Origin of the sequence: Duganella radicis (genome assembly GCF_009720825.1) — a bacterium.
In the GTDB taxonomy this organism is placed as follows: Bacteria; Pseudomonadota; Gammaproteobacteria; order Burkholderiales; family Burkholderiaceae_D; genus Rugamonas; species Rugamonas radicis.
Map to the genome: position 1 here is coordinate 1 of NZ_WNKY01000038.1, position 55,848 is coordinate 55,848.

A 55,848-nucleotide genomic window follows, 5' to 3' on the forward strand; every position below is an offset into this window, starting at 1 on the left:
TCCTCTGGTTGAGTTGAGTCTTCGCAAACCCAAATTTACCTTAAGAATCACAATGGCCGCCCTCAAGCTGCCTTCCTAAACGCCGATTCCGGCGAAGTCTTCATACACCACGTCGTGGGACACAATCCCACATCGACATCCTGCGACCATTTCGGCGTGCCGACCACAATCAGATTATCGGGATCGGCAGCGCGAATGGCGGCGATGACTTTTTCAGCATACGGCTTGATAGTGCCGCTCCACGAGACATCCAGCGGCTCATTATAAATTTCGTAGATGACGTTCGGCGTGCCGCCATATTTGCGCGCCATCGCCGTGAAAAACGCAACCGCCTGGTCAGGGTATTGCTCGGCATGATGCGAATGCCAGTCGATGATCACGTAGATGCCGTTGGCGATGGCGGCGTCCACCACGGTTTCAACGCGCGCCCGGTTGGCCACATCCTCAAGCAAGCCACCGCCTTCATCGACGCCCATCGCGGCGCGCACCACCGAAGCGTGCCAGCCGGTGGCAAAAGTCTTCACCGCCTCCGCGTTATAAAAACGCTCCTGCCCCCAGCCCGTATTCGACCAGAAGAAGCTCGGCCCGGCCAGGGCCACCTGTTTGCCATGCTGGTCCACCAGTTGCGAACCTTCGATCCGCAACGCGCCGTGTGTTTGTACGGGCGTGAGATTGGAATGCCCATCGGTGGCCGCGCCAAGTTCCACGGCCAGCGCCAATGCAGCGATCGATATCATCGTGGTCTCCCTGTTTTGTTAGCATCTTAAATAACGCCTTGGTCAACGGCGGCGCCCTTCGGCGCAGGCCAGCGCGTGGTTGGCTTTGCGCTCTTGGATCACTGGCGCACACCAGTGGCAATAAAGTTTTGAATTCGCGGGCAAACAACGGTATCGTGCCTCCTATGTTCAACCACGCCAGAATAGCATGTTGCCGATAGCCAAAATGCGCACTTTGTCACCCACGCCGCCGGACGCGGATCTGCTGGAGCGCTGGCTGCGCGCACGGTCGGTCGTGCGCAATCTGCCGCAGCCAGTGCCGGATCGCGGCGGACTGCGTGTGGACACGGGCATGCCGCAGGAACTGCGCCGCTATGTGTTTGCCGGCCCGTCGCCCGGCATCACCGAGCTGGCGCGGGAAATCGATGAGCCCTACATCTTCATCAAGATGTGCGGCGGCGCGGCGTTGCTGGAGTCGCTGGTCACGCCGAAGTGGCAGCTGCAACCGCCCGGCTATCTGATGACCAAGGAGCCCGGACGCAATCCGATACCGTCGCTGCCGCCGGGCTACTGGCTGCAAGTGCAAACCGAAGCCTCCGTCACCACCGCCCGTATTTTCACCGAAGACGACACACTGGCCGCCAGCGGCTACGCGGTGGAACATGAGGGCGTATTTGTGTTCGACCGCATCGCCACCGCGCCGGCACATCAGCATCAGGGACTGGGTGCGGCCATCGTGGCGGCGTTGGGAACGGCGCAGCGGTCGCAAGCCGCGCAACGCGTGCTGGTGGCGACCCAGGCCGGCCGCGCACTGTATTCAACCCTGGGTTGGAGCGTGCACTCGCACTACTCCACGGTGACGATCAAACCACCTTTTTGACAAATTCCGTCTTCAGACTCATGGCACCGAAGCCGTCGATCTTGCAGTCGATATCGTGATCGGCATCGACCAGTCGGATGTTCTTCACCTTGGTGCCAACCTTCACCACACCGCCGCCACCTTTCAATTTCAGATCCTTGATGACGGTGACGGTATCGCCATCCTGAAGCAGATTGCCAACCGCATCGCGATATACGCGCGCGCCTTCATCCGCCGCTTCGGCAGCGCCGGCAGTCCACTCGTGCGCGCACTCCGGACATACCAGATTGGCGCCGTCTTCGTAGGTGTATTCGGAACTGCATTTGGGGCATGGTGGCAAGGCGCTCATAGGGAATCCTGATTTTCAAAGGCCAACAGTATACCTTATGCCAGCTTGCGTGCGACGCGAAAGCCGACGATGTCATTCGCCAGCACCGCCGAAAAGCCGTTGCGCACCGCCGACCGCAGGTAGCGCGGGTTGTACAGCCACGAGCCGCCGCGCAACACGCGCCGCACAGGATCGCCGCCCTCTTCCCACGCGCTGCCATCGACCGGCGCGCCGACGTAGTTATCGTGCACCACGTCCTGCGTCCACTCCCACACATTGCCATGCATGTCGAACAGCCCCCACGGATTGGGCTGGTACGCCCCTACCTTGCTGGTGCCCTGCACATATGCGCCGCGCTGGCCGCCATTGTAGGTGTAGTGACCATCGTAGTTGGCCTGCTCGGTGCTGATGGTGTCGCCGAAGCTGAAGGCGGTCTTGGTGCCGGCGCGGCAGGCATACTCCCATTCCGCCTCGGTCGGCAGTCGATACAGATGGCCGGTTTTCTCCGACAGCCAGCGCAGGTAAAGCTGCGCATCCATCCAGCTGACGCCCACCACCGGATGCTCGTCGGTCTGCGCGAAGCCGGGAGCGCGCCAGTCAGTATCGGACTGCGATTCCCAGCCGGTGTCCTTGACGAAGCGGCGCCACTGCGCCACCGTGACCGGATAGCGACCCAGCGCAAACGAATGCTCAATGCCCACCCAGCGCTGCGGCAATTCGCGTTCCAGCCAGTTTTTCTGCGCGCCAGCCTTGATGGCCGTCGCCTGCTCATGTTCGTGAGAGCCCATCTGGAAGCGGCCGGTCGGGATCAGCACCAGATCCGGGCCATTGCCCGAGCCATCAAGGAAACGGTCGCGCAGCACGCCGCTGGCATCGGCCACCGGCGCATTGGCCGTCAGCACCGCCAGTTCAGCCGCGTGACGCTCGGCCTGCTGCTTGCGATGCCGTTCCTGTTCCTGCCGATACGCGACTTCCGCCTTCAGCTGCGCGGCCTTGCGCTGCTGCTCTTCGCGCTCCTCGCGCGCTTTTTTCGCATCGGCTTCGCGGCGCGCCAGCAACTGCTCGCGCAGCACCTGCTTGCGCGCCTGCGCCGCAGCTTCCGCTTCGGCGCGCTGCTTAGCCTCCAGCGCGCGCCGCTGCTGCTCCAGCCGCTGCTTTTCGACTGCGGCCGCTTGTGCTTCGGCCTGGCGGCGTGCCGCCAGTTCGGCCACCATCGCCTTGCGTTTTTCTTCATCAACGCGCGCCTGCTCCGCTTGCGCCGCCTGCTCTTTCTTGCGCTGCTGCTCGCGGGCTTCACGCTCGCGCGCCGCTTGCTCGGCCTGTGCCGCCAGTTCCGCCTCGGTCGGACCGGCCGCGCGGCCTAGTGCCGCCAGCAACTCGTTCACCGATGCCGGACGACGCTCCTGCAAGTACGCAAAGCCATCTTGCAGCACCTTCCATTGGCGTTCATTCAGGCCGCGCGGCGGCGATGGATGAAAATCCGCCGGCCGCATATCGTCGAACGGCATGCGGCCTTCCAGCAGCTGGTAGATCATTACCGCCACCGCGTACACGTCCAGCCTGGGCGCCGGCTGCCGTTGATGCGTGCCGGATTCCGGCGCGCGGTAGCCGGCGGTGCCGGCGTTCGGCGTCTGCAAACCGAGACTACTGCCGGCGCTGCGTGCGCGCGAGGCGATGCCGAAGTCCAGCAGCTTGATTTCGCCGCGCTGGGTCAGGAATACGTTGCCCGGCTTGAGATCCCGGTGCACCAGCTTGTGCTTGTCCCACGCGTATTGCAGCGCCTCGCCCACCGGCGACAGCAGCTTGAGCACCGCCTCCAGCGTCAGCTGCCCCTGCTCGGCCAGATAGGCATCCAGATCCTGACCTTCCAGATACTCCATGATGATGAAGTAGCTGGAGGTGGCCGGGTCCTGCGCCCATTCATACACCCGCACGATGTTTTCATGCGCCAGCTTGCGCGCCTGCGTGGCTTCCTCGATCAGCAGCTTGGCGTGGGTGGCGCTTTGCGTCAGCTGCGGCGGCAGAATTTTCAGCGCCACCTGGTCGCTGTGACCCAGTTCCGCGTGCGTGGCCAGATCGGTCGCCAGCCACACCTGTCCCATGCCGCCCATGCCGATCAAACGCTCCAGCCGGTAGCGGCGGTTTTGCGGGCCGATCTCCTGCCCGCCCATCAATCCCAGCTCGGTGCCCTGGCGCTGCGGCAGAGCGACAGGCGCGGCGCTGCCTCCCGGCGGCGCGTATTCCGCGTCGAGGATGGCGTTCTTGCGACGGTCGAACTCCTGGAGACTCAACAAACCGTCATCATGTAAGGCCCGCAATTCGCGGATCTTGTCTCTTGCTGTCTGCATTATTCCTACGTCACAGGTGCGCCGCATTCGGCGCAAAATTTATCATGGGCACGCGCAGCCGGGACCACATGCCCGTTGGCGCAACGGCGCGTATGAACAGCGGCGGCGTTCTGGGTGTTGAGCAGATCGACCTGATAGCGGCGGTCCTTGTCCAGCTCCGCGTCGCGGTGCGCGCGCTCTTCCAGCACGCGTTCATAGGCCATGCGCGCCGCTTCCGCCGGCGACACGCCATGTTCGGCGGCCACCACCTGCGCCAGCGCCTGTATCTGTTCCGGCGACATGCCGCCCTGGATTTGCAGCTTCATGATCTGCGCCACCGCTTCCACGTTGGACGGCGCGGCCACCGCGGCAATCGCCATGTCGCTCAGGCGGTTGATGGTTTCCATGCGGCGGATCTCGTGATCCTGCGTCGACTGCTGAATGCTGAAAGCCGCCGCGCGTTCCTGCTCGAATCTGCGCAGCTCGTGCTGCCATGCGGCTTCCTGCTCCTTCTGCTTGAGGATCAGGCGCTGCTCGTCCACCGCCAGCTGGTCCAGCATGGCCTGCTTGTTGTTGGCCTGGTTCTGGCGTGCGTGGATACCATCCGCTTCGATGGTGCGCAGCAGTTTTTCATACTGGGCGACGGCGTCGGCTTGCGCGCCGGTGCGTTTGAGGTCTTCGATCTTCTGATTGATCTCCGCCACTTGCACGGCGTTGGCGGCGTCCTTGACGACATCCTCGCGCAGCAGTTCGCGTTGGCGCGCCAGCGCCAGCTGGTCTTCCCACTCCTGCACGCGCTCCGCCTCGCGCCGGCGAGCGGCGTTGGCCATGGTCATGCCCTGAATGCGGGCGGCGTGGGCTTCCGCTTCAATTTGCAGCTCGCGCGCTTTCTCGTCCTTCTCACGCTGGCGCAGGGCCGCCAGTTCGCTGCGGCGGTGCGATTCGTCCTCAATCAACTGCGCCTGGGCGATCTGGCTTTCGATCGCCTGCTGGCGCAGCTGGTGTGACAGGCGTTGCTGCGCCAACTGGCGCTGTTCGGCGGCGGTCTGCTGCAAGACCTCCAGTTCGGTGCGCATGCGAATCTGCGCCAGATGGCGCACATGCTCCCAATCGGCCTGCTCGCCGACGCGGTGCGCCTTGTTGCGCGCCAGTTCGTGCTCCAGATCCGCCAGCACGGTGCCGGCGCCTTTGTCCAGCGCTACCTTGCGGGTCTTGGATTCCATCACCCGGCTGTACAGCTCCACTTCGCGCGCGCGGATGGCTTGCACACGTTCGGCCTCTTTCAGCGACAGTTCGGCCTTGTTGATGCTGGCGTCCTGGCGCAGTTCGGCACGGCGGAACTCCGAGTGCATTTTCTGCTCTTCGCGCCAGATGGCCTGCCATTCTTCTTCGTTGTAGATTTCGTCCAGCTGCTTGACGTGTTCCAGCTGCACATGGCGCTCGTCCGCCACAAGCCACATGGTGCCCACGCGCTCGCGGTTGTGATCGAATTTGTCGTGACGCAGCGCGGCGGTTTCCACGCCGTCCGCCGCCAGGCCGTAAGTGACCAGGCGGATTTTCAAAGCGGCTTGCAGGCGTTCGTTCAGTTGCAGTCGCAGGTCGGCATTGCCGGCCATCTCGCGGATCGAGCGGCTGCCGACGAATTCCGCCGCCAGCTGGCGCACCGACGGTTCCAGTAACTCGTGCAGATGCAGGGTGCTGACCACGCCCGGCACGGTCATGAAGTGCTGGGCGAAGGCCGGCACGTTTTCGATCCGGACCGAGATGGTGAAGCGTGCCGATATCTTCAGGTGCTCGGCGGTGTGCAGGTCGCTGAATGAGAACTCGACCGGCAATGGCAGGCTGCGGGTGATCAGGATTTCGGCATTCTGGTTGCGCAGCAGATGGTTCAGGCGCGTGAAGAAGCCTTCGATTTCGTATTCGCCCTGCGGCACTTCGGTGGCTTTGTCGGCTTGCAGGATGTAGGCGCGGGTGGTGGCCGGCACGCGCAACGTCTTGGTGAAGATGCCGGACAGCGTGCTGACGCCGAAGTACACGGCCAGCTCGTTATCGCCGGGTATCCAGCGGTTGTCGCGCAGGACTGGTTCGCTGCGCGGCGCGCCCAGCGTCAGGCCGCAGTGCTTGCAGTAGCCCGACTGGTCGCCGTTTTTGTGCTCGCACCGCGGGCATTTAACGCCGCCAAAACCAAACATTTGGAACATGTCAGACTCCTTCTACGATTCATCTCTCTGGCTGCCCTGCGAATTGCCGATTTTAGCAGGGCGCGCCCGGTTTGCTTCCAGCGCACGTTTAAATCATGCCAATCTTGTCAATACAGGCAAGACTTGCGCCTTTCTGGCGTAGTCCGGCGGCGTATCCGGGCGGTAGCTGGTCTTGCCAATCTTTGGGCAGGAGCACGCGGTCGCCGTGGTTGACTTGATTGAGTATTAATTCCAGCTTGGGCTCGCGCCCCTCTACCGTGTCGACGCGGCCGGCGTGCCAGGCGGTTGAGCTGCCGGTGGCGATGATGCGGCCGCGCGGGACGAACTCCCGGCCGCGTGCGAGGCGGTCGGCCATCACCAGCGCCAGTTGATAGGAGCCGCCCTGGAAGCGCGGCTGGCCGAAGCGGACCACGGTGCGCCAGCGGTTCAGGCCTTTGCCGTCGAAGTGGCGGGCGGCGGTGAGCGTTTGCCGGACTTCCTGCTGAGCGGCCAGGTCGAGGCCTGGAGCGGCGATGCCGTCTTCTTCGCTGGCCGCCGGGACGTCCAGCGGGAAGACGCTGACTTCCAGCCAGCCGAGGCTATCGTTGATGCCGCCGCTGTGCAGAGGGAACCAGGTGCGGACGGTGGAAACGGCGGACGACAGGTCGGCGTGGCCGCTCAGGGCGCCGAGATGGGTGATGTGCAGCGCGCCCTCGCCCTGCCCGATGTCCTTGGCCGCCTCTGCGTCGGCGACGAAGCCTGCGCCGTGCGGTTCGGTGGCGATGCGGACGGCGGTTGCACTCGTGGGCGCTGCGCCGGCGGCGAGCGTGGTCGTGGCGCTGGCGGCGGGCGCGGCGCTCACAACGCCGTCGACGCGGCCGAGGTGCCAGGCGTCGGAGCTGCCTTGGGCGCTGGTGTGCTGGCCCGGTGTGATCGGATGGAGGCCGCGCACCATGCGGTCGGCCAGCACGGCGGCCAGTTCCCAATCTCGCTCGCTGGCGGCGGGCGTGATGTCCATGCTGAGCACCACTTGGTCGCGGCTGTCCAGCCGGACCTCGGTGTGGCGCGCGAGGCGGACGATTTGCTGCATGCGTTCTGCGATTGCAGGAGCGTTCGGCACGATACACTTCACGTCGGCCCGGTTGGCGCGTGGGCGGTGGCTGGCGGTGATGGTGAGGATGCGGCCGTCGGCCAGCATGCTGCGGCATTCGGCGTTGGTCGGCACGGCGGTGATAGAGATGGTGGTCATAGCGATGGCTCCATGCGCGGGATGTGCGCGCTGCGGCGCAGCGACAGGCCGGTTTCCAGATTGGCGCAGATGCGGTCTGCCTCGTCCAGTAGCTGCGGCCACTGTTGCGGGTCTGCGAGCTGAAGGCGGGCCAGCAGGGACCAGGCTTCGTCCAGCGCCACTTGTGCGATCAGTGTCTGGGTGGCGCGGCGGGCTTGATCAATGGCGGCCAGTGGCTGGTCTGGCGCGGACCATGCCAGCGAGGGCATGGTGTTGACGTTCAGCGCGGCCATGCCCAGGCGCAGCAGCAAAGCTTGATGCTGCTGGAAGACCGGCAGGCCTTCGGGCAGCGCCAGCAAACGCAGCTCGGCGCTCAAGGCCGGCAGCTCAAGGAACAGGCGCCGCAAGGCCCGCGCATCCTGCTCCGCCGTGCGCACGGACGGCGGCGCGGCGGCCGTGACGGGGCCACCGCGCGGCACAGCATCCGCAGCCTGCCCGGCAGAAGGAACGGCGGCAGCGGCGTGTCCACCCGGCCGCGCAGCGGTCGGCATAGAGTCCGACGTGCCATCCCCTTTCCCGACCGGAGCTGCGGCAGCAGCAACGTGCCCCGCCGCAGCGTTCACGGTCTGCCCGGCTGCTGAAGCCGCGGCCGGCGCGAGTCTTATCGGCGCGTTCGCGACGCCAGCAGCCGGTGCGTGTTCTATCCCAGCGTTCGCGGACTGCCCGGCCGGCGGCATCGCGGCGGGCGTTTGTTCCATCGCAGCGGCAACGGTATGCGCGGCGGCTTCTTGCTGGGCGCGGGTTTGGAGGATGGTGGCGTAGTCGATTTGCTCGCCCAGGTCCACCGGCACGCAATCGTCCACCGTCACGCCGTAGCGCGAGTACATCAGCTGATTCAGGCCGGCGCGGAACGCGTGCCATTCTTCCAGCGTGGTGCACGGCGGCAGGTCCAGCGCCCCTTGCGCCAGCTCGGCCTGCAACGCCAGCTCCACCGACACGCCAAAATCCGCCACCATAAGGCGCCCCGCCGTCTCACTGTACAAAAACAAATCAAAGCGCTGCTGCGGCACGCGCGGATTGGCCGCGTCCACCACGAACCGCAACCGCAAGCCCCACTCCGGCGCGGCGGCGAACGGTATCAAGTCCACCGTGTACGGCCCCGGATGAAAACAGAACGCCATCTCGCCCTGCTCGCACAACACCTTCCCCGCCGCCATGCGGCGCGCATGGCCAGCCGCGTTGAACACCACTACCGTGCTTTGCGCAGGCGCGACATCCCCCGCTTCGAGCCGCAGCGCGATCAGAGTGGTGCCCAGACCACCGGTATCGGTGGCCTGCTTGCGGCGACGGCTGAATAATCCCATCATCTACGGCGCCACCGGTTCAACGGCAAAGCCGGCTCCATACAGTTGAAAGTGCGATGCCGGCGCCGTCGCGAACGGCCACGCGCGTTCACACTCGCCATCCGCATCCAGGCGGCCTTGCAGCACAATCGCCCCGCCGCCATCGATCACGCGCAACTGCGGCTGCTCGCGCAGCAGGCGCGTGGCGAATGGCGCTTCGGCCGACAGGCTCAGGATCACTTGCCAGCCGCCGTCCTGCCGCAGGAAGTGCAAGGTCCAGTGGTCATCGTCGGTGACCAGCGCCTCCAGCTCCTCTGCGCTTGATGCGGTCGACGCGGCGCGCAACATGCCGCTGCTGCCGGTCCACACCGGGTCGTTGGCGGCCACTGGCGCGGCCGCATGCCGCTCCAGCGACAACTGGCGGAAGCGGCGCAAGGTCAGGGGCGATGCCGATAACGCTTGCCGCTCGTTCGGCGTCAGGGGGCGCGAGCCGTCCAATGCTGCAAGCAGCGTGGCGTCGGCCAGCATCAGGCGGTCGCCCGGCGCTGGACGCGACAACAGCACGCGTTCTTGCAGACGCGCGTCCAGATCATCTTTTGCTGAGTTCAAATCGTTCTCCTTCATTGCGCGCCCGCTGCTTGCAGCCTGGCGATTGCTTCATTGCGGCGCTTGCGCAGCGTCGGCATCGAAATCTGGTCCAGCGACGCCAGTTGCTGCAAGGTTGGCAGCTCGCCAGTGGACGGGTCCAGCCAGGCGTCCGGGTAAGTGTCGTCGGCTGCGCCCAGCAGCTTGTGGTACACGGCCAGGCGGATCGGCAGCGATTCGTCGCGCATCATGCGGACGGTCCAGCTGCCGGCATCCTGCGCGGCCCGCGCCAGTTCAAGATAGCGGAGGGGCAGGGAAAGGTCTTCCGCGCGGGATTGTTCAGCTGCCAGGTCGGTCTCGCTGAGCGGCGCGGCGTCCATGCTGGCGCCCGCCCCCGGCCACGCGCCGCCCTCGGCGGCTTCCCCGGCGAGGATGCCGGCGGCATCGGCATCGGCATCGGCATCGGCGACATCGTCGTCCAGCGCGGGCGCGGCGAGGATGCGGTCTTCGTCCTGCGACTGGCCGCTGGCTTCCACCTGCTCGGACTCGCCCATCACACGCCAGTAATCTTCCAGCCACAGCGCCGCCTCGCCGGCCTCCCCCTGCCAGTCGTCGGCGCTGTCCATATTGGCGGACAACTCCTCATAATCGCCAATTTCCACCAGCAGCGCCGCGATCTTGTCCGGACTATTCTTCAAACTGGCGAAGCGTTTGGATTTGGTATGCAACGGCCCCGGCGAGCCGCCAAACCGCTCCAGCGACTCGCTCCAGCGAATAATCCACTCGGCCTTGCAACCGCCGATGGACTTCATCTGCCGAACCTCGATCGGCGTACCGGCCAGCGGCCTGCCGAGTATCGCCCCAACCTGCGCCGCATTCTGCTCCCAGGCCGCGAACAAGCCGGCAATCTCGCGATACGCCGTATCCAGCATGCGATACGTGTAGATTTTGTTGGGCGAACATTCGCGTCCGGTGGCGACGATGTAATTGTCCGCATCGACCTTGTCGCGCAAGGTCGCGTACATATCGTTGACCTTCTTGCGCAGCACACCTTCGGCCGCCGCATCCTGCCAGAACGCGCCGCTGCGCGCATATTCGCTGGCCATGGCGGCGGTAAACGCCGTCCAGTAAGCGGTTTGCGCCTGCAATTCATACAGCAGGCCCAGCGAAAGCTCATAGACACTCTCGCCATAGCTATTGCCCTCGGCCTCGCCGCGCGCGGTGCGGGCGTTGGCGCGCAGGGACGCCGCTACCGCATCGGTATAAGCGTCAAGCAGCGCCGCGTGCTGCTCGGGATCGAGCACATGGTGCATCTCAATCTGCCGGAAGGCTTGCAGCGAGCAGAGTCCCAGCAGCTTGCGCACTTGTTCCCAGCCGTGCTCCTGATACCGGGTTCCTGGCAAGCGCATAAAGTCCTGTAAGTAAAAGTGAGTCAAAAAGGCTTTCCAAGCATGCCACAAAAAGGCAGTAAGCATTATTCCGTTTACAAGGCTATTTCCCCTTCTGTTCAGCGTTCTGCGACGCCAGCGTGGACAGGATGGCCGCGATCACTGGCGCCGCATGCTCGCCGCCGGTGGCGTCGGAATGGCTGACGAAGGCCGCCATCGCCAGCCGGTGGGTCTGGCCAGGCAAGCTGCCCGCCTCCAGCCAACCGGTGAACCAGACCGTGGCCGTGTCCTCGCCGCTCGGCGCGGTGCCGGTTTTGCCGTACAGGCCAGGACGCACGCCGGCCAGCGCCGCGCCGCGGAATGCGCCGGCACCGGTGCCCACATCGACCACGCCTTTCATGCCGGCCTTGATGCGGTCCAGCCGGATGCCCAGTGGCGGCGCGGCCGGCACGCTGCTTTGCCCCCGGCCCAGCGACAGCAGCATGCGCGGCGCGACCACTCTGCCTTGCCCGATCGCCGCCGAAGCCAGCGCCATTTGCAGCGGCGTGACCTGCATGCGCAGCCCGATGGCCATCTGGCGCAGTTCGTGACGCGTGTGGATCGGGTCCATGTGGGCTGGCGAGGCTTGCAGCGCGTCCCATGGACGCCAACTGAAATCGGCCGGCAGCAGGCCGCCGTCCAGCCGCAGCGATTGTTCAAAGCCGAGACGGTGCGCGGCGGCGACGATGGGACGGATACCGTCCAGCGCATTGGCGTCCAGGGCTTGCAGGTCGGGCGCGCCGCCGTCCGGACGGCCGAACAGGCTGCGGTCACTCAGTTCGGCGGACCAGGCGAACCAGGTATTCAGGCTGTAGGTCAGCGCTTGCGCCAGTCCAAGCCGGCCTTCCTGAGCGCGCCGGTCCAGGCTTTGTTCGCGGTAGTTGGTGATGTGGGCCAGGCGCGGATTCAGCGGGTAGCTGGCGGCGTCGGTCTGGAAACCGTAGCCGCGTTGTGCGGCCAGGCGGTTGATGGCGGGAAGTGGCATGCCGCCCAGCAGCGCGTCGATCTGGGGATCGCTTTGGGCGGCGATTTCAAGTCCGAGCGCGCTCACGACCTTGAAGGTGGAGCCGGGGCTTTGGTGGGCGCCGCCGTCGTGCTGGAGGGCCGGCAAGCGCAATGGGCTGCGCGCGGGGCTGGTGCGGTCGAAGTCGCGTACTTCGGCCCAGTTGGCGCTGGTGACGTTGCCCGCGCCGGCGCCGGCTGCGGCAAGGATGTCGCCGGTTTCGGTGTCGAGGATGACGATGCCGGCGTGGCGGCCTTCAGGTGCGGCTTGGCCGCCGGTGCAACGGCCCTCGCTCCAGCGACCGCGCTGCATGGCGACACAGTCCAGCACGCGCTGGCTGAGGGCTTGCAGGGACAAGTCCAGTGTGAGACTGGCGCGCACCGCGCCGTCGCTTGCGGGCAGGCGGGCGAGCATGCCGGCGATGCTGCTGGCGTGTTCGGTATTGAGGCCTAGCAGTGGCGCGAGGCCGGCCTCGGTCGCCGCTTCGCTGGGGGCGCCGTCGGCCCACAAGGTGCTGCCGTTGCGGTCTTCCAGTTGGACTGGCGACGGTGCGGCGGTGTGCGATGCGGTGTTGTCGGTCTGGGCCAGTGCTTGCCAGATCAGGCGGCCGTTGGCGACGCGCAGGTGGCGGTATTTCTGGTCTTCCGGGGCGTTGAAGTCCAGAGGCTGCACGTCCAGCTGGACGGTGCGCGCGCCCGCTTGCAGAGTGAGGGTGATTTGCTGGACGTCGCTGCTGCTGGCGCAAGCGCGGCCAGTGCAGGCTGGCGCGAGTCGGGCGATGGCGTCGGCGTTGCTGGCGCAGGTGCGGCCGGCGCAGGCTGGCGCAAGTCGGGCGATGGCGTCGGCATTGCTGGCGCAGGTGCGGCCGGCGCAGGCTGGCGCGAGTTGGGGGACGGCGCCAGGGATGCGGGCGCTGGCGCTGCCGGCAAAATCGCCGATGTTGGCCGTGCCGCCTACGACGCGGCCGGCGACTAACAAGTGCAGCACTTCGCCGCCGCTGGCGGCGCGCGGCAGCGTCACCGTGAGGTGGACGGTTGGCCGGGCGCCGTCGCTGTCGCCGCCTTGCGGCCAGCGGGCCACGCGGATCCATGGCTGCCAGCCTTGCGGCAGCGATGCGAACAAACGCGATGCGGAGACGGGCATCTGGCTGGTGGTGGCAACCATCAGGGGAGCATCGCCGCCGCCGGCGCTGGCGGTCCAGTCCAATGCCAGCCCTTCCGGCGCTTTGATGCGCCAGGCCAGCAGGCGGCGTTCGCTGTTGTAGATGTCGATCTGCTGGCGGACGTAGGCGCCATCGGCTTGATAGTACAGGCGCTTGAAGAGTTTGTGCGTGGCGGGACCGGGTTTGATCTGGCGCCAGTTCCGCAATTCGGCGGCGCGTTCGCCGGCGCCGGCGACTTGCCATTGCGGCAGATCGCGCGGGGCGAGTTCGATTGTACCGCTGGCGGTCAGTCGCACCAGCCCTTCGGCTTGCAGCTGTTCGAACAGGGCCTGGTCTTCCAGCGCGCTGGCTGCGGCGTTGGGCACCTGATAGGCGCCCGGCGCGAGATAGGTGCCGACGGCGCGGCCGCGCGCAGGGAAGGCAACCACCAGCGCGGGACCAAGAGCGGTGCTGACGACGTTGGCGAGACTCGTGCCGACACCAGCGGCGGCGACGCTGACGGCGGGTGCGGCGGCGCGGTACATTTGCACCAGCAGCTCGCCGGCCTGCGGGCACATGGCGTTGCTGCGTCGTTCGAGACGCAACGCGGCGTTCGCGCCCCACAACAGCCATCCTTGCTGGCGCAGCGCGACCTGGCCGCTGGCGCCCTGCTCTATTTGTCCGAAGCTCGCGTCGCTCAGCCAGCGGGTGTCAGTCTGCTTGCTACGCCAGCTCAATTGGAGCGGTTCGCTCAGCGGATCGGCGAAGTCGGCACGGGCGGTACCTTCGATCTGGATTTCGGGGATGGTGTCGGCGCCGGTGCTGCTGTCGGCCACCAGCAGAACGTTGCGCAACGGGATTTGCGCGTTCGAGGCCACCCAGCGCTGAACGTCGTCGAAGCGGTAGCCGAGGCGCAGTGGCAGCAGGCGGTTGTCGGTCGGGCTGCGCATCTGGCTGCACAGGTCAACGCGCACTGGCGGCGCGGCTTGCATGCCGGAGGCAACCAGCAAGGCGCCACCGGGATGCAGGGTGACGCTGATGCCGGCTTGTTCAGGCACGGTGAATGCGATGCCCGGCAGGACGGACTGGTAAGCGTTGGCGGCACGGACGTTGGCCGCCGATTGCGGCGTGCTGGCGGTGGACGCGGCCAGATGGCGCGCATGGCCGGCAATCAGCACGCCGCCGCCGAGCGCGACGCACAGACTCGCCAACGCCAGCCACATGATCCGCGAGCGAGCGCCGGCGCGCTGGCCGGCGCGCAGGTTGGCGCTGCGACGGCGGGCGCGCTGGCGCTCGCTCCAGGCTTGCAGAATCGTATGGATGAATCGCGGCATTTGCCCCTCGCGCTGATGGTTGGAATCTGCTGTTCCTTAGCAGAGGGGCAAGGAAAAACCCACCTCCCATCGCGCCAAAACGCATTTCGGACCGCCGAAAATGCGGCTCGTCGCAATCCCGTCGCGCCTTGACAGGCCTTTGGATACAGTGAGCACATCGAAACTCACTTTAACCACCGAAAGGAAGCAAAATGAACGTCCTGAAAAACTTCGAAACCCTGTTCGTCGTGACTGTGGCCCTGGCTTGCGGCGCAACCTACGCTCTGGATAAATCGGCCGTGGAAACGCAAGATCCCAACATGCAGGTGGTGGTGGTCAGCGCCAAACGCCTGACGCCAGAACAGAAGCTGCAATCCGTGCTGGAAGAACGCGCCGCCACGCTGGCCGCCGACACCAAGCAGACCAAGGCCATTTAAGGTCTGTGCGGTGTCGCACACAGCGGCACACAGCTTTGTGTCATATGTAAAAAACTGCATCATTCAAAGCAACACCTGATACCGCTTGATATAGTTCGTCCATGCGCAGAAACCAGCGCAATCAGAAGACGGAGGACACTATCATGATCAAGCCAATTTTTGCGACCGCCATACTGGCGCTGAGCGCAGCAGCCTTTGCACCATCCATCGCCTCCGCGCAGGTCGGCGTCAGCGTCGTGATCGGCAACGCACCGCCGCCTCCACGTTTTGAAAGCGTACCAGCGCCGCGCCACGGCTATGTTTGGGCGCCAGGTTACTGGAACTGGGACGGTTATCGCCACGTCTGGGCCGGCGGCCACTGGGAACGTGAACGCGCCGGCAGTTACTGGCGTCCCGCCGAATGGGTACGCGCCGACGGCGGCTGGCGTCTGAGCCCGGCCGGCTGGGTGATGGTCGACAACGGCCCGTCGCGCGTCGATTACATTACCGTCGCACCGCCGCCACCACGCTATGAACGCATTCCCGATCCGCGCCCCGGCTATATCTGGTCGCCGGGCTACTGGGAATGGCGCGCCAATCGCCACGTCTGGATAGGCGGTAACTGGATCGCCTCCCGTCCTGGCTATGTGTATGCGCAGCCGCGCTGGGTGGAACGCGATGGCCGCTGGTTCCGTGAAGAGGCGCGCTGGGAGCGCGGCCCGAACGGCGACCGCGATCATGACGGCATCCCGAATCGCTACGATCGTCACGACAATCGCGGCGATTATCGCGGCGGTGGCCGCGGCGACCGGGATCACGACGGCATCCCCAACCGCTACGACCGTGACCGCGATGGCGACGGCGTCCCCAACCGCTATGATCATCATCCCGACAACCGCCGTCGCGATTAATGAACAACTTTGAGTTTGAAACGCTGGCCACGGCCGCCTTCAAGGGCGAGCGCGTGGCCGCGCGCCGTTTGGTGGCGCGCACGCAGGTGACCGAGGCACAGGCCTTGTTGCAGGTGTTGACCCTGGCCGCCGGCGTGGCCGGCCTGGCGCGGTTGCTGTCGGAACGCGAGCAGTTACGCCGGCATGATGATGAGCGGCGCCTGGCAAGACAGGCGCGGGCCACGCAAAAACTGGCGCAGCGCAAGGCCGCCATGCAGCCGGTGGCGGCGTGGCGCGGGTGGTTTGACGGATCGGCGCATCCGAATCCGGGACAGATCGGCATCGGCGCCCTGTTATGCGGGCCGGACGGCCAGCGGGTGGAGATCAGCCGTCGCGCCGGCCATGGCAACAGCAGCGAGGCGGAGTATCTGGCCTTGACAGCGCTGCTGGAGATGGCCGTGAAGATAGGCGCCAGCGGGCTTGCCGTGTGCGGCGATAGTCAGGTAGTGATCAATGATGTGAATCTGGGCGCGGTGCGCGGGGCCAAAGGACTGGAAGCGCATCGCGCGCGCGTGGTGGAGCTGATGTCGGTGCTGGGCGCGGTGCAGCTGCGCTGGGTGCCGCGTCACCGCAATGGCGACGCCGACCGCCTGTCGCAACAGGCCATCACCGGTCACGCCAGCGCGGACTAGACCGGCGGCGCGGCCCGGTGGCGCCTTCCGCCGGCACGGGTCCCGCCTGCGCGCGGCAAACACCGCAAGGCGGCGCGGTTGGCGCTCCTTGCTTGCGCGGCCGGCCTTCCTTATGCGCGGCGACGGGACAGTTCCAGCGCCGGGCGGCGGGAAGATGGGGCGCGCGATGTGCCGCTGCGCGGCGTGAACTGCGTCACGCTGTCATGCACCTTGAACACGCTGACCGCCTTCGCCAACGCCGCCGCCTGCTGCTGCATGGATTCCGCCGCAGCCGCAGCCTCCTCCACCAGCGCCGCATTCTGCTGCGTCACCGCGTCCATCGAACCGATGGCCTGATTCACTTCATTGATGCCGGCGCTTTGCTCGCTGCTGGCCGCCGTGATCTCGGAAATCATGTCGCTGACCTTGTGCACGCTGGCGACAATTTCATCCATCGTTGTGCCGGCATCGGCCACCAGCTTGCTGCCCAGGTTAACCTTCTCGACCGAATCGCCAATCAGCGCCTTGATTTCCTTGGCGGCGGAAGCGGAACGCTGCGCCAGATTACGCACCTCCGACGCCACCACCGCGAAACCACGCCCCTGCTCACCGGCGCGCGCCGCCTCGACGGCCGCATTCAGCGCCAGGATATTGGTCTGGAACGCAATGCCGTCGATCACCGCGATAATATCCACGATCTTGCCGGACGACTGATTGATCGAATCCATGGTGCCGACCACCTGCGCCACCACCTCGCCGCCTTTGACGGCAACCTGCGCCGCCGATGCTGCCAGCTGGTTGGCCTGGCGCGCATTGTCCGCATTGTGCTTGACGGTCGAGGTCAGTTCCTCCATCGAGGACGCCGTCTCCTCCAGCGCGCCCGCCTGTTGCTCGGTGCGGCGCGACAGATCCTGATTGCCCTGCGCGATTTCGGACGACGAGGTGGTAATGTGATCGGTGCCGCTGCGCACATCCGTCACAATGCCCAGCAAGGAAGCGTTCATCTCCTTCAAGGCCGACAGCAGCTGGCCCGTTTCATCCTTGGCGCTGTCGTCGATATGGCCGGTCAGGTCGCCGCCGGCGACGCGGCGCGCCACCTCCACCGCCTCTTGCAGCGGACCGGTGATGCCGCTGGTGAGCAGCCAGGCGCAGGTCACGCCAAAGGCCAGCACCAGCGCCGCCAGCACGTACAGCAGATTGCGGCTGCTGGAAGCGATATCCTCGATATGCTGGGCCGCCGCGTCGATCTTCGCGCGCTGCATCTTCAACAGCTCGATGATCAATTCCTGGTACTTGGCCGTACCCGGACGGAACACGTTCTCGAAAATCTTGTTGGCTTCTTCCAGCTCGCCGGCGGTTTTCAGCTTGGCGATCTGGTCGCGCGAAGACAGGTAGACCTTGCGCTGCTCGCCGATGCGGGTGAACAGCTCCTTCTCGTCCGCGTCCGAAATCAGCGTCTCGATTTTCTTTTGCAGCTCGGACGAAATGGCCGAGGAGGCCTTGGATTCCTCGGCAAAGTATGCGCCGAGGGAGGGATCGCTGCTGCGCGCGATCGCGGTGGTGCGGCGGATACCGCTATCAATCTTGCCCGACCAGTCGGAGATCATGCGCTCCTTGGCCAGCGGCACCTGCATCATTTCGCTGGTGGCCGACGCCACGCCTTGCAGGCGCCACACGCCAATGCCGGTGATCAGCATCGCAAACGCCAGGATGATCGTGAAACCCAGGGCCAGGCGTTTGCCGATACTGATATTCGCCAACATATTCATTCTTGCACCTACCTCTCACAGTAAATCAAAAACGGAACCAGCATCGGGGCCTGCCCGGCCAGGATTACGCCGCCAGTGCGGTGTTCTCGATCAGGCCCATGTCGGCGCTGGACATCAGCTTGTCGATATCGACCAGGATCAGCATGCGCTCGTCGATGGTGCCCAGGCCGACGATATGTTCGGTGTTCATGGCCGAACCGATTTCCGGCGCCGGCTTGATCTGCTCCGGCAGCAGCATGGTCACGTCCGACACGCGATCCACCACCATGCCCACCACGCGGTGGCCGATGTTGAGGATGATGACCACGGTGAACTGGTCATAAGTCGGGGTGCCGAGGTTGAACTTGATGCGCATGTCCACGATCGGCACAATGATGCCGCGCAGGTTGACCACGCCCTTGACGAAGTCCGGCGCGTTGGCGATGCGGGTTGGCGTTTCGTAGCTGCGGATTTCAGCGACTTTTTGAATATCGATGCCGTATTCTTCCTTGCCCAGGGTGAAGGCCAGGTATTCGCGGACGTCAGACATGAGTTTTCCTTCATTGCTAAAGTGATTACCCATAATGTTACCTCAAGTAAAGTTCCTTTGCAGCAAATAAATGCGTCTTGGCAATAAATAACCTTATAGCAAGCTCCAGATTATTATTTCAGCCATGGTGTATGATTTGAGCCAAAATCGTCCACACTCAGGGAGAACGATGAATAGCTTGCTCAACAGCTGGCACCCACGCCTGGTCGCTTTGGCTAACGCAGCCCAAGGGATAGACGGCGCGCACGATACCAACCACCTGCACCGCGTCTGGCGCAACGCCAGCCTGCTGCTGGATGACTACCCCGAAGCCGACGCGCTGGTCGTGCTGGCGGGATGCTATCTGCACGACCTGGTCAACCTGCCCAAGAACGATCCGGAACGTCACCTCGCCTCGCGCAAGGCCGCGCTGCTGGCCAGCCGCCAGTTGGCGGAGCTGGACTTCCCGCCCAATAAACTGGCCGCCGTGGCGCATGCCATCGAAAGCCACAGCTTCTCGGCCGGCATCCGGCCGGAGACCATCGAAGCGCGCATCGTGCAGGACGCCGACCGGTTGGACGCGCTGGGCGCGGTCGGCCTGGCGCGCCTGTTCTACACCGCCGGCCGCATGGATTCGGCGCTGGCGCATCCGGACGACCCGATGGCGCTGCACCGCGACCTGGACGACAAGGCCTACGCGCTGGACCACATCGACACCAAGCTGGCCACCCTGCCCGGCAAGATGCAGACCGCCGCCGGCCGCCGCCTCGGCGAAACCCGCCTCAAAGAACTGATCGCCTTCCGCGACACCTTCATCGCCGAATGGGCCGCCAGCCCGGCCGCGCCGTAAACCGATATCCGAGTACCCATGACCAAACCTGCATCTCCGGGCAATCTGAATTTTGTACTGATCTGCGTTTTCATCGACATGCTGGGCATCGGGCTGATTGTGCCGGTGCTGCCGGTGCTGGTGGGGGAATTCACCGGTACGCGCGAAAATCAGGCCTACTGGTATGGCGTGATGAGCGCCACCTTTGGCCTGATGCAGTTTATTTTCATGCCCATGCTGGGCGCCATCAGCGACCGCGTTGGCCGCCGCCCGGTGCTGCTGTATTCCATGGCCGGCATGGCGATCAACTTCTTCACCACCGCGTGGGCGCCCAACCTGGCTTGCCTGTTCATCGGCCGCGTGATCGGCGGCATGTCGTCGGCCAGCATGTCGGTGGCGTCGGCCTACGCGTCGGATATCTCGACGCCGGAGAACCGCGCCAAGAGCTTCGGCAAGGTCGGGGCGGCGTTTGGCCTGGGCTTCATCTGCGGGCCGATGCTGGGCGGCTTGCTCGGCACCGTCGACCTGCACTTGCCGTTCTACGTGGCGGGCGCGCTGTCGGTGGCCAACTTCGCCTACGGTTATTTCGTGGTGCCGGAGTCGCTGCCGGCCGGTCGCCGCGCGCCGCTCACGCTGTCCAGGATTAATCCGTTCGCGGCGCTGGTCAAGCTGGGGCGCCGAACCGACATCCGCGGCCTGATCGTCACCTACACACTGGTGACGCTGGCCGCCATGATGCTGCAAACCACCTGGGTGCTGTACACCACCTTCCGCTTCAACTGGACCCCGGGCCAGAACGGCGCGGCCCTGTTCTGCGTTGGCCTGACGGCGGCCGTGGTGCAGGCTGGCCTGCTCGGAGTACTGATCAAGCGCTTCGGCGAGGTGAAGCTGTCGGTGCTGGGCCTGGTGTCGGGCGCGATCACCTACCTGCTGTACGGCCTGGCCACGCAGGGCTGGATGATGTATGTGCTCATCATGTGCAATGTGCTGTCGTTTGCCATCGGCCCTGCCCTGCAAAGCATCATCTCCAAGAGCACGCCGCCCAACGAACAGGGCGAATTGATGGGGTCCTTGCAATCGATCAGCAGCGTGGGCGTGATCTTCATGCCGCTGCTGGGTTCCGCGATCCTGGGTGAAGTCAGCCACCTGTCGTCCGGCGACTGGCGCGTGGGCAGCACCTTCTACCTGTGCGCGGTGATGCAGACCGTGGCCATCTTCGTGGCGCAGCGCTACTTCGGCAAGCACGCGGTGCAATCGTGAAACACGCCCTGCTGCTTGCGGCCGGCCTGCTGGCGCACAACGCTTATGCCGGCTGCTCGCGCGACATCGCCGCGCCGGTATCGGCCAACGGCGCCAGCGTGATCGTCGAGGGGACCAGCGTCAAAGGGATTTATCCGGACGTGCTGCGCGCCATCGGCCCCAAGGCCGGCTGCCATTTCGTGTTCACCGTGGTGCCGCGCGCACGCCAGGTGGCGATGTTCAAGGCCGGCACGGCGGACGTGCTGGTGCCAGCTTCCCGCACGCCGGCGCGCGACCTGCTGGGGACTTTCATCCCCATGATTACGCATCGCGCCATGCTGATCTCCTTGAACAATGGCCGCGCGCCCATCGCCAGTGCGCAAGATCTGCTGGCACGCAAGGAACTGCGCGTGGCGGTGGTGCGCGGCTTCGACTACGGCGAGCCTTATACGGCGCTGATCGAGGAGCTGCAAAAACAGGGCCGCCTGTTCGTGGAGGTGGACGTGATCGGCATCGCGCGCCTGCTGCATGCGGGATCGGCCGACGTCACCATCATGGGACCGACGCTGATGGCCGGCGCCATCCGCCGCGACCATCGCGTGCAAGGCTTGCAGGAGAAATTGAAATTCGAAGCCATCCCCGAACTGCCGTGGCAACAGAGCGGCGCCTACATCTCCAACGCGCTCAAGCCGGAAGACCAGGCGGCGATCCGCGAGGCGCTGGAAAAAGCCGGCAAGTCCAATCAGATCATGGACGGCTATCTGCGCTACTTCCGCGCGGACGTGCTGAGTGACAGCGTGCGTCCGCGCTAACCGCGCTTACTTCGCTTCCACCACCGGCAGCTCGACCGCGCTGTTGTGATAGACCTTCAGCGTGGCCTTCTGGTAATCGGATGGCTTGGCGTAGAAGATGTTCGGCACATAGGTTTGCGGGTTGCGGTCGTACAGCGGGAACCAGCTTGACTGCACCTGCACCATGATACGGTGGCCCGGCAGGAATACGTGGTTCGCATTCGGCAGCGCAAAGCGGTAGCGCTGCACTTCGTTGGCAGGAATCGGCGACGGCATTTCGAGGCTGTTGCGATAGCGGCCACGGAAGATGTCCATGGCGATGCCCAGCTGGTAGCCGCCCAGCTCCGGCTGCGACGGCACTTCGTCCGGATAGACGTCGATCAGCTTCACCACCCAGTCGGCATCGGTGCCGGTGGTGGCGGCCATCAGGTTGACCATGGTCTGGCCGGCGATCCGCACCTTGCTCTTCAATGGTTCGGTGACGTAGGTCAGCACGTCGGTGCGGTCGGAGACAGCGCGCTGGTCGCTCACCAGCCATGGCCGCCATACATTGCCGTCGCCCATGCGCACAGGGCGCGGCACGAAAGGCACCGGCTTGGCCGGGTCGGACACGTATTCGTCGTAGCCATCCTGCGGCGCGTCGAAGCCCAGCTTCAAGCCGTTTTGCAGGTAGAGCGGCTTGAGTTGCCGCGCCACCGGCCATTGCGGCAACTTCTGCCAGCGATTGACGCCGGTCTGGTAGAACAGCACCGGCGGCGTATCGGCGGCCGGCGCGCCATCCTTCAGATATTGGTCGAGGAAAGGCTGCATGACGTCGCGGCGGAATTCCAGCGCGGTGTCGCCGGTGAACTTGAATACGCCAAGGCTGGAGCCGTCGTAATTCACGCCACTGTGGCGCCATGGGCCGACCACCAGGAAGTTCTTGTTGTTGGCCGTATCCTTCGCTTCCAGCACATCGTAGACGGCGTAGGCGCCGTAGATGTCTTCCTGGTCCCAGTAGCCCACCACCGTCATGGTCGGGACTTTCAGCGGTTTGTTGGCGAGGATCTTGTCCAGCGCCTGATGCTGCCAGTAGCTGTCGTAGGCCGGGTGCTCGAACAGTTTTTTGGTGAAGTTGAGCTTATCCAGGCCGAACTGGGCGGCGTAGCTGGACACCGAGCCGGCGCGCAGCATGCCTTCGTAATCGTCGTAGATGCCGGTGGCCAGCTGCTTGCCGCCGCCCTTGGCGCCGGTCTGGCCGGCGATGTAGCTCAGGTTGGGCATGCGGAAGGCGCCGTTGTGGAACCAGTCGTCGCCGCGCCAGCCGTCGACCATGGGACTCATCGGCACCGCCACTTTCAGGGCCGGATGCGGATCGGTCAGCGCCATCAGCACGGTGAAGCCTTCGTAGGACGAGCCGATCATACCGACCTTGCCGTTGGACTCGGGGACGTTCCTGACCAGCCAGTCGATGGTGTCCCAGGCGTCGGTGGCGTGGTCGGTGCGGGTGTTGTTGAGGGGGCCGATCAGCGGACGCGTCATCACGTAATCGCCTTCGGAGCCGTATTTGCCGCGCACGTCCTGGAACACGCGGATGTAGCCTTCGCCGACCATGGTTTCGTCGCCCTGTCCCACGATGGCGGCGATGCTCGGACTGTTATTGCGGCTGGCGCGGCCGCTGGCGTTGTAGGGCGTGCGGGACAAGACCATGGGCGCGCGCCGGGCGCCCTGGGGAATGACGATGACCGTGTGCAGCTTGACGCCGTCGCGCATCGGAATCATGACATCGCGCTTGATGTAGTCGGCGTTGGGGGTGGTGGTATCGAACTTGGCGGGGATATCCGGCGCCATGGCCGGCGTTTGCGCAAAAACGGGGAAAGACAAGGCGAGCAACGCTGCCACCACGGTACGACGCATATCGGCTCCTAGGAAAATTACCAAAGGAGCAATATACCATTTAATGCAGGAGTTTAAAGAGCACCGCCGTCACGCCCGTCTGCACGATAATCACACCGCATAGCCACTGTACGATTTCAGCCTTGAGAGATGCCAGCTCCGCACGAAACTCCGCGCGCAACTCTGCCAGCCGCATGTCCAGATACTCCTTGGTCACCAAATGTGTGTCAATCAGTTCAAACAGGGCAGACGCGAGCGCCTTGGCCTGCTGCTGTGTAAATCCACCTTCTACCAGTGCGTCCATGAATGCCACCATATTGAAATTGTTAGCCATATTGTTCTCCTTTTCGGCTTAGACCGGCTGCCGCGCGAGATGGTTCCCGACCTTGACAGATAGCCACCGACCTGCAACCATACGGCCATGATTTTTTATGCCCCACTTCACGCCTGCACGTATTGGCGCCGCTCCTAGCGCGAGCGGCCACTGTCTACACATAGTGATGTGATATTTTTATCAACGCCGCCCTCGTCTGGTGGCGTTTTTACATCCACGCACAGACCGGGCAACGCAAAGGAATCCTGATGAGTCTGCCTGAACAGTCCACTACCGAAGCCGTCGCCGTCGCACCGAAAGGTCCGCAAATCATCCTGACCGGCGACCGTCCGACCGGCCCGCTGCACCTCGGCCACTACGTCGGCAGCCTGCGCAACCGCGTGGAATACCAGCACCAGTTCAAGCAGTTCATCATGCTGGCCGACTCGCAAGCGCTGACCGACAATATGGACGACACCAACAAGGTGCACCGCAATGTGGTCGAAGTGGCGCTGGACTACCTGGCGGTCGGCATCGATCCCGCCAAGTCCACCATCCTGATCCAGTCGCAGATTCCCGAGCTGGCCGAGCTGACCTTCTACTACCTGAACATGGTCACCGTCGCCCGTTTGGAGCGCAACCCGACCGTGAAGACCGAAATCGCCCTGCGCGGCTTCGAGCGCGACATCCCGGCCGGCTTCCTGACCTACCCTGCCTCGCAAGCGGCCGACATCTCGGCCTTCAAGGCCACGCTGGTGCCGGTCGGCGAAGACCAGATCCCGATGATCGAGCAGACCAACGAAATCGTGCGCCGCTTCAACCGCATCGCCGACAAGGAGATCCTGGTCGAGTGCAAGGCGCTGGTGCCGGACATCGGCCGCCTGCCGGGCATCGACGGCAAGGCCAAGATGAGCAAATCGCTGGGCAACACCATCAACCTGGGCGCCAGCGCCGCCGAGATCACCGCCGCCGTGAAGAAGCTCTACACCGACCCGCTGCACCTGCGCGTGGAAGATCCGGGCCACCTGGAAGGCAACGTCGCCTTCATCTACCTGGACGCCTTCGATCCGGAAAAAGACCAGCTGGAAGAAATGAAGGCCCATTATGTGCGCGGCGGCCTGGGCGACTCCATCGTCAAGAAACGCCTGGAAGCCGTGCTGCAAGAGATGCTGGCCCCGATCCGCGCCCGCCGCGAGGAACTGGCCAAGGACAAGGGCTACATCATGCAGATTCTGAAAGAAGGCACCATGCGCGCGCGCGAAGTGGCGGCGCAAACCGCCGATGAAGTCAAGGCCGCCCTCGGCCTGAGCTACTTCTGATCGCCCTCGCCTTGCTATGGCTGGCGTCGCTGTATGGCGCCGCCAGCGTGGCCTGCTTCATCGCCTACGCCATCGACAAGTCGGCGGCCATCCACCAGCGCCGCCGCATTTCCGAGCGCACCTTGCTGGTGCTGGGGCTGTGCTGCGGCTGGCCCGGCGGCCTGCTGGCGCAGCGGTGGCTGCGCCACAAGTCCCGCAAGACTGGCTTCCTCGTCAGATTCTGGCTGACCGTGCTGATCAATGTCGCGCTGGTTGCCGTGCTGGCGGCTACAGTCCTGACGGATATGTCTCCGGAAGCTCGTCCGTCGCCCAGTGCGCCGAGTATTCCAGCGGCTTGATGGCGCTGCCGCGGTCGACGTGGATCAGCGCGTCGAACTGCCGCGCCACGTCGGCGTGGAAATAGTGGCTGATACGCTCGCTCTCGGGACGATAGATCACGCCGATGGCGCGCTCCTGCAGCCGTGCCGGCAAAGCCGCCCGCACGCTGTCACGGCCGCGCAGCGGCAACAGGAAGCGCGCCGCCGTTCGCTCTCCCAGCTGATGCATCAACGCCTCCACGCTACCGGGCAGCGACGGCCGCACGCGCTTCAGTTCGGCCGGGCCGTCCCATTCGCTGGCCGCCGTCACCGTGCCTTCGTGGGTGGTAAAGCCCAGCAGATAAGTCTGTTCCATGCCATGCCGTTCGCGCATCAGCTGGCCGAGATTGAGCTGGCCGCCCTGCCCCATTTCGGTGGCGCGCGCATCGCCCAGGTGCGAGTTGTGGGCCCAGACGATCAGCCGCGCGGGACTGCCCTTGCGGGCCGCGATGTGGGCGCGCAGCGCATCCAGCGTATCGGCCATGTGGGTGTCGCGGATATTCCACGACTGGTCGCGGCTGCCGAACATGGCGCGGTAATAGCTCTCGGCGTTCTGCGCCACGCGGGCGTTCTGCCGGGCATAGAACAGCTCGTCCGACACCGCGACGCCGGGCTGGTTCATATGCCGCATGGCTTCGCCGCTCAGTTCGGATAATTGGCGTACTACTTCGTCCTCGCAATCCTCGCGCAGGCCAAAGGCGGTGGCATAACCGTAGCGCTGCGGATCGGCAGCGATATGGTCGATGCAGCTGTAGCGCTCACGCGCGCGGCCCGCCGCTTCCGGATCGACCTGGTCGAGGTAATGCACCACGGCGCGCATGGATTTGTGCAAGCTGTATAAATCCAGGCCAAAGAAACCGACGCGGCGGGCGGCGTCCCGCACATGCTGGTTGTGCAGGCGCATCCAGTACAGCAGGTCGACCACCTCCTCGTTGCGCCACATCCATTGCGGGAAGCGCTGAAAGCCCGACAGCGCCTGGTCGGCGGTCTGGTCGCTGCCGGTCATTTGCACGAAGCGGCTGACTTGCAGCGCGTCCGGCCAATCGGCCTCGACGGCGATGGCGTCAAAGCCGCGCTCGACAATGAGCCGTTTGCTGATATCGGCGCGCAGGCGGTAGAACTCGCGCGTGCCGTGACTGGCCTCGCCCATCAACACCAGCGTGGCGTCGCCAACGTGATCGAGCACAGCGTCGAGATCGTCGCTGGTGTCCAGCGGCAAGGCGTGCTGGCGCAATACAGCCAGGTTGTCCTGATCTGACATGATAAAACCCTCCAACAAAGTCACGCAGATATGCGACACTCTATGGCTTATTTTGTTTTTGTGCTTTGGAAAGAGTGTGCGTGATGTGGAATGGCGTGTTATGCGGTTTGCTGGCGGGGGCGATGTGGGGCATGGTGTTCATCACGCCGGTGTTCCTGAGCGCGTTCACGCCGCTGGAAATGGCTTGCGGCCGCTACATCGCCTACGGCCTGATCGCCGCCGCCCTGATGGGCACGCGCCTCAAGCCACTGTTCGGCCGGCTGGACCGCAACGACATGATCGCCATGGTCAAGCACGCGCTGGCCGGCAACATCGTCTACTACATGCTGCTGGCGCTCGGCGTGAAATTCGCCGGTGTGGCGGCGACCTCGCTGATCATCGGCGTGTTGCCGATTTCGGTCACGCTGATGGGCCACAAGGACCACGGCTCGGTGCCGCTCAAACAGCTGACGCTGCCGCTGCTGCTGGTGGCGGCCGGCATCGCCTGCATCAACATCGACGTGTTCACGCATGACGCCGGCAACGGCATGCCGCTGGCGCACAAGCTGCTGGGCGTGCTGTGCGCGGCCGGCGCGCTGTGCTGCTGGACCTGGTACTCGGTCGACAACGCGCGCTACCTCAAGCGCAATCCGCATTTCAGCAGCGGCGAATGGTCGTCGCTGTACGGCATTTCCAGCGGCCTGATCGCGCTGGCGATCGCGCTGCTGGCGTTTGCCCTCTTCCATGGCGAGGTGACCGGCGCGGCCGCCGTGGCCACTGGCCGCGACTGGGGCGTGTTCTGGATCGTCAACGCCCTGCTGGCACTGGGCGCGTCGGTGATCGGCAACCACCTGTGGAATGTGGCCAGCCGCAAGGTGCCGCTGACCTTGTCCGGCCAGCTGATTCTGTTTGAAACGCTGTTCGCGCTGCTGTACGGCTTCATCTACAAGCAGCAACTGCCGCGCGCGCTGGAGATTGCCGCCATCGTGCTGCTGATTGCCGGTGTGATGTGGTCGGTGCGCGTGCATGCGCTGGACGATCCCAGCGAGGCGCACGCGGATTAGTGGTTGTCCAGCAGGCCGTTCTCGCTGAGCACGTCCTGCACCAGCTCCAGCCGCAGCACCGGATTTTCCTGGAGCAGCAGGCGCTGCTTCTCTTCCATGTCCAGCCGCAGCAGCTCGCACCAGCGGTTGGCCACCCAGCCCGCCTCGTCCAGCCGGTACGGCGGCGCCAGCGACATATTGGCGGTGGAAATCTGCTTTTTTTGCAAGGAGCGGATCAGCGCGCCCAGCGCGTTGGCCACGTCCTGTTGTTCGCTCGGGATGGGCACCACCATGTCCTCCGCCACCTCGTCCACCTCCGCCATCCACAGCCCATGCTTGAGCTGTTCGGCGGATTTGATCTGAAAACGGGTGGTGCCGATGCAGGAGATTTGCAGCAGGCCCGGCAGCGGCGCACTCCAGTCAAGGATGCGCGCCATGGTGCCGCAGGCGGACAGGGTTTCGTGCTGATCCGGCACCCGCACTTCGCTGCCGTCCAGCAGCGACACCACGCCGAACTCCTCGCCCTTGGCGATGCAGCGCTTGATCAGATCGAGATAGCGTACTTCAAACACCTGCAACGGCAAATGGCCGTCAGGGAACAGGATGGTCTTCAGCGGAAAAAGAGGAATCGATGGCATTTCGCTATCATCTCACGAAATGACTGTGCCGGGCTCATGGGCGGCGGAAAATCGTTCCGTTCCTGATCACCAATTGCACTTTGCGCAAGGTGGCAATGTCCCGGGTCGGATCGCCCTGCACCGCCACCACGTCGGCCAGATAACCTGCGCGCAGCTGGCCCAGCGCCGGCTGGCCGAGCACTTCCGCATTGACCACGGTTGCCGCGCGCAGGGCTTCCAGCGGCGTCATGCCGAGCCTGACCATCCATTCCAGCTCGCGCGCATTGTCGCCATGGGCAAACACGCCGACATCGCTGCCGCTGCCGATCACCACGCCCAGCTTGCGCGCGAGTTGAAAAGCGCGCGCCGCCGCCTGCATGGACGGCGTGGGCGGGCCGCCGCGCTGGTATTTCTGGAAGTATTCGCTGGTGGCTTCCGGCGCGGTCAGCGTCGGGAAGTAAGCGACGTGGCGTTCCGCCATCAGCTTGAACGTGGCCTCGCTGCCACCGTAGCCATGCTCGATGGTGTCGACGCCGGCCAGCGCGGAGCGGCGCATGCCTTCGTCGGTGCTGGCGTGGGAGGCCACCTTGCGGCCCGACTCGTGCGCGGCCTGCACCAGCGCATTCAGCTCGGCCTGCGAGAATGTCGCGTGGGCGCCGCCGTCGGGACCGGTCCGGTAGTCGGCATAGACCTTGATCCAGTCGGCGCCGCGCGCACCCTGCTCGCGCACCGCCTTCACCACTTCATCGACGCCGCTGGCTTCCTGCGCGCCCTTGGGCAAATCCACGTCGGCACGATAGGCGCGTGGCGACGGTCCGTAACTGCCCGCGGCGACAATCGCGCGCGTGGCGATAAACAGGCGCGGCCCCGGTATTACACCGTCATTAATCGCTTTTTTAATTGAAACGTCGGCGTACAAGGCGCCTTCGGTTCCCAGATCGCGCAAGGTGGTAAAGCCGGCTTGTAAAGTGGCGGCGGCGTGGCGTCCTGCCAGCAAGGTGCGGTATTCGACCGATTCTTTTAAAACCTGATCGTCCCACGAAGTTTCGTTATATGGATGCAGCAGCACATGCGAGTGCAAATCCATTAAACCAGGGATCAGTGTGGCGTCCGGCAGATTGATGCGCTCGGCGCCGGCGGGAATATCGATTTTGTCGGCCGGGCCGACGGCGGCGATCTTGTCGCCGCTGATCAGCACGGCCCAATTGGCGTGCGGCTGGCCCTCGCCGGTCCATACCCGGGCCGGACTTAGCAGCGTGTCCGCCGCGCCAGCCGCAGGAGAAAATATGCCGATTAAGGCGGAGAATAATACAGTGAAACGATGGCGTTTCAATATAAACCCCGCCCGCATCGGAATTACTTAATCAGATAATCGTCCTTGTTCTTACCTTCCAGCCATTTCGGAGCGCGGCCGCGGCCGGTCCAGGTCTGGCCGGTGGCGTCATCGCGGTATTTGGTTGGCACCGGTGCGCGCGGCTTGGACGTTTTAACCTTGGTTACACCGCCCAGATCCGCAATGGTCAGACCGTATTCACGCATGATGGCGGTGACTTTTTCTTTCGCCTGTGCAATTTCGTTTTTACGGGCGGATTCGGCCAGATTCTCCAGTTCAGCGATCTTCGCTTTGTATTCCTGGTAAGTCGTCATCTTAATTCCTTCTTGGCGATAGGTTATTTGATAGGCGCAATTTACCATAACTTGGTGGCTGCACTCTAGCTATATTCCAATATAGCGATAAAAGTGAATATTTTCCACAACTGTTTAGAAACATAAAGGCCGTTTTCATTCGCATAGCGGGCGCAGCTGTATTCCGTCCACGACAACTTTGCGAATTAAATTAGCCAGGCGGCAGGTGGCCGGCCCGGCTAATTCCGGATTGGCCACCACCAGCGACAGCGAGAGTTTTCTTCTTTGCCCTACACGCAAAGGCAACGGCTTGAGCAGGCCCTGCTCCAATTGTTTTTGAATCTTGTGTTCCGCCAGCCAACCAAAGCCGATTCCATTACAAATCAATTCCATACGGGTATGCGGACTGGTAACCGTCCAACGCCCATTATTATTTAACCAGCCGTGATCGCGCGGATTCAAGGTGCCGGAGTCGCGCACCACGATGTGCAGGTTGTGGTTTAAATCCTCGACCTCCAGTTCGCGTCCCAGCGCATGCAGCGGATGGCAGGGATGGGCCACTGCGACAAACTCGATATCCATTAGGGCGTCGCCAAGAAAACCGGCCGGAATGCCGCTGACGATGGCGATATCCACACGCTTTTCTATTAGCGCATCTTCCGAGCCCGATAAAACCGTCTCTTCCAGATTCACCCGGGTATGTTTGGCCCACGGTTCAAAATCGCGCAGCACCTGCACCAGCAGTTCAACCGGGAACAGGCTATCGACCGCGATACTGACTTCCGGCTCCCAGCCTTCGGCCAGGCTGCCGGCCAATTGTTCCAGCTGAAAAGCGCCGCCCAGTAATTCGCGCGCCTTGATCAATAAGGCCTCGCCGGTTTTAGTGAGTCGCGCGCGCCGGCCGTCGATTTCCAGCAGCTCCACGCCCAGTTGCTCCTGCAACTTGGCCACCATGTAACTGACCGACGACTGGCTGCGATGCAACGCCTCCGCCGCCTGCGCATAACCGCCGCATTCGACAATGGCTTGCAGCACCTGCCATTGTTCAAGCGTACTCCGGGGAATTTTCATTCACTTGGATTCCATGATAAACGTGCCGTCCCAATCGGCCGGCGGCGGATTGACCGCCATGTGGCGGCAGCGGTCCACATACAGTTCGGCCACCGGGTCGCGCGGATTCAGCGCCAGCACTTCCTCGAACAGCTGGTAGGCGGCGTTCCAGTTGCGCTTGCGGTAGCTTTGCAGGCCGTTGCGGAACAGGCCCATGGCCTCCAGCAGCGAGGGATAGCTGTCGTCGGTGTGGTAATCGAGCACCTCGTAAATCGACACCGGCCTGGTCTTGCCCTTGACCACCACGATATCGACCTCGCGCGTGCGGTAGGTGCCGCGCAGGGCCCGGTAGGTGAATTCGCTGATCAGGATGCGCGCGCCGTACTGCTTGCAGGCCGATTCCAGCCGCGCCGCCAGGTTCACGCCGTCGCCGATGATGGTGTAGTCCATGCGCTTCTTGGAACCGATATTCCCCGACACCACCAGGTCGGTGTTCAGGCCGATGCCGATCTCCACCGGCGGCTTGCCCTCGCCCGCCCGCACCAGGTTCCAGTTGCGCAGCTCGGTCACCATGGCGATGGCGGCGCGCACCGCGCGGTCCGGATCGTCCTCATGGCCGACCGGGATACCGAAGGCGGCCATGATGGCGTCGCCGATGAACTTGTCCAGCATGCCTTCTTCGCGCTGGATGCAGTCGACCATCAGCGTGAAGTATTCGTTCAGCATGGTCACCGTGCCCTGCGCGCCCAACTGCTCGGTGATGGTGGTGAAGCTGCGGATGTCGGAGAACAGCACCGTGGCCGGCACGTTTTTACCACCCAGCATTTCGGCGCCATTGGCCACCATCTGGTCGGCGATGCCGGGGTCCATGTAGCGCGACATGGTCGAGCGCAGGCGCTTTTCGCTGGAGATGTCCTCGATCATCAGCATCCAGCCGATGCGTTTCTTTTCCATCGACAGCAGCGGCTGCACGCTGAGGTTGACCGAACGGGTTTCCTCGCCCAGCACCAGTTCCACATCCATCAGATGCTCGGCGTCCTGATTGACCTCGGCGCGCCGCAGCTTGTCCAGCATCCAGGTATTGGCGCCGCCGAAAAAATCGCTGGCGGCGCGGCCGACAATGGCGGCCGCGCTGGTGCGCAGGATGCGCAGACCGGCCTCGTTGCAGGTGACGATTTTTTCCTGGCTGTCCAGCGTGATCACGCCGTTGGACATGGATTCCAGCATGGCCTCGTTGTAGTTCTTGATCTGCTGGACGTCGGCAAACAGCTTGGCGTTTTCCAGCGCAATCGAGATTTGCGCGGTGAAGGCGCGCAGGCGCGACTCGTCCTCGGCGCTGAACGGCCCGCCGCGCTTGTTCAGCACCTGCGTCACGCCGATGATCTTGCCGGCCTTGTTGACGATGGGGACGCACAGGATGGAGCGCGTGAAATAGCCGGTCTTCTTGTCGAAAGCCGGGTTGAAGCGCAGGTCGGCGTAGGCATACGGAATGTTGATGGTCTTCCCGGAGGTGAACACCGCGCCGGCGATGCCGGCATTGTTCGGCAGGCGGATTTGCAGCGACTCCAGTCCCTGCCCCACTTCCGACCACAGTTCGCCGGTCTTTTCATCGTTGAGGAACAGGGTCGAGCGCTCGGCGTTGAGCAGGCGCGTGGCCTCGCCCATCACCTTTTGCAGCAGCGAGCCTAGCTTGATGTCGGCTGTGACTTCCGACACCACATCGATGAATTCCATTTCCTGGCGGCGGATCTTCTTCATGCTTTCCAGGAAGCGCGCGCTTTGCAGCGCCAGCGTGCCTTGGGTGGTGAGCGCTTCCAGCAATTGCAGGTCACCGCGGGTGAACTTGCCGCGCTTCTTGTTCAGCGTCTGCGACACGCCGATGATCTCGCCCTTCACGGTCTTGATCGGCACACACAGGATGTTGCGGGTGACGAAGCCGGTCTGCTCGTCGATCGAACGGTTGAAGCGCGCATCGGCGTAGGCGTCGGCGATGATCACCGGCTCGCCGGTGGTGAACACGTGGCCGGCAATGCCGGTGTGATTCAGGAAGCGGATCTCGCGCTGGATATTGCCCTGGGCGACACGGGAAAACAGCTCGCCGGTTTCGGCATCGTTGAGGAATAGCGTGCCGCGCTCGGCGTCGAGTTCCTCGGTGGTGACTTCCACCAGGGCCGTGAGGATTTCATCCAGCGTATCGTAAGCGGCCATGCGGCGCGACACTTCCAGCAGCAGCTCGACCTGGCGCAAACGCTTGCGCTGGGCGTTGAGGGCGGGCTGGTCGCCGGCTGTCATGCCTTGGCCTCCAGCGCCGTGCGCATGGCGCGTATGGTCTCGTGCAATTGGGTGATTTCGCTGTGATGGGCGGCGGAGGCGGCTTGTAGCGCATCGACGCGCTCCTGCGCCGCCTTCTCCAGGCTGGTGCGCAGAGCGACGATGGTGTCGCGCAGTTGCAGGATGTCGCCCTGCGCGGCCGAGACCGCATCCTGCACCTGCCGCTGGCGCTCCTGATGCGCGTGCTCCAGCTCGGAGCGCAAGGCCGCCACGGTGCGCTGCAAATCTCGCACCTCGGCCAGCGCCAGGCGCACACTTGCGTCATCTGACGGGAGAGTATCGATGGTGTCCGGTTTTTTCACCAGAGCATCATACCATTCTCAGAAGCGTGTCTCTACCGTGACGCGCAGTTGCGCCTCGCCGCTGGCAACCGTCATGCGGTTGATGCTGCCGTGACTGTCGTTGTACAGGCTTTCGGTGGTGTAGTCCTGAGCCAACAGATTGGACACCGCCACCCGCAGATTGTTCTGCGGGTCCAGCTTCCACAAGGCGTAGACGTCGAGGTCGCGCCGCACCGAGGTGTAGCCGCCCTGCGTGCCGCTGAGGCGCGCCAGGCCGCCGTTGCGGAAGCTGAAATTGCTACCGGTACTCATCTGGCCGTCCGGCGTCTTGTAATCGATGCCCAGCGTGGCGCTGAGCGGCACTTGCTGGTCGAGGCGGTTGTCCGGGCCGGGCACGCTATCCACGCGCGACCAGTTGCGGCTGACGCTGGCGCGCAGGTCGAGGTTGGGCGCATGGTCGACCAGGACGCGCGCCGGGAACTTGGCCTCCAGCTCGATGCCGCGCGTTTCGGCACGGCCGTCGTTGATGGCGGTCGAGAACCAGCGCTGGTCTTCGTAGAACAAGCCTTGATGCGTGTAATTTTCAATGCGGCGCACCGAGGCGCTGGCGCTCAGCAGGCCGCCGTCGCCCCAGTAGTGCTCGAACGACGCGTCCAGCCCCAGCGCCAGCTCCGGCTTGAGGTTGGGATTGCCGCGACGGTCCGGCTCGGTCGGGCTGTTGTTGGTCGAGGTGAATTTGCGCGGGATGAGGGCGGCGGTCGATGGCGCCTTGTAGGTGCGGGTCAGCGCGAAGCGGATCTGGTCCTTCTTGTTGGGCAGCTTGACCAGCGTTTGCAGCAGCGGGCTGAACACGCTGGAGCGATTTTGCACGGGATCGATGCTGTCGCCGTCGGCGCGGGTGTCCAGCCCTTCCCAGCGCAGGCCGGTGTAGACCGACCAGCGCGGCGTGATATTCCATTCGTCCTGGCCGTACAGCGCCAGCCGCGTGACCTTGGCGGTGAAGCCTTCGTCGCTGTTGATCGGCGAGCTGCCCGGCAGATCGGCGTCGCGCTGCACGCGGGTATCGTCGCGCTGGGTGACGCCGGCGTCCCAGCCCATGGACAGCGCGTGCTCGGCGGCGTCCTTGTCGTCGAAGGTGTACGGCGTGGAGTACTTGCCTTGCGTGCTGAAACCCTGTTCCGTGCTTGCCGACGTCACGGTGCGCAACAGCGTGGCCGGCAAGCCGCGATTGCCCGCCAGTTGCAGCGAATCGGCGGTGTTGCGCGCCTCGCTGACGGCGGCCTTGAGATCGAACTTGGCGCCTTCTTCCAGCTTGTGCACCCAGTTCAGGTCGGTGCGGCCGAAGGCGCTGTGGTTGCTGTACGAGTTGTCGCTGCGGTCGTAATCGGGGCCGTCGCCAAAAGCGGTCTCGGTGCGGCCGTGGCTGTTGCTGGCAAAGCGGTTCCAGTTGAAGAAGGTTTGCGAGGTGAGCGTGTCGCCGCCCTCCAGCATCCAGTTGATGCGCGGCGAGAGATTGAAGCCGTCGCCCTTGCCTTTGTCCTGCCAGCTTGAGGCACGCGCATAATCGGGCGCACCGTCGGCATCGGCGCCGGTTTCCCAGGTGGGCGTCATGCGGTCGTAGCGGAAATGCCAGGCGTTGGCGCCGAAGGAATACGAAGTACGGTCCTGCTTGTCCGACATTTGCAGGCTCATGCTGGGCGAACTGCTGGACTTGCTGCCCTTGGCCTGGCTGAGCTTCAGCTCGCGCTGGGCCGCCTTGAGCGCCTTTTTCAGCACGATATTGATGGTGCCGGCGATGGACTGGGTGCTGAATTCGGCGCTGGCGGCGCGCAGCACCTCGATGCGTTCGATCACATCCGGAGCCAGGCTGTCGATGGAAAAGCCGGCCGGGGCGCGTTCGCCATTGATCAGGATCTGGGTATAGCCGACGCCGAGGCCGCGCATGCGGATCTCGCCGCCGCCGCGCCCGGCCGCGCCGCCGACGGTAATCCCGGGCAGTCGCTTGAGCACGTCATTGACCGAGGTATCGCCGTATTTCTGGATTTCCTCCGCATTGACCACCGTCTTGCTAGCGGTATCATCACGGCGCGCATCATACTTGGCGGCCGAGCCCTTGATCTCCACCTTCTGCATCTCTTCCTGCTTGGGCTTCTCCGCCTCGGCACGCGCCGCCCCGGCGGCAACGCAAACGGAAAGCACAGCGACAGGCATCACACGAATCGGCGTCATACGGATTTGGCAAGTTGTAGGATGAGTGAACTCCCGCATTATGCCCTGTTTTTTATCAAATCCGCATTCATATATACGCGCATAATTGAAGAATCAGGAGGCACGCCATGAACCGCAAACTGAAACCATCCTCGACCTACATCACCAACGACCGGCCGGCAATCCTGGGCGGTGCCCGCATGACCCCCTTTCAACTCCCGCCCGATTTCGACCTCACCCTGCACCGTAAAATACTCGCCTCCGGCAAGGTGAAAGCAGCCACACCCGAAGACTGCGCGCGTGAAATAGCGATATTGAAACAAAAGATCAAGGACGGCCTTGATTAAGTTCGACTTCGATGCCGATTTGCGTTTCCGTGATAGTTTGACCAGTCTGGGAGCCCGGCAATCGGTCGACATCCTCGATTCGCTGGCAGCAATCAGCGCGCAGGGACATAGCTGGGATGAATTCGCATATCGCTATGGCTGGGAGCCGTTGTGCCTGCCCGGCATCGACACCTTCCCCGGCGCAAACGAACTACACCAATTCCAGATTCAAGCCGCCTCAGCGCAGCAATACCAAATAATCGGCTAGTCCCACGAGAATGTGGTCATCATCTGCGCTATTGCCCGCAAGGGGTAAATTAGCTGTTTTCTTTCGATACAACGCTATAATGCGCGATCGTTAATTTGTATGGATTTACTACCGTGTCCGATCGTCTTGCCGTTTTGCCGCAATATTTGCTCCCGAAGAGCGCGCTGACCAATTTCGCCGGCCGTGTCGCCGGCGCCAAGGCCGGTAAATATACGACCGGCTTGATCCGCTGGTTCGTCGGCCGCTACAACGTCAATATGGACGAAGCGCTCGATCCGAATATCGCCAATTACAAGACGTTTAACGAATTCTTCACCCGCGCCCTGCGCCCGGACGCCCGCCCGCTGGCCGACGCCGCCTACATCTGCCCGGTCGACGGCCGCATCAGCCAGTTCGGCGACATCGAGAACGACCAGATCTTCCAGGCCAAGGGCCACCAGTTCAGCACCACCGCCCTGGTCGGCGGCGATGCCAGGCTGGCCGCGCAATTCCAGCACGGCAGCTTCGCCAATCTCTACCTGAGCCCGCGCGACTACCACCGCATCCACATGCCCATCGACGGCAAGCTGACCCGCATGATTTATGTGCCGGGCGAGCTGTTCTCGGTCAACCCGACCACCGCGCGCGGCATTCCCGGCCTGTTCGCCCGCAACGAGCGCGTGGTGTGCGTGTTCGACACCGCCCACGGCCCGTTCGTGATGACGCTGGTCGGCGCCACCATCGTCGGCAGCATGGCCACCGTGTGGCACGGCGTGGTCAATCCGCCGCGTCTGCCGCAAGTCACCGAGTGGAAATACGACGACCAGAACATCGTGCTGAAAAAAGGCGATGAACTGGGCCGTTTCCTGTTGGGCTCCACCGTGGTGATGCTGTTCCAGAAGGATGTGCTGAAATTCAACCCGGCCTGGCAGCCAGCCGGCTCGGTCCAGCTGGGCGAGGAAATGGCCCAGCTGAAAAAGTAATCACAGCCCGGCCGCAACACCCGTTGCGAAGGCCGCTTCCAGCGTATCGAGGAGCGCCCGGGTCTTGGCCGGCATCAGCCGCCGTCCCGGGAAGACCGCCCACCCCGTCACCTGCGGGAAGCCCCATTCGGGCAGCACCCGCACCAACGCCCCCGTCTGCACATACGGCCGCGCAATCGCCTCGGTTGAAGCGCCGATGCCGATGCCGGTGGCAGCCATGCGCACCAGCAGCTCCGGTGAATTGGCCAGCAACCTCACCGGTAGCTCACGCTCCCACGAAGTTTTCCCCCGCAGCAGATGCCAGCGTATCAGCCCATTCACGCGCGGCGGCAGACTCAGCAAATCATGCTTGAACAGGTCATCCGGATGCTCGGGCAAGCCGCGGAGATTGGTGTACTTGGGCGAGGCATACAGCGCCAGCGAACTGAAGGTGATGCGCCGCGCCGCCAGCGAAGCGTCGTCCGGCAGATTGCCCATGCGGATGGCCAGGTCGAAACCCTCCGCCATCAGATCGACCCGGCGCGGCGACAAGTCCAGCTCCAGCGAGATGCCCGGATAGCGGTCCATGAACCGCGCCAGCACCGCCGTCATTGCCACGTTGGCGAAGTCGGCCGGCATCGACACCCGCAACAAACCGCTGGGCGCGCCCTGCCGGTGCTGAGCCAGCGCACCGGCCGCATCGGTCTCGTCCGCCACCTTGCGCGCATGCTCCAGCAGACTGGCGCCAAACTCGGTCAGCACCAGCTTGCGCGTGGTGCGCTGGAGCAGGCGCTCGCCCAGCTTGCCTTCCAGCAGCGTGATGCGGCGCGACACCGTGGACTTGGGCAACTGCACCCGCTCCGCCGCCAGGCTGAAACTGCCGCATTCGACGATGCGGGCGAACAAAAGCAGGTCTCCGGGATCGATTTCCATGATGATTGTTCCATTGGTGGATTAATGTTATCCATTTTAATGGCTTCCGCATGGTATTTGAAACGATTAAAGTGACTCCACCGACGCAGCACTCAACCAAATACTTAAGGAGCAACGCCATGAACATCCTGCAAATCAACTCCAGCGCCCGCAGCACCGGTTCCGAATCGACCCGCCTGGCCGATGCCCTGGTCGCCAAACTGCGGGCCGCCAACCCGGCCGCTGCCCTGAGCCGCCGCGACCTGGCCGCCGATCCGCACCCGGTACTGGACGAGCCTGCCCTGCAAGCCCTGTTCACCCCGGCCGACCAGCGCACCGCCGAACAAGCCGCCCGCGTGGCACTGGACGACGCCCTGATCGCCCAGGTGCAAGCGGCCGACGTGATCGTGATCGGCGCGCCGACCTACAACTTTGGCATCACCGCCCAGCTGAAAACCTGGTTCGACGCGATTGCCCGCGCCGGCGTGACCTTCAAGTACGGCCCAACCGGCCCGGTCGGCCTGCTGACTGGCAAAAAAGTCTACGTGACCCTGTCGCGTGGCGGCCTGCACCGTGACGGTCCGACCGACACCCAGCTGGCGCACATCAAGATGTTCCTGAGCTTTGTGGGCCTGACCGATGTGCAATACGTGTTCGCCGAAGGTCTGGGCATGGGGCCGGAAGCCGTGGCCAAGGCGCAAGCCCAGGCCGAGGCGGAAATCAACGCAATCCTGGTATAAACAAGGAGAAGGACATGACCGATCAAGTAAACACCGCACGCAGCGTGGAACGCATCATCACCGGCCAGGCCGTCATGGACGGCGCGGGCGTGAAGATCAACCGTGTCCTGACGCAAACGCTGCAACGCCGCCTGGACCCGTTCCTGATGCTGGACAACTTCGGCAGCGACCAGGCCAACGATTACATCGCCGGTTTCCCGAGCCATCCGCATCGCGGCTTTGAAACCGTGACCTACATGATCGAAGGCCGCATGCGCCACAAGGACAGCGCCGGCAACGAAGGCCTGCTGACCAATGGCGGCGTGCAGTGGATGACGGCCGGCCGCGGCGTCATCCACTCCGAAATGCCGGAGCAGGAAGACGGCGTGATGGAAGGCTTCCAGCTGTGGCTGAACCTGCCCGCCAAGGACAAGATGCGCGACCCGTGGTACCGCGACTTCAATGGGGCTGACGTGCCGGTGTTCGAAACCGCCGAAGGCGCCAAGGTCAAGGTGATCGCAGGCCGCAGCCATGGCGTGGACGGCGCGGTGCGGCGCGAAGTGACCGAACCGCTGTACCTCGACGTGCATCTGCCCGCCGGCGCCAGCTTCAGCCAGGTGCTGCCGGAAGGGCATAACGCCTTCCTCTTCACCTATCGCGGATCGGTGAACGTGGATGGCAAGGCCGTGGCGTCGGGCCGCATGGCGATCCTGGCCAACACCAAAGGCGCGGACGGCGTCATCGTCAGCACGGACGAAGCTAGCCGCTTCATCCTGATCGCCGGCCAGCCGCTGAACGAGCCGATCGCGCAATACGGCCCGTTCGTGATGAACACCCAGGCGGAAATCTTCGCCGCCGTCGAAGACTTCCGCGCCGGCAAACTGGGCGAAGAAGCCCGGGCGTAAAAGTTACAGCAGCCGCAGGCGGGGACGTCCCGCCTGCGGCTGCCGAATACACTTCCCAACCTTGGCCGGCTAGTCCCGGCCATTTTTTTCGCGCTCCGCGAGCAGACGCTGGACTTGCCACCGCAACTGATAATTATCGACGGCATACCCCAGGAGCAAAATCACCAATACCCCAAAGCTAATGTCTTCGCTCCACCAGTGCCAGGAGGCCCAAGCCAGCACCGCAAAAATACATCCCGCCGCGAGCAGCGCGAACCCGTCCTTCATGGCTGGCCCCAGGCATGACGATAGTGCTTCCTCGATTTGACCTGAGGCCGATAGATGCCGGGCCACCGCATCAACACGCCGGCAAGCCAAGGCCGGTGCAAATTGTTCTCCCGCGCCGACATCAGCACATCAGACAATGACGTGCCACCAGCCAGGGAACGCCCCGTTGCCACCGCGATGCTGCCCACGACCGCTCCCACATAAAACGATGCACGCAACGCCCCAAGATAAATCAGCTTCTCCAGCCCCGTTCCCGCGCCGATCAACTCGGCCACTGTCACCTTGGAGCCATGCAGAACATAAAAACCAGATATTGATGCGCCGCACTCAGGCGCTCCATAACGGATAAAATGCCGGGATGATGGAAATCTTACTGACATGGCTACGCCGCCTGAGCCACTGGCTCGGCTTTGAGACGGCCGATTCCTTCCCGCCCGGCCACCCGTACGAGCGCACGCGCTGGAATGGCGCTTACTTCGATATCGCTTCCGATGTGAAGCCCGAGGACATCGAGCGACGCCTGTGCGAGGCGATCAGCAATACGCCGCTGGTGTTCGGCTACATCGACAACCCCACCCCGCGCATGCAGCGCGCGCTGCTGGCGGTGCTGGAGGAACGCATGCGCAATAACCGCGGCCGCGCCACCGAGCTGGCCGTGCTGCTGGTCCAGGCCTATGAAAGCCCGCACATCAGCGAGATCATCCCCGGCCTGCGCAGCGTGGTCGACGCCACCCGCGGTCACGACCCTGGCGACCGCGGCCGCGCCGTCATGGCCTTCCTCGGCTCCACCCAATCGCCCTTCGATGTGATCGAGATGGGTTAGGCGGCCGAAACAGTCATGGTCAGCACGCCGTTGGACAGCGACAGCACCGCCGTGCTGCCGCCCGGGATCACCACATTCTGGCTGTGACAGGAATAAAAATCCGTCTCGCCCATGCGGATGTAATCGATGGCGGCGCTGATGCCGGTGCTGATCGCGTACGCCGCCAGCACGTGGTCCGGCGCGGTGACGAATTTCAGCGTCACGTCCTGCCCGACATTGTTCAGGAAGATGGTCCGCGACGGCTTGACCGTTTTACGCGACGGCGTCTCGGTGAAGCAGATATTCATCGTCACAGCACCCGGAACAGGCCGGCCGGCCGCGCGGCGCTGGTGCGCGCCACGCCGACGCTGATGCGCTGGCCGTCATCCACCGGCAGCACCGCCCCCGCCTGCTGACGCAGGCTGTAATCCTGGTAGTCGCCGTCCTCCGCATCGGCCAGCCAGCAGGCCGTGGCCAGGCCGCGCGCCACCATGCGGTCGCAGCAGGCGCCGGAACCGTACACGCCCACCTGATACTGACGCTCGTCCGGCGCCGCCGCCCGGAAGGCCTGATTGATGCCCTCGAAATAGCGGCTGGCCGCCCCCTCCACCCCGGCCACCTCCGGCACCGCGAAGTAAATCACCGACCCGGACGGCTGGGCGATGACCGACTGCGCCATCAGATAGGCCGCCGCCCCGTCGGCGCAACCCTGGGCCCGGTTGTAATAACCGAGATGCCCGTCGGCCGCCTCCCACAGCACGCCGATTTGCAGCCCGGCATCGGTCAGCGCACGCGCCTCGGCCAGCGACAAACTCTTGCCCGCCTGATGGCTGTAATGCCGGATCACGAAGTCGATCCCCTGTTGTTTGATTGCTATTGCGTACTGCGTCAGTTCAAACGGTGCTTTCACGCCGGTTAAAACAGTCATTGGCACTCCGTGGTAAATGTTCAACTATTTCTTTCAGGATAGTGTTAGTATTTTCTGAACGATGACTTTACCGGGGCGCCCTCCAGCTGGCCTTCCGAAAACCTTCAGGCCGATTAAGTCATTGATTGGAAAAGAAATGTTCGAGGTAGGATGAAGCACAAGAGTTTTCGTTTCGGCCAATGGCGGGTGGACCCCGCCACCAACACGCTCAGTTGCGGGGTGCTCAACCGGCAGCTGGAACCGCGGGCCATGGACGTTTTGTTGTACCTGTGCCGCCATCCGCACGTGGTGATTTCGGCCGAAACGCTGCTCGATGCCTGCTGGGGCGACATCTCGCCCAGCGACAACGCCATCCACAAAATCATCACCCAGCTGCGGCGCGCGCTGGACGATTCGGCCACCGAACCGCGTTACATCGAAACCATCCGCAAGCGCGGCTACCGCCTCTTGGCCGAGCTCAGCTACGACGATGAAGTCAGCCAGGGCAGCTGGCTGCACGCCTCGCCCTTCCGCGGGCTGGAGGCATTTGAAGAACAACACGCGGCCATCTTCTTCGGCCGCAAGCTGAGCGTCGACCAGCTGGTGCAGGTGGTGGTGGCCCAAGCGCAGGCCGCCTGCGCCATGGTGCTGGTGCTGGGCCCGTCCGGCGCCGGCAAGACCTCGCTGGTGCAGGCCGGCCTGATCCCGGCGCTGAAAGCGGGCGCCGCGCCGGCCGAATCCGGCATCGCCATCAGCAACCACGTCCAGCTCGATTGCGCCGACATGGGCCAGTCCGGCCTGCTGGAAACCCTGGCCAGCGTGCTGCTCGACGCCGAGGTCGACGGCCAGCTTCTGTTTGAAAACATCAGCGCGGCGGGGCTGGCCCAGCGCCTGGCGCACGACCTGCCGCTGCTGATCGAACACTTGCAACGCCAGTTGCCGGCGATCCGGCTGCTGGTGTTCATCGACCGTTTCGAAGCCGTGTTCCGTCTGCCGCATGTGAACGATGGCGAGCGGGCCGCCTTCATCAACGTGCTGGACCAGTTGGCGCGTTCCTGCTGCATGCAGCTGGTGCTGGCCTGCCGCAACGACTTTTACCCACAACTGGCCTCCTACCCGGCGCTGATGAACCTCAAGCTGAACGGCGGCCACTACGACCTGACGCCGCCCGGCAGCGCCGACATCGGCCAGATCGTGCGCCACCCGGCGCAGGTGGCGCAGCTGCGCTACACCATCGACGCGCAAGGCGAAGGCCTGGACGAGCTGCTGTGCCGGACCGCGCTCTCGGGCGCCGACAGCCTGCCGCTGCTGCAATACTGCCTGCAAGAGCTGTACCGCCAGCGCAGCGCCGATGGCGAACTGAGCCACGCCGCCTTCCACGCCATGGGCGGCCTGGAAGGAGCGATCGGCGCGCGCGCCGAGCAAGTGATTTCCGCCCTGGGCGCGGCGCAGATTGCCGCCCTGCCCCATGTGCTGTCGCAGCTGGTGCTGGTGGCGGAAGATGAAACCACGGTCAGCTCGCGCCGCGTGCCGTGGTCGGCCCTGCACAACGAGGCCGAGCATAAGCTGGTGCAGGCGCTGGTCGACGCCCACCTGTTCGTCAGCGATTTGCAGGGCGGCGCCCCGGCCTTCGGCTTGGCGCACGAAGCCCTGTTGCGGCGCTGGCCGCGCGTGGTGGCGTGGATCGAGGAACACCGGCAGGCGCTGCAAATGCGCAGCCGCATCAGCGCACAGGCGCGGCGCTGGCACGACAGCGGCAGCAAGCGCGACATGCTGCTGCCCTCCGGCACCCAGACCAACCAGGCGCGCCAACTGCTGGCCACCAGCAGCCTGAGCCTGACACCGCAGGAACAGCAATTCATCCAGTCCTCCCTGCAAAGCGAACGCCGCAGCGAGCGCGTGCGGCTGGGGGTGATGATCGTGGTCACCAGCCTGGCCATCCTCGCCGCCGCTCTCGGCCTCACTGCACGATCCGCGCAAACGCAAGCTGAGACTCATCGTGCAGAAGCCGAGGACTTGATGGGCTACATGCTGGGCGAGTTCGCGGACAAGCTACGCCCCTTGGGCAAGCTGGATCTACTGGACAGCATTAGTAATCGTGCGCTGTCCTACTTATCTAATACAACACAATCCAATGACGATACAACGCTTACCCAACGAGCCAAATCACTGCAGTTAATTTCGGAGGTACGGCTGGCACGCGCCGATCCAATCGGCGCCAATACCGCTTTGCTGGCCGGACGAGGAATACTTCAGAACCAGCTAAAGTCCTTACCAAAAAACACCCCGCTACTCAAAATCGCCGGTGAAAATGCCTTCTGGCTAGGCCAAATCCATTTGGATCAAAAGGAATGGGATAAGTCACGACATTACTTCGAAGAATATCGCGACTATGCGAACCGCTTTGCTGATGCTGCACCGGATGATGTCAATGGCTGGATTGAGCAATCCTACGCGCACAACAGTCTGGGGACGCTTTCTTTGCGCAGCGGCGATATACATCGGGCCGAGAAAGAGTTTGCCTTATCAGTCGAATTGAAGACAAAGGCTTACGCAAAAAAAGTCGGCGACAAGCAACTAACTTCTGATTTGGCCGACAGCCTATCTTGGCAAGCAAGCGTAGAAATGCAATTAGGGAAGTTGGCTGAGGCGCGGTTACGATACGATCGAGAGTTAGAGTTGCTGGAATCTCTGCATATGACCTATCCCAGCGACACTCTATGGATCAGTCGTCTGTCGTATGCATGGTCACACCAATCGGAGCTACGGCAAGCCTGCGGAGATCTATCCGCCAGCCATGATGCCGCCAAACGTGCACATGAACTACTTCAGATCATCGTAGACAAAGACACCAGCAACCGGGTTTGGCAAAGAAATCTACACACGATGGAATGGCGTATGGTTGAAACGGAAAGTAAAGAACCAGCGGCCTCTTCCCTCGGGCGCTTAAACAAGTTACAGAAGAATTTTGCGGAATTGAGCCAACTGGAACCGAAGAAGCTTAACCTCCAAATGCTTGGGGCGTCAGTACAGCGACGTCGCGCATCGCTGCTGATGCGTGAAAATAAAACCCTGCAGGCCGAATTAATGCTCAATGAGGCTGTGGCCAAACTGCGGCAATTACATAAAGCCGCCCCAGCAGATCTCGCCATTTCGCGCGCCCTAGCCGATGCGTTGTTATTAGGTGCGGAGTTCCAAGAAGCCAAGGATGAGGTTACAGCCCATTCGTACTGTAGACAAGTTCAAGACTTGCTATTACCACTGGTTAAAAGCAGTATGGATTTTCATGTAATTGCGCCTTGGGTAAAGGCACATATCTGCCTCAATAAACGGGATCAGGTCGTAAACGAAGAGAAATTGCTAGAGCAAATGCAGTACAGGGACCCGTCCTATTTACATTACCTTTCATACCACCCACCTAAGAAAGTAAAGCCATGAGCAAACTTATCGCATCAACGCCATTCATCAATATCCTAGTTAAAGTCCAGCCTGGTGCTCAACCAGGTCAATATCTTGTTAAAACCGCGCCCGCTGTTCCTTGGGTTACTCAAGTCGACACCGTTATCAACTATCAAATCTATGACAGTGGTGGCAAAAACGTTACGTTTACTGGCATGACGGTTGATCCGGCCCATAACGACCAGTTGAGTCCTGCTACCGTGAGTCGCAGCGGAAAACAGCTGACCTTCAGTGACGCAAATACGGCAAAACTGACCTTTAACATTACTCTGAATTTCAAAGATTCGGAAGGTGTATCCTTCTCGCATGATCCTCAGGTTCAGAACGAACCGGAACAGTAATTAGCATCATAAGAAATCGTAATCGTGGCATACTAATTAGCTCGATACCTAAGTTTGCAGTGTTGGTATCTAGCGAAATGACGGCAATCGTAGGTGGTCCGTAATTCAGAATGATCCGCAACGATAAAAGTCACGAGCAAAGCCGCTACGGCGGCAGTTGAAGTGGCCCCGCCCACAGCAAAAAATCACATTCTCACAAACATGTTACACAACAGGAGCTTACAAATGAAAATGACCTTATCGCTGTTCGCAACTCATAAACAACCATCGGAAACTCCGCTTGTAAACGCTACCTCGCTTCCAACATCGGACTCCAAAATCGAGATCCTGGTTCCGGCCGAAGTGAGGGCTGTCGCGGGTGGTCCGCAAGTTAAAAACGATCCCCAGGTCTAGGATGGCAATATCCGGTGCGTTGCTACCCGCACCGGATCTTCCATTTGCAAATAACATGCACTTCATCTCTCATCAGTACAGCGGTGAGCATGCCGGAACAAACCTGATTATCACCGGTGCCGTTCATGGCAACGAGACCTGTGGTACCAAGGCGATCCAGCGCGTGATGCAGGAGCTGAATGCCGACGCACTGCTGATCCGCCAAGGTAGCGTGACCTTTGTACCGGTGACCAATCCGCTGGCATATGCCAAGGGCGAGCGCGCCGGTGAGCGTAACCTGAACCGCAATTTGCTCCCGAATTCGAATCCACAGGATTTTGAGGATCGCCTAGCCAACTGGCTCTGCCCTCTTCTCGCGCGGCATGAGGTGCTGCTCGATCTGCATTCCTTTAACGCGGCCAGCGAACCATTCGTGATGGTCGGCCCGCGCAACAACGACGGCCCGCTCGAACCATTCCAGCACGAAGAGCAAGAACGCGCACTGGCGCGTCGTCTCGGCGTACGCCGTTTCGTCGACGGCTGGCTGCGCACTTATGGCGCCGGCGTGCAGCGTCGCATGAGCGGCAGCAGCGAACTGCAAACCGTCCTGCGCTACGGCATGGGCACCACCGAATACATGCGCTCCACCGGAGGCTACGCGCTGACCCTCGAATGCGGCCAGCACAACGATCCGCAAGCCCCGGAAGTGGCCTACCGCGCCATCCTCAACACACTGGCTTTCCTCGGCCTGATCGACGCCCCCTCGCCAGCACCGATCGCATCAGAAAACATGGAGGCCCTAAGCATGGTCACGGTCTACGACAAGCAGCATGCCGACGACACGTTCAGCCGCAACTGGTCCAGCTTCGATCCAGTAAAACAAGGCGAAGAAATCGGCCGTCGCGCCGATGGCACACCGGTGCTAGCCGAATACGAAGGCCGCATCCTGTTCCCTGACAACGTGGCCAGCGCCAACAGCGAGTGGTACTACCTCGCGCGGGTCAATCCGGCGTTTTAACCGCATTGCGCCAAAATTGGTGCCGCGCCTCTAGCCGCAGCAGCCGTGGTCAGGCGATAATGCTTGTTCAACATTATTAAAAACGGGGAGAGCCATGCTTTTAGCAGCACAAATCGTCACCGCATTGGTGGCGCTGATACACGTCTATATCGTTTTGCTGGAAACAGTATTGTTCAATTCTCGCGGCCGCCGCGTGTTCGGCCTGAGTAAAGAGAAAGCAGAGATCGTCCAGCCAGCGATGTCGAATCAAGGCTGCTACAACGGCTTCCTGGTGGCCGCGCTGGTGGTCGGCTTCGTGCACCCCGACGCAAACATCGCCTCGGCCTTCACGGTCTTCGGTTTGGCCTGCGTGGCGGTAGCCGGGGTATGGGGCGGCATTACCGTCAAGCGTTCCATTCTTCTGATCCAGACCCTGCCAGCCGCCATTGGTCTCGCCCTGCACTTCGCCGCCTGAACATGCAGACCAGGATCAACTGGCTACTCATGGCCTGCGCGGCGGCAGGGCTCATCTTCACCGGTTATAAGGAGATGCATAGCAAACCGCAGCTGCACACGATCAATAGCGCCTCCTGCACGCCAGAAGCCATCAAGCGTATAGATGGCATCACCGAACGCGCAATTCAATCCGCCAAGTGCACAGAGCGCGAGGGCACTAAGCCGGCATCCTAGCGCGCGGCGCCAAGGTTGGCTCGCTCACTTCGACCAGTTGTCCCGCTTTCAGCACGACGACGCGCTCGGCACTGGCAATCGTCTCGGGACGGTGAGCCACGACGATGCGCGTCAATCCCATCGCCCGGACCGTGGCGTTGACGCTTTTTTCATTGTCAACATCCAGTTCACTGGTCGCTTCGTCCAACACCAGAATGCGCGGCTTCCTGTATAACGCTCGTGCCAGCAGGATGCGCTGTTTCTGACCGCCGCTAATACCCACGCCGCTATCGCCCGTGATGGTGTTGTAGCCCATCGGCATACTGTCGATTTCCACATCCACTGCTGCCAGCCGAGCGCACTCTTTGATGCGCTTCCATTCCGGTAGTGGATCGAAGAAGCTGATGTTTTCCGCAATAGAGCCAGAGAACAGGCGGTCTTCCTGCATTACGGTGGCAACCATATTCCGGTACGTGGTCAGACCGACGCGGTGGATAGGCCGGCCGCCCACCAGTACCTCACCATGCGTGGGGGCGAGCAAGCCCAGCATCACCTTCACCAGGGTGGTCTTTCCTCCGCCCGAGGTGCCAGTAATCGCCAGGCTCTCCCCCGCTTCAATCTTCAGATCGATATTCTCAAAGACATAAGGCTCGGTGGGCGAGTAGCGAAAAGAGACGCCCCGCAATTCAATACTCGGTAATAATTCATCGATGTCGACCTCGTCGGCATCGTGGGGGCCAGCCTCCTCCACCTGTGCCAGCACAATGTCCGCGACACGTTCACCATGTAACTTCAGCATCTTGAATTCCACGATCTTATCGACCAGTGCCGCCAGCCGCGTGGAAAATTGGTCCTTGTAGGCGACAAACGCAAACAGCATCCCGGTGGTGAAGGAACGGTCTAATACCGCCAATGCCGCCAGCCACACGATGAGTATGCGCTCCAGCCCGAACAGCAAGGTTTGGGCTGTTTCATAGCTGATGCGAATTCGGCTGATGCGCAGTTCGGCGTTGAACTGTTCGGCCAGAATATTCAACCAACCCGCACGACGCTGCTCCCCTTTGCCGAACAGCCTCACGCTCTGTATGCCATTGGCAGTTTCAAAGAAGTGCGTGGTTTGCTTCGCGGCGTGAATGATCTGCTCGGAGGTCGCGGTCCGTAAACCATGGAACAAGGCCCAGCGCATCAGGCCGTACAGCCCCACCGCGATCAGCGAAATGCAGGCGAGACGCTGGCTGTACATCAGCATCATGCCAAACGTCCCCACCACCATGACGCCATCCACCGCCGCTTGCACGAAGCCGCCAGTCAAGGTTTTTTGAATGGAGGTGATGGAGCCGAAGCGCGACATGATGTTGCCAACGTGGCGCTTTTCAAAATACTCCAGAGGCAGCTTGACCATGTGCCCAAACACATTGCCGAGCCACTGGAAATTAAGCTGGGTACTGATGGCGGCAACAAACCATCCGCGCACGGCGCTAATCGCCGCCTGTACCAGAATCAGCAGGCCGAAGCCTAAAGCCAGTGTGGTTAGCAAGTCCCGGTCGGCTGAAAGCAGCGCATGATCGACCACCCATTGCAGGAAGAACGGCAGCGCTATCGAGATAGCCTCCAGTCCCAATGCCAGCAACAGGATTTGTATCAGCCCCCGCTTCAAACCGACAATGTGTCCCATCAAGCCGCGCAGCGTAAATTGCAGCTTCTGGTTTGCTGGTGCAAAGTCAGTGGAAGGACTCAATTCCAGCCCCACTCCAGTAAAGTGCTTGCTGAACTCGGCCATTGTGAAGCTGCGCAGACCAATCGCCGGATCGTGGATCACGGCACGACGACTCGATACCGACACCAGCACCACGAAGTGATCCATATCCCAGTGAATGATGCACGGCAGTTGCAGTTGCGGCAAATTGTGCATGTCCAGCTTGACCGGCCGGCTGTCCAATTTCAGCGCTTGCGAAATGCGGATCAGGCTTTCCAGCGTCGCGCCCTTGCGCGAGATTGGGAAGCGCAAGCGCAGCGAGGCAAGGTCGGTGCGATAACCGTGATAATCGGCCACCATCGCCAGGCTGCACAGCCCGCACTCGCTGGCCTCGGTCTGCAAATAAATCGGCACCTTGCGATGCAGTGCTATACCTTCCATTCAATGCGGCTCCATCATAAGCGGCCAGAAATGCCAAGCAACGGTTCGAATATCCACTCCATCAACGTGCGCCGTTCAAGGACCAGCGTGGCGGACAACTGCATACCCGGTTTCAGGGTTTGCGGCTGATCCTGTTTATCCAGCCTCACACGCACGCGGTAGACCGGCTCGGCTGACGCTGCCGGCTTCAATTCCGCCAAGGATATCGTTGTCATCGATACCTCGCGGACCTGGCCATTGAATTGACCAAATTTTTGATACGGGAACGCGTCATAACGCAGCAAGACTTTGGTACCGGGGCGCACAAAGCCGGCGGCACGCGTGGGGACGTACAGTTCCGCTTCCAGCTGACTATCTTTCGGCAGCAAGCTCGCCAAGCGCTGTTCGCCGGACACAGCTTGCCCCTGATCGACAACAATGCCGGCCAGCCTGCCGCTGGCGTCGGCGCGGACGACGATCTGGCGCTTGGCTTCGTTTTCGCTGGCCTGCTGCTTGAGTTCCTCCATGCTCCGCTTGAGCGACGAGGCTTCACGGCCGCTCTGCAATGGCAAGTCGCTACGCAAGGCGGTGAGCGCCTCAATATCTCGCTGAATACTCAAACGTTCGCCTTCAAGAGCGGAAACCCGCGACTCCTGCTCGATCAACTCCGCAGCTTTTTGGCTGGCGGCGTTTTTTGGAACACTACCTTCCGTGGCGAGGCTGCTCAAGTTCGCGGACAAGTCGCGCAGGATGTCCGTCTTACGGCGTTGTAAAGCCAATTCAGTGTCCAGACGCTTGAGGCTGACGTTGAGGTTCAGGAGGCGCTGGTTGATCTCTTGGGACTTATTCCCACTCTGTATGCTTTGCTGTTCAAGCTCACGGCTCAGGTGCGCCATGCGGGAAGACAACGCGTCGTTGATGGCAGCTTGGGTAGCACCTTTCGCGCTGGTGCGCTCACTGGTCAGCACGAATACTGGGGCGCCGACCTGTAGCAGATCGCCCTCCTTGGCCTGGATGCTCGTGATCACGCCAGACTGGGGCGCGACCAAGCGAATGACACCGAGGTCAGGAACCACCACGCCATCAACCGTTTCCTTGCGCGTGAAGCCGTGGTAGCAGGCAAAGACGATCAACGCGATAACGATGGCGCAAAAGAAAATGGTCAGCGCGACGTGCGACCACGTATTCGCCAGCACCACCGTGCCATGCAAGCGCTGGTTTTTATGCGCCACAGCTTCTGGCCGAAATAATCGACTCATCAGGCTCTTTCATCGTACAAGCAAAAAAAATAGACGCAGCAATGCGTCCGCAGTCATCGAAGCCAATGCTACTGTAGCGCCTCTCATTATGCAACGACCAACCTTGGCGCAACCATATTATTGCGATTGCCACAAGAGCCTGCTAGACTGATTCGCGTACTGCCCTGTTCCCAAAAACCTTTTTTAGGAAATCAAGTATGCGTATTCCATTTTTCACCAAAGATGCGAAACAGTCTTCTGCCAGGCATCCACAATTGAAGAAGCAGGCCTCTCCCCTTGCAGCTTCTGGCATCGAGGAACTCAAACCCGAGCAGTACAAAATAGTCTCCGGTGGTCCAGAAATCCGAAACGAACCTGAGCGATAAACTGACTCCACAAGTTCGGCAGCGTAATCAACACAGTTGCGCTGCCGTGGTTCTTGTATCACCAATGCGTTCAACTCTATCTATAATCCAAGGATCAAAGTCTATTCGGGAGCCACAAAAATGTGGGTAGATAAGTCCTGCGATGGAGTACCTGAGTCCTTGATGGTCAAGTGCAACCACCTTGCCTTCTCTCTGGCGGCAGAGTATCGGGTCGTTGTGAGCGGCATACATAGCGAGGTAGATCTTCAAGATAGCATCGTGCTCTGCACGTTACTGCTCAACACGTCCGAAAATCAAGCACAAGAGCTTGATTCGATACTTGGCAAACTGCTGTTTGAACAGATTCCAGACTACGACCCGAGCCAATATTGGATTGGCTTCGCTGCGCAAAGAAGCACGCTTCAAGCTCACTAGCGTCTCAGGCTGGGCAGCGTGACGACAGGCGGCGGCGCCGTGGTCTCCGCGGCCGGTTTGGCGCCGGTGCCGCGCAGGGCCAGCAGCCAGCCGATGCCGTCGAACCAGAACGGCGATCCCAGCGAGGCGGCAAACGCCGTTGCGATCCAGCCGATCAGCGCGAACGTCAGCGCCACGGTGAACGGCCACACGCCGCTCACGCCCTCAAAGCGCGCCGATGGCCAACCTATCGGCAGCGCTTGCAGCACATCGGCCTGCGCCTTGCCCTGTTTGGCCTGCTCCAGCGGCGCGGCTTCGGTGGCCGGCGGGGCCGCCGGTTTGGCGGCCTGCGCTTTCTGCACCAGCTGCGCGGTCAGCGCGGAATCATTCCACAGGCGCTGCGACAATTGCAGCGCGTCGATATTCATCACGCACGCATAAAACAGTCCGACCAGGAACAGCACGAACTGCGAGCGCCGCTTGTACCAGCCGCTGATGCGCTCCATCACTGTGTCGTACCACAGCCGCACCGCGTTCTCCAGCGCCGCCTCGTCGTCCGGCCCATCGCCCATGATGGCCAAGAGCGTGCGCGTCAACCCCTCGTTGCCGACGCTGTTGAGCAGCGCGGCCGCCGTCGGCCCCTTGCCGTATTTCGCGCTCAGCGTGGAGACAAACGCCCGCGCAAAGATCGTCGACGGAATATACGACGGCATGCGCCCCTGCTGCGCCATGCCGGTGATCAGCGGATGGCGCATCACCTCGGCGGTCAGCGATTGCGCGCCCAGCTTGTCGAGTCCGAAGCCGCCACGCACGCGCAGCAGGCGCAGGATGGACGGCACGATGCCGCGCACCTTCGGCCGCGCCGCCGATTCGTGCAGCATGGTCAGCACGCCGTCCAGCAGCACCTTGGCGCGCGTCTGGAACAGCGAAGCGATCGCCTCGCGGGTGGCGCTGCACAGCAGGCTCACCGCCAGGAAAGTGTAAGACAGCCCCACCGCCACATCCAGATAATGACTCGACATACGACCCTCGTTAGATTTCCAACAATGTTCCAATAACATAAAGGATTTTTTGGCCGCCAGCACGTTTTTCTTTTATATCGTAAGATGGCGATATTGAAATCGGAAAAACACGATACATATAGCCCACCATGGACATAGACGCGATCCACAAAGCCCTCGCCAATCCCACGCGGCGCCAGATTCTGGCGTGGCTGAAGGAGCCCGAGGTATTTTTTGCAGAGCAGCAGCACCCGCTGAGCCTGGGCGTGTGCGCCGGCATGATCGACCGCCGCGCCGGCCTGTCGCAATCGACCATGTCGGCCCACCTGGCCGTGCTGGTCAAGGCCGGGCTGGTGACCTCGCAGCGCGTCGGCCAGTGGAACTATTTCAAACGTGATGAAGCCCTCATCCAGGCTTTCATCGATCAAATGCAACTATAAGGAACATCACCATGCCAACCTTGTTCGATCCCATCACCATTGGCGATATCACCCTGAAAAACCGCGTCGTCATGGCACCGTTGACCCGCGCCCGCGCGATTGGCGGCGGCCGCGTGCCGAACGCGCTGATGGCCAGGTACTACGCGCAGCGCGCCACTGCCGGCCTGATCCTGAGCGAAGCCACCGCCGTCACCCCGCAAGGCGTGGGCTACGCCGACACGCCGGGCCTGTGGTCCGATGAGCAGGTGGAAGGCTGGAAGCAAGTCACCGCCGCCGTGCACGCCAAGGGCGGCGTGATCTTCGCCCAGCTGTGGCACGTGGGCCGCATCTCGGACCCGAGCTTCCTGAACGGCGAGGCGCCGGTGTCGGCCAGCGCGATCGCGGCCCAGGGCCACGTCAGCCTGCTGCGTCCGCAGCGTCCGTATCCGGTGCCGCGCGCGCTGGAAACGGCCGAACTGGCCGGCGTGGTGGCCGCTTACAAGAAGGCCGCTGAAAACGCCAGGAAAGCCGACTTCGACGGCGTGCAGATCCACGGCGCCAACGGCTATCTGCTGGACCAGTTCCTGCAAGATAAAACCAACCAGCGCACCGACCAGTATGGCGGCCCGATCGAAAACCGCGCCCGCCTGATGCTGGAAGTGACCGATGCCGTGATCGAAGTCTGGGGTCCGAACCGCGTCGGCATGCACCTGGCGCCGCGCCGCGATTCGCACGACATGGGCGATTCCAATCCGGCCGAGACCTTCGGCTACGTGGCGCGCGAGCTGGGCAAGCGCAAGATCGCCTTCATCGCCGCGCGTGAAGCGGTGGGCGAAGACAGCCTGGCGCCGCTGATCAAAAAGGAATTCGGCGGCGTGTTCATCGCCAACGAGAAAATGGATAAGGTGGTGGCGCAGCGCGTGCTGGACAGCGGCAACGCTGACGCCATCGCCTTCGGCAAGGATTACATCTCCAACCCGGATCTGGTGGAGCGCCTGAAAACCGACGCCCCGCTCAATCCATGGAAAGCCGAAACCTTCTATGGCGCCACCGAAGAAGGCTATACCGACTATCCGGCGCTGGCCTGATGTCTTAGCGCGGTTGCGTGTAGGCCACCGGCACAAACACGTAGCCGCCCTTGCCGTTGACCCGCACGTGGCCCAGCGCCGGGAACGACAGGTGCGGCGCGCCGATCAGGTAACCCTCCTTGGCCGCCGCCGCGAACGCTTCCTTGCGCTCGGCGGTCGCGATCTTGCTGTCGGTATCGAACTGGATGCCGACGCCCGGATCTTCAAACTGCACCGACTGCACATGCAGCAGGTCGCCCAGCAGCACCAGCTTTTGTCCCTTGCTCTCCACCACGTAAGTGATATGGCCCGGCGTATGCCCGCCATTGAAATAGGATTTAATCCCCGGCACCAGCTCGGTGTTGGCCACGATGGGCTGGAACTTGCCGGCCTTGACGTAGGGGTTGATCGACACCATCGGCCCCTGGAAGTTATCCTTGGCGTCGGCGGAAGCCTTGTCCAGATTGGCCGGGTTCAGATAGTAATCCGCGTCCAGCTTCCCGGCCCGCACCACCGCGTTCGGGAACACGCGCTGCTCATTGGACGCCAGGCCGCCCACATGGTCGCCATGCATATGGCTGATGTAGATCTCGTCGACCTGCTCCGGCTTGTAGCCGGACGCCTTTAAATTGTTGAGCAACTGCCCCAGCGTCGGCCCGAACAGGCTGGCCGCGCCGGTGTCGATCAGCACCAGCTTGCTGCCGGTGTTGATCAGGAAACCGTTGACCGAGGTCTGCACCGGGCTTTTCAGGAAGGCCTTGTCGAGCGCGGCGATGGTCTTGGCCGGTGGCTGCTTGAGCAGTTTTTCCACCGGCAGATCCAGCGTCCCATCGTTGAGCACCGTGATTTCAAAGTCGCCCAGCGTGGTGCGATAAAAGCCCGGCGCCTGGAACCGGGCCATGGGCGCGCCGGCTTGTGCGGCGGCGCTGACCAGCAGCGCGGCAATGACGGTCAAAGTACGTGTGCTCATGGCTCCCCTATTTTAGAAATTGTCAGGAGCACTACAATACCTCAAATACAAGAAGTTCGTTAAAACGTCATTGGCAAACGGAACGACAGTTGCACATCGGGCGTGTCGCGCGTCAGCCCGGCGCCGACCGCGATGTTGACGGTGCGCCGGTCGCTGATGCGGTACGAGAAACCGGTCAGCAGCGTGCCCAGTTGCGTGCGCACTGAGCCGGCCACCGGCACGCCGTTCTGGCGCGTGCGGGCGATCGAGCTGTGATCGTAGCCAAAGCTGATCAATGCCCGGTCGTTCAGGGCCAGGCCGACGCCGAAGTTAAAGCCGATCACATCGCCAGGCTCGATGCGTCCCAGCGGTTCCAGCTCGCCGCCCAGCACGCGGCGGTTGACGTTGTCGCGCTTGAAGTTGTACAGGTAGCTGACGCCGCCGAACAGAATCGCCGGATCGCTGGAGTACAACCACGTCAGGCTGGGCTGCAAGGCATAGAAACCGGAACCGGTCGGCAGTTCCAGCGGCAGGCCGGTGCCGCTGGCGTTGGGCCCGACGCAGCGCTTGGT

At 62.7% G+C, this 55,848-nt stretch carries 54 protein-coding genes and 1 pseudogene (1 of these 55 only partly in view); 24 read left to right on the forward strand and 31 right to left on the reverse strand.

The window, feature by feature from the left end; translation table 11 throughout:
- Nucleotides 1-62 precede the first annotated feature (62 nt).
- On the reverse strand, nt 63-737 hold the full coding sequence (locus tag GM676_RS23965) for a glycoside hydrolase family 5 protein (RefSeq protein WP_155466642.1): 675 nt from the start codon (nt 735-737) through the stop codon (nt 63-65).
- Nucleotides 738-942: 205 nt separating this feature from the next.
- Here GM676_RS23965 and GM676_RS23970 point away from each other — a divergent pair, with 205 nt between their 5' ends.
- Nucleotides 943-1,596: a GNAT family N-acetyltransferase gene (locus tag GM676_RS23970; protein WP_170304353.1), complete on the forward strand. Its 654-nt coding sequence runs from the start codon at nt 943-945 to the stop codon at nt 1,594-1,596.
- Here the strand turns inward: GM676_RS23970 and GM676_RS23975 are convergent.
- The 8 genes from GM676_RS23975 to GM676_RS32650 form a co-directional block, all read right to left on the reverse strand.
- The gene (locus GM676_RS23975; RefSeq protein ID WP_155466644.1) at nt 1,580-1,924 is read right to left on the reverse strand and encodes a zinc ribbon domain-containing protein YjdM; all 345 of its coding nucleotides are present in this window, start codon (nt 1,922-1,924) and stop codon (nt 1,580-1,582) included. The genes GM676_RS23970 and GM676_RS23975 overlap by 17 nt on opposite strands.
- Nucleotides 1,925-1,959: 35 nt before the next feature.
- A complete protein-coding gene (locus GM676_RS23980; protein WP_155466645.1) occupies nt 1,960-4,251 on the reverse strand; it encodes an SUMF1/EgtB/PvdO family nonheme iron enzyme in 2,292 nt (763 codons plus the stop codon).
- 5 nt (nt 4,252-4,256) lie between these two features.
- Nucleotides 4,257-6,431: a coiled-coil domain-containing protein gene (locus GM676_RS23985; protein ID WP_155466646.1), complete on the reverse strand. Its 2,175-nt coding sequence runs from the start codon at nt 6,429-6,431 to the stop codon at nt 4,257-4,259.
- Between the two features lie 88 nt (nt 6,432-6,519).
- Nucleotides 6,520-7,659, reverse strand: a complete 1,140-nt coding sequence (locus GM676_RS23990; RefSeq protein ID WP_155466647.1) for a hypothetical protein — start codon at nt 7,657-7,659, stop codon at nt 6,520-6,522.
- The gene (locus tag GM676_RS23995) at nt 7,656-9,005 is read right to left on the reverse strand and encodes a hypothetical protein (RefSeq protein WP_229262841.1); all 1,350 of its coding nucleotides are present in this window, start codon (nt 9,003-9,005) and stop codon (nt 7,656-7,658) included. Before GM676_RS23995 ends, GM676_RS23990 begins: the two co-directional genes overlap by 4 nt.
- The gene (locus GM676_RS24000) at nt 9,006-9,590 is read right to left on the reverse strand and encodes a hypothetical protein (RefSeq protein ID WP_308936699.1); all 585 of its coding nucleotides are present in this window, start codon (nt 9,588-9,590) and stop codon (nt 9,006-9,008) included. It abuts the gene before it with no gap.
- Between the two features lie 11 nt (nt 9,591-9,601).
- Entirely contained in the window at nt 9,602-10,975 is a 1,374-nt protein-coding gene (locus GM676_RS24005; RefSeq protein ID WP_155466649.1) for a hypothetical protein, read from the reverse strand.
- Nucleotides 10,976-11,057: 82 nt separating this feature from the next.
- Complete coding sequence (locus tag GM676_RS32650) at nt 11,058-14,471, reverse strand: penicillin-binding transpeptidase domain-containing protein (RefSeq protein WP_155466650.1); 3,414 nt, start codon at nt 14,469-14,471, stop codon at nt 11,058-11,060.
- A 191-nt stretch (nt 14,472-14,662) separates the two neighbouring features.
- On the opposite strand from GM676_RS32650, the gene GM676_RS24015 reads away from it, so the two are divergent.
- The 3 genes from GM676_RS24015 (at nt 14,663) to GM676_RS24025 (ending at nt 16,448) form a co-directional block, all read left to right on the forward strand.
- The gene (locus GM676_RS24015; RefSeq protein WP_155466651.1) at nt 14,663-14,887 is read left to right on the forward strand and encodes a hypothetical protein; all 225 of its coding nucleotides are present in this window, start codon (nt 14,663-14,665) and stop codon (nt 14,885-14,887) included.
- 143 nt (nt 14,888-15,030) lie between these two features.
- Nucleotides 15,031-15,777, forward strand: a complete 747-nt coding sequence (locus GM676_RS24020; RefSeq protein ID WP_155466652.1) for a YXWGXW repeat-containing protein — start codon at nt 15,031-15,033, stop codon at nt 15,775-15,777.
- A complete protein-coding gene (locus tag GM676_RS24025; RefSeq protein WP_155466653.1) occupies nt 15,777-16,448 on the forward strand; it encodes a ribonuclease HI family protein in 672 nt (223 codons plus the stop codon). Before GM676_RS24020 ends, GM676_RS24025 begins: the two co-directional genes overlap by 1 nt.
- Before the next feature lie 110 nt (nt 16,449-16,558).
- Here GM676_RS24025 and GM676_RS24030 read toward each other — a convergent pair whose 3' ends face one another.
- Together GM676_RS24030 and GM676_RS24035 are read right to left on the reverse strand one after the other, a co-directional pair.
- Nucleotides 16,559-18,196 carry a methyl-accepting chemotaxis protein gene (locus GM676_RS24030; RefSeq protein WP_155466654.1) on the reverse strand — a complete coding sequence of 546 codons (1,638 nt, stop codon included), beginning with the start codon at nt 18,194-18,196 and terminating at the stop codon, nt 16,559-16,561.
- A gap of 64 nt (nt 18,197-18,260) precedes the next feature.
- Nucleotides 18,261-18,725 (reverse strand): chemotaxis protein CheW, encoded by a 465-nt coding sequence (locus GM676_RS24035; protein ID WP_229262842.1) that lies wholly within the window; start codon nt 18,723-18,725, stop codon nt 18,261-18,263.
- Nucleotides 18,726-18,894: 169 nt separating this feature from the next.
- Between GM676_RS24035 and GM676_RS24040 the strand changes: the two genes are divergently transcribed.
- Genes GM676_RS24040 through GM676_RS24050 form a run of 3 tightly spaced genes read left to right on the forward strand, consistent with a single transcriptional unit; the run spans nt 18,895 to nt 21,584 of the window.
- The gene (locus GM676_RS24040) at nt 18,895-19,554 is read left to right on the forward strand and encodes an HD domain-containing protein (protein ID WP_155466656.1); all 660 of its coding nucleotides are present in this window, start codon (nt 18,895-18,897) and stop codon (nt 19,552-19,554) included.
- Between the two features lie 18 nt (nt 19,555-19,572).
- A complete protein-coding gene (locus GM676_RS24045; RefSeq protein ID WP_155466657.1) occupies nt 19,573-20,793 on the forward strand; it encodes a TCR/Tet family MFS transporter in 1,221 nt (406 codons plus the stop codon).
- Nucleotides 20,790-21,584 (forward strand): substrate-binding periplasmic protein, encoded by a 795-nt coding sequence (locus GM676_RS24050; protein ID WP_371866354.1) that lies wholly within the window; start codon nt 20,790-20,792, stop codon nt 21,582-21,584. Before GM676_RS24045 ends, GM676_RS24050 begins: the two co-directional genes overlap by 4 nt.
- 6 nt (nt 21,585-21,590) lie before the next feature.
- On the opposite strand, the gene GM676_RS24055 is transcribed toward GM676_RS24050, so the two are convergent.
- Both GM676_RS24055 and GM676_RS24060 read right to left on the reverse strand, forming a co-directional pair.
- Nucleotides 21,591-23,459 carry a CocE/NonD family hydrolase gene (locus tag GM676_RS24055; protein ID WP_155466658.1) on the reverse strand — a complete coding sequence of 623 codons (1,869 nt, stop codon included), beginning with the start codon at nt 23,457-23,459 and terminating at the stop codon, nt 21,591-21,593.
- A 40-nt stretch (nt 23,460-23,499) separates the two neighbouring features.
- Entirely contained in the window at nt 23,500-23,772 is a 273-nt protein-coding gene (locus GM676_RS24060; RefSeq protein WP_155466659.1) for a CCDC90 family protein, read from the reverse strand.
- 248 nt (nt 23,773-24,020) lie between these two features.
- Between GM676_RS24060 and trpS the strand changes: the two genes are divergently transcribed.
- Both trpS and GM676_RS24070 read left to right on the forward strand, forming a co-directional pair.
- On the forward strand, nt 24,021-25,070 hold the full coding sequence (trpS, locus tag GM676_RS24065) for a tryptophan--tRNA ligase (RefSeq protein ID WP_155466660.1): 1,050 nt from the start codon (nt 24,021-24,023) through the stop codon (nt 25,068-25,070).
- An 11-nt stretch (nt 25,071-25,081) separates the two neighbouring features.
- The gene (locus GM676_RS24070; protein ID WP_155466661.1) at nt 25,082-25,408 is read left to right on the forward strand and encodes a DUF1294 domain-containing protein; all 327 of its coding nucleotides are present in this window, start codon (nt 25,082-25,084) and stop codon (nt 25,406-25,408) included.
- Here the strand turns inward: GM676_RS24070 and GM676_RS24075 are convergent.
- Complete coding sequence (locus GM676_RS24075; RefSeq protein WP_155466662.1) at nt 25,338-26,687, reverse strand: erythromycin esterase family protein; 1,350 nt, start codon at nt 26,685-26,687, stop codon at nt 25,338-25,340. The two genes, GM676_RS24070 and GM676_RS24075, sit on opposite strands and share 71 nt — an antisense overlap.
- Nucleotides 26,688-26,770: 83 nt before the next feature.
- On the opposite strand from GM676_RS24075, the gene GM676_RS24080 reads away from it, so the two are divergent.
- Complete coding sequence (locus tag GM676_RS24080) at nt 26,771-27,730, forward strand: DMT family transporter (protein ID WP_155466742.1); 960 nt, start codon at nt 26,771-26,773, stop codon at nt 27,728-27,730.
- Here GM676_RS24080 and GM676_RS24085 read toward each other — a convergent pair.
- The 7 genes from GM676_RS24085 to GM676_RS24115 form a co-directional block, all read right to left on the reverse strand.
- On the reverse strand, nt 27,727-28,347 hold the full coding sequence (locus GM676_RS24085) for an LON peptidase substrate-binding domain-containing protein (RefSeq protein ID WP_155466663.1): 621 nt from the start codon (nt 28,345-28,347) through the stop codon (nt 27,727-27,729). The genes GM676_RS24080 and GM676_RS24085 overlap by 4 nt on opposite strands.
- Nucleotides 28,348-28,381: 34 nt before the next feature.
- A complete protein-coding gene (locus tag GM676_RS24090; protein WP_229262843.1) occupies nt 28,382-29,659 on the reverse strand; it encodes a metal-dependent hydrolase family protein in 1,278 nt (425 codons plus the stop codon).
- A 23-nt stretch (nt 29,660-29,682) separates the two neighbouring features.
- Nucleotides 29,683-29,973, reverse strand: coding sequence for an H-NS histone family protein (locus GM676_RS24095; RefSeq protein ID WP_155466666.1), 291 nt, complete (start codon nt 29,971-29,973; stop codon nt 29,683-29,685).
- A gap of 135 nt (nt 29,974-30,108) precedes the next feature.
- Nucleotides 30,109-31,023 carry a LysR family transcriptional regulator gene (locus tag GM676_RS24100; RefSeq protein ID WP_155466668.1) on the reverse strand — a complete coding sequence of 305 codons (915 nt, stop codon included), beginning with the start codon at nt 31,021-31,023 and terminating at the stop codon, nt 30,109-30,111.
- Complete coding sequence (locus tag GM676_RS24105) at nt 31,024-33,294, reverse strand: GAF domain-containing protein (protein ID WP_155466670.1); 2,271 nt, start codon at nt 33,292-33,294, stop codon at nt 31,024-31,026. It lies immediately after the preceding gene.
- A complete protein-coding gene (locus tag GM676_RS24110; RefSeq protein WP_371866355.1) occupies nt 33,291-33,635 on the reverse strand; it encodes a hypothetical protein in 345 nt (114 codons plus the stop codon). Before GM676_RS24110 ends, GM676_RS24105 begins: the two co-directional genes overlap by 4 nt.
- 18 nt (nt 33,636-33,653) lie before the next feature.
- The gene (locus GM676_RS24115) at nt 33,654-35,843 is read right to left on the reverse strand and encodes a TonB-dependent receptor plug domain-containing protein (protein WP_155466672.1); all 2,190 of its coding nucleotides are present in this window, start codon (nt 35,841-35,843) and stop codon (nt 33,654-33,656) included.
- Between the two features lie 107 nt (nt 35,844-35,950).
- Here GM676_RS24115 and GM676_RS24120 point away from each other — a divergent pair, with 107 nt between their 5' ends.
- The 3 genes from GM676_RS24120 to asd all read left to right on the forward strand — a co-directional run bounded on the left by GM676_RS24120 (nt 35,951) and on the right by asd (nt 37,378).
- The gene (locus GM676_RS24120; protein ID WP_155466674.1) at nt 35,951-36,169 is read left to right on the forward strand and encodes a hypothetical protein; all 219 of its coding nucleotides are present in this window, start codon (nt 35,951-35,953) and stop codon (nt 36,167-36,169) included.
- Nucleotides 36,162-36,416, forward strand: coding sequence for a hypothetical protein (locus tag GM676_RS24125; protein ID WP_155466676.1), 255 nt, complete (start codon nt 36,162-36,164; stop codon nt 36,414-36,416). The genes GM676_RS24120 and GM676_RS24125 overlap by 8 nt, the downstream gene beginning before the upstream one ends.
- 113 nt (nt 36,417-36,529) lie before the next feature.
- On the forward strand, nt 36,530-37,378 hold the full coding sequence (asd, locus tag GM676_RS24130) for an archaetidylserine decarboxylase (protein ID WP_371866356.1): 849 nt from the start codon (nt 36,530-36,532) through the stop codon (nt 37,376-37,378).
- Here asd and GM676_RS24135 read toward each other — a convergent pair whose 3' ends face one another.
- The gene (locus GM676_RS24135) at nt 37,379-38,290 is read right to left on the reverse strand and encodes a LysR family transcriptional regulator (RefSeq protein ID WP_155466678.1); all 912 of its coding nucleotides are present in this window, start codon (nt 38,288-38,290) and stop codon (nt 37,379-37,381) included.
- Between the two features lie 119 nt (nt 38,291-38,409).
- Between GM676_RS24135 and GM676_RS24140 the strand changes: the two genes are divergently transcribed.
- Entirely contained in the window at nt 38,410-39,009 is a 600-nt protein-coding gene (locus tag GM676_RS24140) for an FMN-dependent NADH-azoreductase (RefSeq protein ID WP_155466680.1), read from the forward strand.
- Nucleotides 39,010-39,023: 14 nt separating this feature from the next.
- On the forward strand, nt 39,024-39,893 hold the full coding sequence (locus GM676_RS24145) for a pirin family protein (protein ID WP_155466684.1): 870 nt from the start codon (nt 39,024-39,026) through the stop codon (nt 39,891-39,893).
- Between the two features lie 69 nt (nt 39,894-39,962).
- Here GM676_RS24145 and GM676_RS24150 read toward each other — a convergent pair whose 3' ends face one another.
- Together GM676_RS24150 and GM676_RS24155 are read right to left on the reverse strand one after the other, a co-directional pair.
- A complete protein-coding gene (locus tag GM676_RS24150; RefSeq protein ID WP_155466687.1) occupies nt 39,963-40,160 on the reverse strand; it encodes a hypothetical protein in 198 nt (65 codons plus the stop codon).
- On the reverse strand, nt 40,157-40,435 hold the full coding sequence (locus tag GM676_RS24155; protein WP_155466690.1) for a hypothetical protein: 279 nt from the start codon (nt 40,433-40,435) through the stop codon (nt 40,157-40,159). The genes GM676_RS24150 and GM676_RS24155 overlap by 4 nt, the downstream gene beginning before the upstream one ends.
- An 83-nt stretch (nt 40,436-40,518) precedes the next feature.
- Between GM676_RS24155 and GM676_RS24160 the strand changes: the two genes are divergently transcribed.
- Complete coding sequence (locus GM676_RS24160) at nt 40,519-40,983, forward strand: hypothetical protein (protein WP_155466693.1); 465 nt, start codon at nt 40,519-40,521, stop codon at nt 40,981-40,983.
- On the opposite strand, the gene GM676_RS24165 is transcribed toward GM676_RS24160, so the two are convergent.
- Both GM676_RS24165 and GM676_RS24170 read right to left on the reverse strand, forming a co-directional pair.
- Nucleotides 40,980-41,270, reverse strand: coding sequence for a hypothetical protein (locus GM676_RS24165; protein WP_155466696.1), 291 nt, complete (start codon nt 41,268-41,270; stop codon nt 40,980-40,982). The two genes, GM676_RS24160 and GM676_RS24165, sit on opposite strands and share 4 nt — an antisense overlap.
- 2 nt (nt 41,271-41,272) lie before the next feature.
- Nucleotides 41,273-41,890: a glycoside hydrolase domain-containing protein gene (locus tag GM676_RS24170; protein WP_155466699.1), complete on the reverse strand. Its 618-nt coding sequence runs from the start codon at nt 41,888-41,890 to the stop codon at nt 41,273-41,275.
- 150 nt (nt 41,891-42,040) lie between these two features.
- Here GM676_RS24170 and GM676_RS24175 point away from each other — a divergent pair, with 150 nt between their 5' ends.
- From GM676_RS24175 to GM676_RS24190, 4 genes are all read left to right on the forward strand, one after another.
- On the forward strand, nt 42,041-45,307 hold the full coding sequence (locus GM676_RS24175; RefSeq protein WP_155466702.1) for an nSTAND1 domain-containing NTPase: 3,267 nt from the start codon (nt 42,041-42,043) through the stop codon (nt 45,305-45,307).
- Nucleotides 45,304-45,669, forward strand: coding sequence for a DP-EP family protein (locus tag GM676_RS24180; protein WP_155466705.1), 366 nt, complete (start codon nt 45,304-45,306; stop codon nt 45,667-45,669). Before GM676_RS24175 ends, GM676_RS24180 begins: the two co-directional genes overlap by 4 nt.
- A 448-nt stretch (nt 45,670-46,117) precedes the next feature.
- Nucleotides 46,118-47,059: a M14 family metallopeptidase gene (locus tag GM676_RS24185; protein WP_155466708.1), complete on the forward strand. Its 942-nt coding sequence runs from the start codon at nt 46,118-46,120 to the stop codon at nt 47,057-47,059.
- Nucleotides 47,060-47,153: 94 nt separating this feature from the next.
- Nucleotides 47,154-47,513 carry a DUF1304 domain-containing protein gene (locus tag GM676_RS24190; protein ID WP_155466711.1) on the forward strand — a complete coding sequence of 120 codons (360 nt, stop codon included), beginning with the start codon at nt 47,154-47,156 and terminating at the stop codon, nt 47,511-47,513.
- A gap of 198 nt (nt 47,514-47,711) precedes the next feature.
- Here the strand turns inward: GM676_RS24190 and GM676_RS24195 are convergent, their stop codons facing one another.
- Together GM676_RS24195 and GM676_RS24200 are read right to left on the reverse strand one after the other, a co-directional pair.
- Nucleotides 47,712-49,844, reverse strand: a complete 2,133-nt coding sequence (locus GM676_RS24195; protein ID WP_155466714.1) for a peptidase domain-containing ABC transporter — start codon at nt 49,842-49,844, stop codon at nt 47,712-47,714.
- A gap of 14 nt (nt 49,845-49,858) precedes the next feature.
- Nucleotides 49,859-51,082, reverse strand: coding sequence for an HlyD family secretion protein (locus GM676_RS24200; RefSeq protein ID WP_155466717.1), 1,224 nt, complete (start codon nt 51,080-51,082; stop codon nt 49,859-49,861).
- 197 nt (nt 51,083-51,279) lie between these two features.
- Between GM676_RS24200 and GM676_RS24205 the strand changes: the two genes are divergently transcribed.
- Nucleotides 51,280-51,447 (forward strand): hypothetical protein, encoded by a 168-nt coding sequence (locus tag GM676_RS24205; RefSeq protein WP_155466720.1) that lies wholly within the window; start codon nt 51,280-51,282, stop codon nt 51,445-51,447.
- Nucleotides 51,448-51,567: 120 nt separating this feature from the next.
- Complete coding sequence (locus tag GM676_RS24210; protein WP_155466723.1) at nt 51,568-51,861, forward strand: hypothetical protein; 294 nt, start codon at nt 51,568-51,570, stop codon at nt 51,859-51,861.
- Here the strand turns inward: GM676_RS24210 and GM676_RS24215 are convergent.
- On the reverse strand, nt 51,858-52,862 hold the full coding sequence (locus GM676_RS24215; protein WP_155466726.1) for a hypothetical protein: 1,005 nt from the start codon (nt 52,860-52,862) through the stop codon (nt 51,858-51,860). The two genes, GM676_RS24210 and GM676_RS24215, sit on opposite strands and share 4 nt — an antisense overlap.
- Nucleotides 52,863-52,990: 128 nt before the next feature.
- Between GM676_RS24215 and GM676_RS24220 the strand changes: the two genes are divergently transcribed.
- Nucleotides 52,991-53,281, forward strand: a complete 291-nt coding sequence (locus tag GM676_RS24220) for an ArsR/SmtB family transcription factor (protein WP_155466729.1) — start codon at nt 52,991-52,993, stop codon at nt 53,279-53,281.
- Between the two features lie 11 nt (nt 53,282-53,292).
- A complete protein-coding gene (locus GM676_RS24225; protein WP_155466732.1) occupies nt 53,293-54,348 on the forward strand; it encodes an alkene reductase in 1,056 nt (351 codons plus the stop codon).
- Nucleotides 54,349-54,352: 4 nt separating this feature from the next.
- Here the strand turns inward: GM676_RS24225 and GM676_RS24230 are convergent, their stop codons facing one another.
- On the reverse strand, nt 54,353-55,297 hold the full coding sequence (locus tag GM676_RS24230) for an MBL fold metallo-hydrolase (protein ID WP_155466734.1): 945 nt from the start codon (nt 55,295-55,297) through the stop codon (nt 54,353-54,355).
- A 59-nt stretch (nt 55,298-55,356) separates the two neighbouring features.
- Nucleotides 55,357-55,848, reverse strand: a pseudogene (locus GM676_RS24235) (acetate kinase) (its annotated part continues 504 nt past the right edge of the window); the annotation flags it as partial.

Bases quoted from the DNA above. Each gene is read 5' to 3' on its own strand.
- GM676_RS23985 (WP_155466646.1), bottom strand. From the start codon at position 6,431: ATGTTCCAAATGTTTGGTTTTGGCGGCGTTAAATGCCCGCGGTGCGAG.
- GM676_RS24165 (WP_155466696.1), bottom strand. From the start codon at position 41,270: ATGAATATCTGCTTCACCGAGACGCCGTCGCGTAAAACGGTCAAGCCG.
- GM676_RS24115 (WP_155466672.1), bottom strand. From the start codon at position 35,843: ATGACGCCGATTCGTGTGATGCCTGTCGCTGTGCTTTCCGTTTGCGTT.
- GM676_RS24180 (WP_155466705.1), top strand. From the start codon at position 45,304: ATGAGCAAACTTATCGCATCAACGCCATTCATCAATATCCTAGTTAAA.
- GM676_RS24140 (WP_155466680.1), top strand. From the start codon at position 38,410: ATGAACATCCTGCAAATCAACTCCAGCGCCCGCAGCACCGGTTCCGAA.
- GM676_RS24075 (WP_155466662.1), bottom strand. From the start codon at position 26,687: ATGTCAGATCAGGACAACCTGGCTGTATTGCGCCAGCACGCCTTGCCG.
- GM676_RS24160 (WP_155466693.1), top strand. From the start codon at position 40,519: ATGATGGAAATCTTACTGACATGGCTACGCCGCCTGAGCCACTGGCTC.
- GM676_RS24145 (WP_155466684.1), top strand. From the start codon at position 39,024: ATGACCGATCAAGTAAACACCGCACGCAGCGTGGAACGCATCATCACC.
- GM676_RS24150 (WP_155466687.1), bottom strand. From the start codon at position 40,160: ATGAAGGACGGGTTCGCGCTGCTCGCGGCGGGATGTATTTTTGCGGTG.
- GM676_RS24230 (WP_155466734.1), bottom strand. From the start codon at position 55,297: ATGAGCACACGTACTTTGACCGTCATTGCCGCGCTGCTGGTCAGCGCC.
- GM676_RS23975 (WP_155466644.1), bottom strand. From the start codon at position 1,924: ATGAGCGCCTTGCCACCATGCCCCAAATGCAGTTCCGAATACACCTAC.
- GM676_RS24060 (WP_155466659.1), bottom strand. From the start codon at position 23,772: ATGGCTAACAATTTCAATATGGTGGCATTCATGGACGCACTGGTAGAA.
- trpS (WP_155466660.1), top strand. From the start codon at position 24,021: ATGAGTCTGCCTGAACAGTCCACTACCGAAGCCGTCGCCGTCGCACCG.
- GM676_RS24035 (WP_229262842.1), bottom strand. From the start codon at position 18,725: ATGTCTGACGTCCGCGAATACCTGGCCTTCACCCTGGGCAAGGAAGAA.
- GM676_RS24085 (WP_155466663.1), bottom strand. From the start codon at position 28,347: ATGCCATCGATTCCTCTTTTTCCGCTGAAGACCATCCTGTTCCCTGAC.
- GM676_RS24210 (WP_155466723.1), top strand. From the start codon at position 51,568: ATGTGGGTAGATAAGTCCTGCGATGGAGTACCTGAGTCCTTGATGGTC.
- GM676_RS24100 (WP_155466668.1), bottom strand. From the start codon at position 31,023: ATGAAAATTCCCCGGAGTACGCTTGAACAATGGCAGGTGCTGCAAGCC.
- GM676_RS24175 (WP_155466702.1), top strand. From the start codon at position 42,041: ATGAAGCACAAGAGTTTTCGTTTCGGCCAATGGCGGGTGGACCCCGCC.
- GM676_RS32650 (WP_155466650.1), bottom strand. From the start codon at position 14,471: ATGCCGCGATTCATCCATACGATTCTGCAAGCCTGGAGCGAGCGCCAG.
- GM676_RS24185 (WP_155466708.1), top strand. From the start codon at position 46,118: ATGCACTTCATCTCTCATCAGTACAGCGGTGAGCATGCCGGAACAAAC.
- GM676_RS24015 (WP_155466651.1), top strand. From the start codon at position 14,663: ATGAACGTCCTGAAAAACTTCGAAACCCTGTTCGTCGTGACTGTGGCC.
- GM676_RS24225 (WP_155466732.1), top strand. From the start codon at position 53,293: ATGCCAACCTTGTTCGATCCCATCACCATTGGCGATATCACCCTGAAA.
- GM676_RS23995 (WP_229262841.1), bottom strand. From the start codon at position 9,005: ATGATGGGATTATTCAGCCGTCGCCGCAAGCAGGCCACCGATACCGGT.
- GM676_RS24045 (WP_155466657.1), top strand. From the start codon at position 19,573: ATGACCAAACCTGCATCTCCGGGCAATCTGAATTTTGTACTGATCTGC.
- GM676_RS24055 (WP_155466658.1), bottom strand. From the start codon at position 23,459: ATGCGTCGTACCGTGGTGGCAGCGTTGCTCGCCTTGTCTTTCCCCGTT.
- GM676_RS24205 (WP_155466720.1), top strand. From the start codon at position 51,280: ATGCGTATTCCATTTTTCACCAAAGATGCGAAACAGTCTTCTGCCAGG.
- GM676_RS24190 (WP_155466711.1), top strand. From the start codon at position 47,154: ATGCTTTTAGCAGCACAAATCGTCACCGCATTGGTGGCGCTGATACAC.
- GM676_RS24200 (WP_155466717.1), bottom strand. From the start codon at position 51,082: ATGAGTCGATTATTTCGGCCAGAAGCTGTGGCGCATAAAAACCAGCGC.
- GM676_RS24025 (WP_155466653.1), top strand. From the start codon at position 15,777: ATGAACAACTTTGAGTTTGAAACGCTGGCCACGGCCGCCTTCAAGGGC.
- GM676_RS24120 (WP_155466674.1), top strand. From the start codon at position 35,951: ATGAACCGCAAACTGAAACCATCCTCGACCTACATCACCAACGACCGG.
- GM676_RS24005 (WP_155466649.1), bottom strand. From the start codon at position 10,975: ATGCGCTTGCCAGGAACCCGGTATCAGGAGCACGGCTGGGAACAAGTG.
- GM676_RS24080 (WP_155466742.1), top strand. From the start codon at position 26,771: ATGTGGAATGGCGTGTTATGCGGTTTGCTGGCGGGGGCGATGTGGGGC.
- GM676_RS23970 (WP_170304353.1), top strand. From the start codon at position 943: ATGCGCACTTTGTCACCCACGCCGCCGGACGCGGATCTGCTGGAGCGC.
- GM676_RS24135 (WP_155466678.1), bottom strand. From the start codon at position 38,290: ATGGAAATCGATCCCGGAGACCTGCTTTTGTTCGCCCGCATCGTCGAA.
- GM676_RS23990 (WP_155466647.1), bottom strand. From the start codon at position 7,659: ATGACCACCATCTCTATCACCGCCGTGCCGACCAACGCCGAATGCCGC.
- GM676_RS24105 (WP_155466670.1), bottom strand. From the start codon at position 33,294: ATGACAGCCGGCGACCAGCCCGCCCTCAACGCCCAGCGCAAGCGTTTG.
- GM676_RS23965 (WP_155466642.1), bottom strand. From the start codon at position 737: ATGATATCGATCGCTGCATTGGCGCTGGCCGTGGAACTTGGCGCGGCC.
- GM676_RS24170 (WP_155466699.1), bottom strand. From the start codon at position 41,890: ATGACTGTTTTAACCGGCGTGAAAGCACCGTTTGAACTGACGCAGTAC.
- GM676_RS24215 (WP_155466726.1), bottom strand. From the start codon at position 52,862: ATGTCGAGTCATTATCTGGATGTGGCGGTGGGGCTGTCTTACACTTTC.
- GM676_RS23980 (WP_155466645.1), bottom strand. From the start codon at position 4,251: ATGCAGACAGCAAGAGACAAGATCCGCGAATTGCGGGCCTTACATGAT.
- GM676_RS24040 (WP_155466656.1), top strand. From the start codon at position 18,895: ATGAATAGCTTGCTCAACAGCTGGCACCCACGCCTGGTCGCTTTGGCT.
- GM676_RS24220 (WP_155466729.1), top strand. From the start codon at position 52,991: ATGGACATAGACGCGATCCACAAAGCCCTCGCCAATCCCACGCGGCGC.
- GM676_RS24195 (WP_155466714.1), bottom strand. From the start codon at position 49,844: ATGGAAGGTATAGCACTGCATCGCAAGGTGCCGATTTATTTGCAGACC.
- GM676_RS24030 (WP_155466654.1), bottom strand. From the start codon at position 18,196: ATGAATATGTTGGCGAATATCAGTATCGGCAAACGCCTGGCCCTGGGT.
- GM676_RS24095 (WP_155466666.1), bottom strand. From the start codon at position 29,973: ATGACGACTTACCAGGAATACAAAGCGAAGATCGCTGAACTGGAGAAT.
- GM676_RS24020 (WP_155466652.1), top strand. From the start codon at position 15,031: ATGATCAAGCCAATTTTTGCGACCGCCATACTGGCGCTGAGCGCAGCA.